51 protein-coding genes and 1 riboswitch (1 of these 52 cut by a window edge) are annotated in these 57,553 nt (G+C 58.3%); of the genes, 22 read left to right on the top strand and 29 right to left on the bottom strand.

Features of this window, described 5'->3' with window-relative positions:
- The 3 genes from ACXAGD_RS20730 to ACXAGD_RS20720 form a co-directional block, all read left to right on the top strand.
- Positions 1–1,518, top strand: the 3' portion of a protein-coding gene (locus ACXAGD_RS20730) for a class I adenylate-forming enzyme family protein (RefSeq protein WP_475213603.1). 42 nt of this gene lie to the left of the window's left edge; the window shows 1,518 of its 1,560 coding nt (coding positions 43–1,560); the start codon falls outside the window, past its left edge; its stop codon occupies positions 1,516–1,518.
- 213 nt (positions 1,519–1,731) lie between these two features.
- Positions 1,732–2,919, top strand: a complete 1,188-nt coding sequence (locus ACXAGD_RS20725; RefSeq protein ID WP_475213601.1) for a YbfB/YjiJ family MFS transporter — start codon at positions 1,732–1,734, stop codon at positions 2,917–2,919.
- A 206-nt stretch (positions 2,920–3,125) separates the two neighbouring features.
- Entirely contained in the window at positions 3,126–4,562 is a 1,437-nt protein-coding gene (locus ACXAGD_RS20720) for an alpha/beta fold hydrolase (protein WP_475213599.1), read from the top strand.
- A 164-nt stretch (positions 4,563–4,726) separates the two neighbouring features.
- On the opposite strand, the gene ACXAGD_RS20715 is transcribed toward ACXAGD_RS20720, so the two are convergent.
- Positions 4,727–6,022 carry a vWA domain-containing protein gene (locus ACXAGD_RS20715; RefSeq protein ID WP_475213597.1) on the bottom strand — a complete coding sequence of 432 codons (1,296 nt, stop codon included), beginning with the start codon at positions 6,020–6,022 and terminating at the stop codon, positions 4,727–4,729.
- A gap of 79 nt (positions 6,023–6,101) precedes the next feature.
- Between ACXAGD_RS20715 and ACXAGD_RS20710 the strand changes: the two genes are divergently transcribed.
- Both ACXAGD_RS20710 and ACXAGD_RS20705 read left to right on the top strand, forming a co-directional pair.
- A complete protein-coding gene (locus ACXAGD_RS20710; protein WP_475213595.1) occupies positions 6,102–6,845 on the top strand; it encodes a DUF6502 family protein in 744 nt (247 codons plus the stop codon).
- On the top strand, positions 6,842–7,033 hold the full coding sequence (locus ACXAGD_RS20705) for a hypothetical protein (protein ID WP_475213593.1): 192 nt from the start codon (positions 6,842–6,844) through the stop codon (positions 7,031–7,033). Before ACXAGD_RS20710 ends, ACXAGD_RS20705 begins: the two co-directional genes overlap by 4 nt.
- Positions 7,034–7,383: 350 nt before the next feature.
- Here ACXAGD_RS20705 and ACXAGD_RS20700 read toward each other — a convergent pair whose 3' ends face one another.
- From ACXAGD_RS20700 to ACXAGD_RS20600, 21 genes are all read right to left on the bottom strand, one after another.
- The gene (locus tag ACXAGD_RS20700) at positions 7,384–7,836 is read right to left on the bottom strand and encodes a CoxG family protein (RefSeq protein WP_475213591.1); all 453 of its coding nucleotides are present in this window, start codon (positions 7,834–7,836) and stop codon (positions 7,384–7,386) included.
- A gap of 106 nt (positions 7,837–7,942) precedes the next feature.
- Entirely contained in the window at positions 7,943–8,755 is an 813-nt protein-coding gene (locus tag ACXAGD_RS20695; protein WP_475213589.1) for an XdhC family protein, read from the bottom strand.
- 13 nt (positions 8,756–8,768) lie between these two features.
- Complete coding sequence (locus ACXAGD_RS20690; protein WP_475213587.1) at positions 8,769–9,908, bottom strand: vWA domain-containing protein; 1,140 nt, start codon at positions 9,906–9,908, stop codon at positions 8,769–8,771.
- A 47-nt stretch (positions 9,909–9,955) separates the two neighbouring features.
- Positions 9,956–10,822: an AAA family ATPase gene (locus ACXAGD_RS20685; RefSeq protein ID WP_475213585.1), complete on the bottom strand. Its 867-nt coding sequence runs from the start codon at positions 10,820–10,822 to the stop codon at positions 9,956–9,958.
- Between the two features lie 53 nt (positions 10,823–10,875).
- Positions 10,876–13,293, bottom strand: coding sequence for an aerobic carbon-monoxide dehydrogenase large subunit (locus tag ACXAGD_RS20680; protein WP_475213583.1), 2,418 nt, complete (start codon positions 13,291–13,293; stop codon positions 10,876–10,878).
- Positions 13,290–13,784 (bottom strand): (2Fe-2S)-binding protein, encoded by a 495-nt coding sequence (locus ACXAGD_RS20675; protein ID WP_170473684.1) that lies wholly within the window; start codon positions 13,782–13,784, stop codon positions 13,290–13,292. Before ACXAGD_RS20675 ends, ACXAGD_RS20680 begins: the two co-directional genes overlap by 4 nt.
- 14 nt (positions 13,785–13,798) lie before the next feature.
- Complete coding sequence (locus ACXAGD_RS20670; RefSeq protein WP_475213581.1) at positions 13,799–14,632, bottom strand: FAD binding domain-containing protein; 834 nt, start codon at positions 14,630–14,632, stop codon at positions 13,799–13,801.
- A gap of 140 nt (positions 14,633–14,772) precedes the next feature.
- A complete protein-coding gene (locus ACXAGD_RS20665; RefSeq protein ID WP_475213579.1) occupies positions 14,773–15,858 on the bottom strand; it encodes an MHYT domain-containing protein in 1,086 nt (361 codons plus the stop codon).
- 659 nt (positions 15,859–16,517) lie between these two features.
- Entirely contained in the window at positions 16,518–16,982 is a 465-nt protein-coding gene (locus ACXAGD_RS20660) for a phosphate-starvation-inducible PsiE family protein (protein WP_475213577.1), read from the bottom strand.
- 401 nt (positions 16,983–17,383) lie between these two features.
- Complete coding sequence (locus ACXAGD_RS20655) at positions 17,384–19,267, bottom strand: DEAD/DEAH box helicase (protein ID WP_475213575.1); 1,884 nt, start codon at positions 19,265–19,267, stop codon at positions 17,384–17,386.
- Positions 19,268–19,425: 158 nt separating this feature from the next.
- Positions 19,426–20,376 carry a GlxA family transcriptional regulator gene (locus ACXAGD_RS20650; protein ID WP_475213573.1) on the bottom strand — a complete coding sequence of 317 codons (951 nt, stop codon included), beginning with the start codon at positions 20,374–20,376 and terminating at the stop codon, positions 19,426–19,428.
- 335 nt (positions 20,377–20,711) lie between these two features.
- Complete coding sequence (locus tag ACXAGD_RS20645; RefSeq protein ID WP_475208228.1) at positions 20,712–22,259, bottom strand: trimethylamine methyltransferase family protein; 1,548 nt, start codon at positions 22,257–22,259, stop codon at positions 20,712–20,714.
- A gap of 207 nt (positions 22,260–22,466) precedes the next feature.
- Complete coding sequence (locus ACXAGD_RS20640) at positions 22,467–23,204, bottom strand: metallophosphoesterase family protein (RefSeq protein ID WP_475213571.1); 738 nt, start codon at positions 23,202–23,204, stop codon at positions 22,467–22,469.
- Positions 23,205–23,216: 12 nt separating this feature from the next.
- Entirely contained in the window at positions 23,217–24,272 is a 1,056-nt protein-coding gene (locus tag ACXAGD_RS20635; protein ID WP_475213569.1) for an aldolase/citrate lyase family protein, read from the bottom strand.
- 14 nt (positions 24,273–24,286) lie between these two features.
- Entirely contained in the window at positions 24,287–25,087 is an 801-nt protein-coding gene (hpaH, locus tag ACXAGD_RS20630) for a 2-oxo-hept-4-ene-1,7-dioate hydratase (protein WP_475213567.1), read from the bottom strand.
- Positions 25,084–25,938, bottom strand: coding sequence for a fumarylacetoacetate hydrolase family protein (locus ACXAGD_RS20625; protein ID WP_475213566.1), 855 nt, complete (start codon positions 25,936–25,938; stop codon positions 25,084–25,086). Before ACXAGD_RS20625 ends, hpaH begins: the two co-directional genes overlap by 4 nt.
- Positions 25,938–27,419 (bottom strand): NAD-dependent succinate-semialdehyde dehydrogenase, encoded by a 1,482-nt coding sequence (locus ACXAGD_RS20620; protein WP_475213564.1) that lies wholly within the window; start codon positions 27,417–27,419, stop codon positions 25,938–25,940. The genes ACXAGD_RS20625 and ACXAGD_RS20620 overlap by 1 nt, the downstream gene beginning before the upstream one ends.
- Positions 27,420–27,443: 24 nt before the next feature.
- A complete protein-coding gene (gene hpaD, locus ACXAGD_RS20615; protein ID WP_475213562.1) occupies positions 27,444–28,286 on the bottom strand; it encodes a 3,4-dihydroxyphenylacetate 2,3-dioxygenase in 843 nt (280 codons plus the stop codon).
- Between the two features lie 44 nt (positions 28,287–28,330).
- Positions 28,331–29,185 carry a 3,4-dihydroxyphenylacetate 2,3-dioxygenase gene (gene hpaD / locus ACXAGD_RS20610; RefSeq protein WP_475213561.1) on the bottom strand — a complete coding sequence of 285 codons (855 nt, stop codon included), beginning with the start codon at positions 29,183–29,185 and terminating at the stop codon, positions 28,331–28,333.
- Positions 29,186–29,241: 56 nt separating this feature from the next.
- Positions 29,242–30,753 (bottom strand): 5-carboxymethyl-2-hydroxymuconate semialdehyde dehydrogenase, encoded by a 1,512-nt coding sequence (gene hpaE / locus ACXAGD_RS20605; RefSeq protein WP_475213559.1) that lies wholly within the window; start codon positions 30,751–30,753, stop codon positions 29,242–29,244.
- A gap of 3 nt (positions 30,754–30,756) precedes the next feature.
- A complete protein-coding gene (locus ACXAGD_RS20600) occupies positions 30,757–31,155 on the bottom strand; it encodes a 5-carboxymethyl-2-hydroxymuconate Delta-isomerase (protein WP_475213557.1) in 399 nt (132 codons plus the stop codon).
- A gap of 106 nt (positions 31,156–31,261) precedes the next feature.
- Here ACXAGD_RS20600 and hpaR point away from each other — a divergent pair, with 106 nt between their 5' ends.
- A complete protein-coding gene (gene hpaR, locus ACXAGD_RS20595; RefSeq protein ID WP_475213555.1) occupies positions 31,262–31,702 on the top strand; it encodes a homoprotocatechuate degradation operon regulator HpaR in 441 nt (146 codons plus the stop codon).
- Positions 31,703–31,756: 54 nt separating this feature from the next.
- Here the strand turns inward: hpaR and ACXAGD_RS20590 are convergent, their stop codons facing one another.
- On the bottom strand, positions 31,757–33,109 hold the full coding sequence (locus tag ACXAGD_RS20590; RefSeq protein ID WP_475213553.1) for an aminotransferase class III-fold pyridoxal phosphate-dependent enzyme: 1,353 nt from the start codon (positions 33,107–33,109) through the stop codon (positions 31,757–31,759).
- Positions 33,110–33,141: 32 nt separating this feature from the next.
- Positions 33,142–33,921, bottom strand: a complete 780-nt coding sequence (locus ACXAGD_RS20585; RefSeq protein ID WP_475213551.1) for an IclR family transcriptional regulator — start codon at positions 33,919–33,921, stop codon at positions 33,142–33,144.
- A 108-nt stretch (positions 33,922–34,029) separates the two neighbouring features.
- On the opposite strand from ACXAGD_RS20585, the gene ACXAGD_RS20580 reads away from it, so the two are divergent.
- From ACXAGD_RS20580 to fahA, 16 genes are all read left to right on the top strand, one after another.
- Positions 34,030–34,959, top strand: coding sequence for a tripartite tricarboxylate transporter substrate binding protein (locus tag ACXAGD_RS20580; RefSeq protein WP_475213549.1), 930 nt, complete (start codon positions 34,030–34,032; stop codon positions 34,957–34,959).
- 64 nt (positions 34,960–35,023) lie between these two features.
- Complete coding sequence (locus ACXAGD_RS20575; RefSeq protein WP_475213547.1) at positions 35,024–35,560, top strand: tripartite tricarboxylate transporter TctB family protein; 537 nt, start codon at positions 35,024–35,026, stop codon at positions 35,558–35,560.
- An 8-nt stretch (positions 35,561–35,568) separates the two neighbouring features.
- Entirely contained in the window at positions 35,569–37,101 is a 1,533-nt protein-coding gene (locus tag ACXAGD_RS20570; protein ID WP_475213545.1) for a tripartite tricarboxylate transporter permease, read from the top strand.
- 7 nt (positions 37,102–37,108) lie between these two features.
- Positions 37,109–38,593, top strand: coding sequence for an aldehyde dehydrogenase (locus ACXAGD_RS20565; protein WP_475213543.1), 1,485 nt, complete (start codon positions 37,109–37,111; stop codon positions 38,591–38,593).
- 15 nt (positions 38,594–38,608) lie between these two features.
- Positions 38,609–39,904, top strand: coding sequence for an aspartate aminotransferase family protein (locus ACXAGD_RS20560; RefSeq protein ID WP_475213541.1), 1,296 nt, complete (start codon positions 38,609–38,611; stop codon positions 39,902–39,904).
- A complete protein-coding gene (locus tag ACXAGD_RS20555; RefSeq protein ID WP_475213539.1) occupies positions 39,901–40,833 on the top strand; it encodes a phosphotransferase enzyme family protein in 933 nt (310 codons plus the stop codon). Before ACXAGD_RS20560 ends, ACXAGD_RS20555 begins: the two co-directional genes overlap by 4 nt.
- A 22-nt stretch (positions 40,834–40,855) precedes the next feature.
- Positions 40,856–42,091, top strand: a complete 1,236-nt coding sequence (locus tag ACXAGD_RS20550; protein WP_475213537.1) for a Tm-1-like ATP-binding domain-containing protein — start codon at positions 40,856–40,858, stop codon at positions 42,089–42,091.
- A gap of 482 nt (positions 42,092–42,573) precedes the next feature.
- Positions 42,574–43,524 (top strand): MBL fold metallo-hydrolase, encoded by a 951-nt coding sequence (locus ACXAGD_RS20545; protein ID WP_475213535.1) that lies wholly within the window; start codon positions 42,574–42,576, stop codon positions 43,522–43,524.
- A 70-nt stretch (positions 43,525–43,594) separates the two neighbouring features.
- Positions 43,595–45,217: an FAD-dependent oxidoreductase gene (locus tag ACXAGD_RS20540; protein WP_475213532.1), complete on the top strand. Its 1,623-nt coding sequence runs from the start codon at positions 43,595–43,597 to the stop codon at positions 45,215–45,217.
- Positions 45,218–45,222: 5 nt separating this feature from the next.
- Positions 45,223–45,411: a DUF2783 domain-containing protein gene (locus ACXAGD_RS20535; protein WP_475213530.1), complete on the top strand. Its 189-nt coding sequence runs from the start codon at positions 45,223–45,225 to the stop codon at positions 45,409–45,411.
- A 20-nt stretch (positions 45,412–45,431) separates the two neighbouring features.
- Positions 45,432–46,466, top strand: a complete 1,035-nt coding sequence (locus ACXAGD_RS20530) for a TRAP transporter substrate-binding protein (protein ID WP_475213527.1) — start codon at positions 45,432–45,434, stop codon at positions 46,464–46,466.
- A gap of 3 nt (positions 46,467–46,469) precedes the next feature.
- Complete coding sequence (locus ACXAGD_RS20525) at positions 46,470–47,018, top strand: TRAP transporter small permease (protein ID WP_475213523.1); 549 nt, start codon at positions 46,470–46,472, stop codon at positions 47,016–47,018.
- Positions 47,015–48,331, top strand: a complete 1,317-nt coding sequence (locus ACXAGD_RS20520; protein WP_366549826.1) for a TRAP transporter large permease — start codon at positions 47,015–47,017, stop codon at positions 48,329–48,331. Before ACXAGD_RS20525 ends, ACXAGD_RS20520 begins: the two co-directional genes overlap by 4 nt.
- A gap of 37 nt (positions 48,332–48,368) precedes the next feature.
- Positions 48,369–48,914 (top strand): VOC family protein, encoded by a 546-nt coding sequence (locus ACXAGD_RS20515; RefSeq protein WP_475213521.1) that lies wholly within the window; start codon positions 48,369–48,371, stop codon positions 48,912–48,914.
- Between the two features lie 84 nt (positions 48,915–48,998).
- Positions 48,999–49,631, top strand: a complete 633-nt coding sequence (maiA, locus tag ACXAGD_RS20510) for a maleylacetoacetate isomerase (RefSeq protein WP_475213518.1) — start codon at positions 48,999–49,001, stop codon at positions 49,629–49,631.
- A gap of 10 nt (positions 49,632–49,641) precedes the next feature.
- Positions 49,642–50,892 (top strand): fumarylacetoacetase, encoded by a 1,251-nt coding sequence (gene fahA, locus ACXAGD_RS20505; protein WP_475213516.1) that lies wholly within the window; start codon positions 49,642–49,644, stop codon positions 50,890–50,892.
- 41 nt (positions 50,893–50,933) lie between these two features.
- Here the strand turns inward: fahA and ACXAGD_RS20500 are convergent, their stop codons facing one another.
- The 5 genes from ACXAGD_RS20500 to ACXAGD_RS20480 all read right to left on the bottom strand — a co-directional run bounded on the left by ACXAGD_RS20500 (position 50,934) and on the right by ACXAGD_RS20480 (position 57,553).
- A complete protein-coding gene (locus ACXAGD_RS20500) occupies positions 50,934–51,362 on the bottom strand; it encodes a MarR family winged helix-turn-helix transcriptional regulator (RefSeq protein WP_475213513.1) in 429 nt (142 codons plus the stop codon).
- A gap of 95 nt (positions 51,363–51,457) precedes the next feature.
- A complete protein-coding gene (gene thiC / locus ACXAGD_RS20495) occupies positions 51,458–53,257 on the bottom strand; it encodes a phosphomethylpyrimidine synthase ThiC (protein WP_475213511.1) in 1,800 nt (599 codons plus the stop codon).
- 108 nt (positions 53,258–53,365) lie between these two features.
- Positions 53,366–53,485: riboswitch (TPP riboswitch) on the bottom strand.
- Between the two features lie 139 nt (positions 53,486–53,624).
- A complete protein-coding gene (locus tag ACXAGD_RS20490) occupies positions 53,625–54,671 on the bottom strand; it encodes a cytochrome-c peroxidase (RefSeq protein WP_475213509.1) in 1,047 nt (348 codons plus the stop codon).
- A 471-nt stretch (positions 54,672–55,142) separates the two neighbouring features.
- Entirely contained in the window at positions 55,143–56,249 is a 1,107-nt protein-coding gene (locus ACXAGD_RS20485; protein ID WP_475213507.1) for a ParB/RepB/Spo0J family partition protein, read from the bottom strand.
- A complete protein-coding gene (locus ACXAGD_RS20480) occupies positions 56,246–57,553 on the bottom strand; it encodes an AAA family ATPase (RefSeq protein WP_475213505.1) in 1,308 nt (435 codons plus the stop codon). Before ACXAGD_RS20480 ends, ACXAGD_RS20485 begins: the two co-directional genes overlap by 4 nt.

The following is a 57,553-nucleotide window of genomic DNA, read 5'->3' as shown; positions in this document are numbered from 1 at the left end:
ACGAATCTGTTTGGTCGTGGGTTGGCGGCAGATCCCAAGGCAGTTGCACTTTTCGCATTGGACGGCGCGTTAACCTGGCAAGAGCTGGATGACGCCTGTACGCGGCTGGCGTTGCGATATCTCAGCCTGGGGCTCAAACCTGGGGACCGAGTGGCGTCCATTATGCCGAACCGCGTGGCGCTGGTGATCCACTACCTGGCTTGCATGCGAGCTGGTCTGGTGGCGATGCCGCTCAACTATCGCTACACGGCATCGGATATCAACTATGCACTGAAGCTGGCTGCACCAGTGGCTCTGTTCATGCATGGCGAGAGGGTGAGGGATGTAAGCGCGGTCCCTGGCGTGGCAAAGTTGCCCAAAGGTGTGATTGTCTATGCGGGCGAAATGGACGGAGCACTCTCTTTCGATGACCTGCTCAACGCAGAGCCTAACGGAACACTTCCGAAGGTCCGGGCTGACGCCCCGGCTTTCATATTCTTCACCTCAGGGACCACGGGCAAGCCAAAGGGCGTTACGCACAGCCACGCCAGCATGGGATACATGGTGGCAAGCAATGCGCAGGGGCTTGGGCTGGGACCGGAGGACGTTGTGTTGCCCGCGTCTTGGATTTCGCACACCGCCGGGTTGCGACTGACGTTTGCAGGGCTTTGGGCAGGTGCCAAGACAAATATTGCCCGGCAATTCACCCCAGACGAGCTTTTGGGGCTCTTGCGGCAGACGCGACCAACGGTTGCGCAGATTTTACCAGCGCCTTTGGCGGCTTTGGTCATGGGGCACGGGGCGGTGCGCGATGATTTTCGCTCGCTCAAAACGATGATGGCTGGTGGGGACAAACCCTCGCAGACACTGGTTGAAGCGTTCGGCGCATTGGCTGGTGTGCCAATTGGGGCGTTTTATGGGATGACGGAAATGGGAACGTCGCATTCCAATACCCATGGTGGCGCCGCGAAAATGGGCGCAGTTGGATTAAACAATCCAGGCTATGTCTCGGTACTTCGCGACAAAGCCGGTAAAGAGGTGCCCGTAGGAGTGGACGGTCGGCATTGGGTTAAGAGCCCAACCATGATGACAGGGTACTGGGAGGATCCCGAGGCGACAGAGGCGGCGTTTAGCGATGGTTGGCTCGATTCAGGCGATCTGATGCGGCGGGATGAGGATGGCTATTTCTGGTTCCGGGGACGCCGGAAACAGATCATCGTACATGACGGTTCAAACATCAGCCCGGCAGAGGTGGAAGACGCTCTGACAGCGCATCCATCCGTCGCGGCAGCCGCGGCAGTTGGAGTGCGTGATGAATTGCATGGCGAGGATGTTTGGGCCTTTGTGAGCTTGGTTGATGGGGCACCGCCGGTGCGCGCCGGAGAGATCATTGATTTTGTGCGAAAGCAGATTGGATACAAGGCACCGGACGTTGTGCGGGAAATTGATACCCTACCGTTAACCATGGGCGGCAAGCTTGACCGGATGGCATTGAAACGGCTGGCGGCGGAAGAAAGCGGAGCAGCGCACGTGTTGTGACGCCCGCGCCAGTCGGAACACAATTGCGGATTGCCTGCTATTGGATGGTATGTGACGGCCACCGGCACCGAACAAACTGAGGCACATGTTCTGCCCTACTCAACCTTCGAACAGCCGCTTTTCAGTTGATCCCAGGCCGCGTGGGCAGATCAGCTGGGATTGCGCAACCAAACGCATTGGGGCACGGTAACCGTTCAACCTGAAAGGATATTCATGTCCGCGGCAAAACCGGCGAACCCGTGGCTCATATTGTTGGGCCTTGCGCTCGGCGTCAGCATATCCAACGCGTTTGGTCGCTTTGCCTACGGTCTCATTCTGCCGTCAATGAAAAGTAGCCTTGGCTGGAGTCTCACCCAATCCGGATGGCTCAACACGGCCAATTCGATTGGTTACATAGTGGGGTCAATTCTAACACTTTTACTTATCCGGCATTATTCGCCGTCGCGGTTGTTTGCTGTTGGCACTGTGGCGACCGCACTGTGTCTTTTGGCAACCGGGTTTGGTGAGAGCCTCGTTTTGCAAACCGTGTGTCGTACGTTGGTCGGACTATTCGGCGCTCTTTCCTTTGTGTCAGGCGGCGTACTGGCGGCGTCGCTGTTCCAAAGCAACGCACAAAAGAATGCGTTGGCCATCGCCTTATACTTTGGCGGCGGCGGTGGATTTGGCATTGCTCTATGTGGTGCAACCCTTCCGAGCATGTTGGACGTATTCGGACCACAATACTGGGACTGGGCTTGGATCGGGCTAGGGTTGGTGGCCCTGATCATTTGCCCATTCTCGATTTGGGCTTCAACAATGTTGACCGAAAGCGAACACGACGCCGCACTGCCGTCCATCCCCCCGGTGCGCAGAATGCTTGGACAACTCGGCGGGTACGCGCTGTTCGGGATGGGTTACATTGTCTATGTCACGTTTATCTCTGTCTGGATGAAAGAGCAGCATTCCAGTGTTCTGTTGACCACCGCAACTTGGATGCTTCTTGGGTTCAGCATTATGGCGTCCCCAATTATTTGGCGCGGAGTTCTGGCGCGTTATTCATCAGGGCTACCCATGGCGCTGATCCTAAGCGGAGTCGCACTAGGGTCAGCCCTGCCGATCTTGGTTCCATCCGGATACGGGCTGATTTTGTCTGCACTCGTATTCGGACTGTCGGTCTTTATGCCACCAACTGCTGTAACCAGCTTTGTCCGTCAGAACGTGGAGCAACAAGATTGGGGAGCAACCATTAGCTTTTTCACCGTGGTATTCGCCGTCTCACAGGCATTAGGGCCGATCGGGGCCGGCATCATCGGGGACATAACCGGGGAAATAGGCGACAGCTTGGTCGTCGCCTCAGCGGTCCTGCTGGTGGGCGCCCTTTGTGCCGCGATGCAAAAGCCGCTCAGGCATCAGGCAGTGTAGCGATCATAATCCGAAGCAGACCCTTCAACTAGATTTATCGGAGGGGCCGCAAGTAAGTGCTTCACTTCAACCGAAGTTGCCCGTTCATCCCCCGGTTTTCTGGCCAACTGACGCATCAGCTTACCACCCTTAAGGCGGGCTCTTTTTGGGCGCCTGCCCATGGGTTGTAGCCACAGATTGCTTCAACCAAAGCGATCGTTGACCCGATGGCCGTTCAAACTTCATTATGGTCCTGCGCCAGCTTCGCTACGGTCCAAAAGGAAATCACAAGCGGCAGAATGGCGAGAAAGCTATTTGGGGGGTACATGACGACCAGCGTGGAGACCCTTTTCACCGAAAGCGACGGGCTTTCTATCGCCTATCAGGTGTGGGGCGATGGACCGCGAAATCTTGTGTTGGTGCCTGGCATGATCTCGCATCTGGAAGCGTCCATGGAACACCCGGGGTATTTCCAGTGGATGACCGCTCTCAGTTCTGCGGGACGGCTCGTTACCTTCGACAAGCGTGGCAATGGTATGTCCGACCGCATTCAAGGTACACCGACGCTCGAAGAGCGAATGATGGATATCGAGGCAGTGATGAATGCCGCCAACATGACCTCGGCCACGATTATTGCATTCTCTGAAGGCGCTTCACTTGCCTGTGTCTATGCAGCTATGCACCCGAAACGCGTCGAACGCCTGGCGCTCTGCGGCGGATACGCTCAAGGTCGTCTTACACGCGGCTATCTGACCCCTGAAAGTCTTGAGATCGCTTTGACGCAGTTCCGCGAAAATTGGGGGAAACCCTATCAGCCTCACCCATTTTCTGAATTCGGCCCAAGTCCAGACGATGCTGAGGCCCAAGACGCGTGGGCACACTTTCAAAGGATGAGTGCGACCCCCATCACAGTTGCAAATCTGTTTGAACTGGCCGCGTGGATCGATATCCGGGAATTGCTGCCTTCTATCTCCCAATCCACATTGGTCATTCACCGTGAGACCGAAGAACCAAACGGTGCCGATTGCGCCAACGACTTTCTGCGTTTGATGCCCAATACGGAGTACAAAACCATTCCGGGCCACGAACATGTGCCGTGGGAGGGTGACGTGGAAAGTTATGCGACTGCGATCGTAGAGTTTGTCACCGGCGCGCCGCCTGTGACGATGCAGCCCACGCGCACACTCGCCACTGTTTTGTTCTCTGATCTGGTCGAGTCGACTTCGCAACAAGCCCGGATCGGCGACGACCGCTGGCGTGACCTGATGAACCGCCACGACGACATCTGCGCAACCCAAATCTCCCGACATGGCGGCCATCTGGTAAAGTTCACGGGCGACGGTGTGCTGGCAACATTCAGTTCTCCTACTAGCGCACTGGCCTGCGCCGGCTCTGTACAACAAGCTTTGTCGGCTATCGACCTGAACGCACGCTTCGGCGCACATACGGGTGAGATTGAAATTCGAGGCGATGATATCAGCGGCCTTGGCGTGGTCGTAGCGGCGCGTGTCATGGGCCAAGCCCAGGACGGACAGGTCCTGGCCTCCGACCTCACCCGGCAACTGATGCTTGGTGCTCCGTTCCAGTTTAAAGACTGCGGAGAGCACGAGTTGAAAGGCGTCCCAAACACTTGGCGGTTACATGCGGTGAGCCCCGCGCACTAAACAACTCGTCCCACCGGCATCTTCCTGCTTGCCATTGTCTCGGGAATAGAGCCTCCGCATTAGGCCGTCTTGGCCAATTCCGAGGGCTGCATGAGGTTCCATGGATCGAAGCGAAGCTGCTCATTTCGTCGCACGAGACAACTCAAACCCGCGTTTCGATCTTTCTAGCTGAGACAGACGCCGTTCCTGTAGCTTCCGACTTCGCGGACAACGTCCTGGTTTGATGCTTCAATGCGGCGCCCTTTTAGTTCGCTTTGAGTGACACGAACCATCAGATCGTTGAGAGGGGTCACGCGATAGCATGTCGTCGATGGCTCGTTATGTGCATATCCGACACCGCTGTCGTCGGTCAGGAAGATGTACCGCCCGTTGGACACCAGCGCGCCCTGTCTCATTAGATATTCAAGATGCGGCCCTTGGCTGCTGGCTTCGACGCTGAAGATCTGGATGCCATCCAGAGCAGCTTTCCCAGCGGCATTCAAATAGGTTCGGGTTTGGGTGCGATGAGGTGGCTCGTCGCCGATCTGGAACAAGAGGCGCTCGCCGTTCCCGCGGCGCCAGTTCAGGGAAACACCGGCTTCCAGCGCATCAGCGACTGCTTCGGGATATCCGCTTCCGCCGCTTGTCGGCAGCTCGCCACTAAGCCATTTACGGAACTGCTTTTGATTTCGGGTAAATCCGTAGCTTTTGACCACATAACGATCTCCCCTCGACTTATAGACCACGAGGCCAAGACGGATGTCGATATCGCTTGCGCTGCTTTTGGCCTGCCGCAGAATGGAACTCAGGTCTTTCAGCAGCCATTCCATTTCGTCGCCCATACTGCCTGTGGTATCGATGACAAAAGCCAAATCCAGAAAACCGGGCTGCCAAGTCTGGTTCCCCGGAACTTTTACTGTTTGTCGGGTTCCATTGTTTTTTATGACTTGGGTAACTGGAACATCTGATCCATCTGTGAAGGCCCGAAGTTCGACTTCAGAAACCCGTCCTGCGCCCAAGGCTGCGGGGAATACGTTGACGACCCCATCCACACCTGAAATTCCGTCATAGAAAGGTTTGGTGGAGCCTGGTTTTCTAAGTGTGAAACGAACACCCGGAGCGGGTTCGTTATCCTCTCCTACAAAAGTTGCCAGAACCGGTGTGGACAAATCCGCTCGAGGCAGCCCTAGCGCTTTGGATGCTTCTGATTGCAGTGGGACAAATGAGGCTAGGTTGAGTGAGTCATCAATGTCGCCTGCCGTTAACACGCCTGCACTCGGAGCTGACCTGACGGGTTGCGATGCTGGCAAAGGTCCTGAGACCGCCACCGCTTCCTCAACGACTACCGGGGCTTCCACGACGGGCTCTTCCAGATTTCCGGTGACGGCAATGTCCGCGCAGCCAGAAAGACCCAAGCCGGTCAACACGATGCCACAGATGGCACCGGCAGCTTTTAACTCATTGGATTTGAAAGATCTCATCAAAGACTCTCCATAAATGTGCAAATTACACATTTCATGGAGTATTGCCGACGTCAAGAAAAATGTGCATATAGCACATATGCCTGATTTGCTGGACACACTCTTTGCACCCTTCGCGCGCCTCATGGTTGCGCGCGGTGTACTGTTCCCTGAGCTGATGGAGCGTCTAAAGACGCATTACATTGCTGCAGCGATAAAACAGTCCAAAGGGAAGGCAACAGACAGCCGCATCTCGGTTCTGACTGGCCTGCAACGGCGAGACATAGCGCGTTTAAAGTCGGAACCACCTTTGCAAACACGTTCCAATCATTTGGCCACACTAATCCAGCGCTGGCGAATAGACCCGGATTATCTGGCACATGACATCCCCAGAAGCGGTGAGAAACCTTCGTTTGAGGCGCTCGCTCGTGATATTCGAAGAGATGTTCACCCCCGCACAATGCTCGATACGTTGCTCAATGCGGGCACAGTAGAAGCCTTGAACAATGACATGTTGCGGTTGCTCCAAACATCTTATCAACCGCTTGCAGGATCCGAGGATCAACTGGCTTATCTGACACGCAACCTTGGCGATCACATGTCTGCCGCAACCGAAAATGTCATGGGTGAGTCACCCCCGTTTTTCGAACGCGCAGTTCACTATGGAAGCCTGACCAGGGAACAGGTGCTGTTTTTGGAAGAAGAGCATAAACGTGCGCAGATGGCGGTTTTTGAATCGCTCGCCGACAAAGCCGCTGATATGAAAGCAGAAAAGAAGACTGATGCAGACTACAGGTTCCGCGCCGGAGCCTACTTCTTTCGCCAAAGGGACAATACCGAATGAAAACTGCCAGATACTGCCTTTTCCTGCTCCTCCTGACGGCCTGTGCAGGATCGGAAAATCTGGAAGAACCTGTCGTTGAGGCTCCTGTTGTTGTCGAGGAAGCAATCGGAAACAGCGACGAAGAATGCCCGTCTATCGATCCCGGCACAGACGATGGTATCGGCGGCACAGGATGTAGTTTCGACTAGGTGGCGTTGGAACATCCGGTATCGCTAAGTTCCTGTTTCACCAAAGCCGAACTAAGACAACTACACTGAGTCATTGGTCTCATAGGGGTAGAGGCTTTCCCGAAGCGGCCAGTGTCAGACGCGCCATGAAATGGCGATTGTCACAGGTTGACCGAGAAACGACCCGAGGCGACGGTGCTGGTTTGAACCTCCGCCCCTGCCCTCCAGCATTGCTACAATGAACCACGCAAACCATAAAACTGCGTGACCTTTATGTTGTTAGATTTGCACAGCAAACAGTCTCATCCAAGATGTCCCGAGCAAGCGCAGAAAGCTCGCTCCAAATAGGCTCATTTGGTCTGTGCGACAGTCTAACCGACGTGTTGCTCGGCGACGATTTCCCCAAACTTGTCGAAAAACTTAGCTGAGAGTTTTTTAGCAGTCCCCGCAATCAACCGACTGCCCAATTGCGCAATTTTTCCACCGATTGTGACGTTGGCAGTATAGGATAGAACCGTTTCCTCCCCGTCAGTGCTAAGAGAGACGTCCGCCCCCCCTTTAGCAAAGCCCGCAGCGCCGCCTTTCCCTTCACCGTTCAGGGAAAACGCGTCCGGAGCCTTGGAGTTGTCCAACGTCACCTCACCGCTAAACCGCGCCTTGACGGGGCCGATTTTGAGCAAAACCTTGGCCTCCAAGTGCTCGGGAGAATGTTGAATCAGTTCCTCACACCCGGGAATGCACTCACGCAATACATCCGGATCATTCAGCGCTCGGTACACAACATCGCGCGGGGCAGAGATACGGATTTCGTCATTTAGTTCCATTTGAGAGTCCTTTTCTCAACAACATCTTGGGAAAACGCGAAGTGCGGTCTCGGTCGCTTCTTCCGGAGTCTGATCCGGCTTCACAGTCCGAAAGGACTGCAACCACTTACGCCATTTTTTCATCATGCGACGTCTCCTCGGATTTGTCTGAATTTCGCCAACTGATGATTTCGGCTAGGATCGACAGGGCGATTTCGTGCGGGTCGATTGCATGGATATCCAGACCGGCCGGGGACTTGAGCCGACTGGTCTGTTCGGCGGTCAATCCCTGCGCTTCCAACCTCTCGCACAAAACCTTGGCCTTGCGGTGGCTCGCGACCATCGAAACGCGGCGTGCTGGTGATTCAAGTGCAGTTCTCAATGCCGCGCCATCGCCTTTGCCTTGCGAGGCGACAACTGCGAAGTCGCGCGCTTCAACCCCCAAAGTGCTTAAGTCGTCCGAATTAAATCCGGTGAAGTCCACAGAGCATTCGGACCCTTCAGGCAAGCAAACACGCAACCCGGCCAACGCCGCGTGCGCGGCAAGCGCATGTGCAATCGGAGAATCCCCAAATATGATCAGGCGCGGGGCGTGCTGATAGGGCTCGATCAACAAATCGACGGTTCCACCCGAAGGACAACCGCTCTTGAAGGTTTCAACACCATCCGGGTCTGTCATCGCCACCACCTTTTCCGAAGGTTTCACGCGGATCATTTTTGGAGTTCCACCAGCCAGTGCCTCCTGCGCCGATGTTCGCACAACACGCTGCACACAAGCTCCGCCCAGATGGCCCAAAATACGCCCGTCCCGCGTGATCACGGCCTTGCTACCCGCTTTGGCCGAGGTTGCGTCGGCAGTGCGAAGGACAGTTGCCACGCAAAAGGCGTCGCCCTTTTTTCGCAACTCCTCAATCGTGTCAAAAATGTCGAAACCTGCCATGGCCATGTCCTTTTCACAGTTTTCGGAATTCGGGTTCCAATGCCGCCAGTGCTTCAAGCGTGTTGGCCGGCAGGTGCGCATCCAAATACGGTTCAGCAGCCTGCATGGCGGCGGCAATGGGCTGATAGTCTTTCCATCCTTTAAGAGGATTCAGCCAGACAATCCGCCGTGCCTTGCGCCGGATCCGGGCCAGAACCTCTCCCAAGGCGTCTGGCGACGCGCTGCAATAGCCGTCCGAGAGGATCAAAACGATCGTCCGCCCGTTCAATGCGCGGGCACCGTGTCCGTTCAGAAACCTCTCAAGGCTGCCCGAGATGTCGGTCCCACCGCCAAACCCTTCGGCCATAAGCGATAGCCGCCCTGCAGCGCGTAGCGTGTCGTGGTCGCGCAGCGCATCGGTAACGCGCATCAAACGGGTGTGGAACAAATAGGCGTCCGCCTCTGTTCCACTGCCAATCAGACCTTTGAGGAAAGCCAGGAAGACCCGTGAATAAACCGTCATCGACCCGCTGACGTCACACAAGGCAACAATCCGCATTGGGCGAGGAGGACGAGCGCGGCGATACAGATCGATCGGGTCTCCTCCTCGTGCGAGGCTGGCGCGTTGAATCCGGCGCATATCCAGAGCAGTGCCCCGCAGCGCTTGCTTTCGCCTGCGCGAGCGACGGTCGCGGATCGCACGTGCGATGGCGGTTGCGGTCTGTTCCGCCTGCCTTAGCGCGTCTTCATCCATCAGTTCGCGCAAATCCCGGCGCGACAGGTTGACCGTACGGGTTGCAATCAGCTTCCCGTCTCTCCCCACGGCCTCCCCATCGCCGGTATCAGGTGCGGCGGCCTGATCCGTGCCGGTCTCGGTTTCCTGAGCATCCTGGCTCTCTTGCTGCCAGATCATCGGCTTGGCGGATTGGACCCGCACATGAGCCGTTTGGGCGGTTCCGGCTCGTTGCTTCCCGGTATTAAACCAATAAGCCTCAAACAGTTCATCGAACCGCCGCCAATCGTCGGCATCGCCCGCTAATAAAACGCAAAGGGCCTGCTGCGCCTGCCTGACATCCGTCGCCTCAACCGCCGCCAGTGCCGCCAATGCGTCCCCCGTCTCGGCCGGTCCCACACGCATTCCGTTCATACGCAGATGCGCGATGAAGCCGGACATGCGATCAGATAAACCTGCTGCGCGAGAGGGGAACCGAGTGACCTGCATCACGCTACTTTCCCGATCAGGCGATCCATCACTTCGGGCGGGGCAGCGTCATAGTCAGCAGCAGTTTTAAGAAGACAAACAAGGGTCGCCTGAACCTCTTCCCGAGATTGCGCCATGTCATTGACGCCCAGTCCCGAAAGGGCCGCCGCCCAGTCCAGCATCTCGGCGATGCCGGGGGTTTTCTCTAGGTCTTCCTTACGCAGCGCCTGCACGACGCCAACGATCTGACGAGCTAGTAGTCCCTCGACCTCGGGCATACGTGCTTTCAAGATTGCCATTTCCGTTTCACGCGACGGATAGTCCAGAAAACTGTACAAGCACCGGCGTCGCAAAGCGTCTGACAGATCCCGAGTTCCATTTGCGGTCAGGATCACGATGGGCCGGGAACGCGCCTTGATGGTGCCGAGTTCCGGGATGGTGATTTGAAAATCAGACAGAATTTCCAGCAGATAGGCCTCGAATTCTTCATCCGCCCGGTCGATTTCATCGATCAACAGAACAGGTGGTTCTTCTTCGCTGATCGCTTCCAGTAGAGGTCGCTTGAGCAAGTAGTCATCGGTGAACAATTGGGCTTCGCTGGTGCCGCCCTGCGCCTCGCTTGCACGGATGGCCAGCAACTGACGTTGGTAGTTCCACTCATAAATCGCGTGGCTGGCGTCCAGCCCTTCGTAGCACTGCAACCGGATCAACCGCGCCGCGCGCTGTGCCGCCAAGGCCTTAGCGACCTCGGTTTTGCCGACGCCTGCCGGGCCTTCCAGCAGCAGCGGGCGCCCGAGTGTCTGCGCCAGATGCAGCGCCATCGCCAGACGGTCGTCGGCAACATAGCCCACCTCAGCGAGGCCGTGCTGTATCTTCAGCAAACTCATGCCATTCTCCCGGATTGCCGCCGCACCGTATTTCAGCGCGACGGCCGTTCCTGTTAGCCGTGCATTCCTAGACCGTTGGCGATCTTCCAGATGCGCCAGTGGTCATGCGGCATGTGGCTTTGGACAAGACCAAATGGGCGGAAGGCATCATGCACCGCGTTCGAAAACGCGGGCACGCCGCCGACATTCGGGCTCTCGCCCACGCCCTTGGCACCGATCGGGTGATGCGGAGATGGCGTCACCGTATGATCAGTGGTGTAGTTGGGCGTCTCCCATGCCGTGGGCAGGAAGAAGTCCATCAAAGTACCGGTCTTCACGTTGCCCATCTCATCATAGGCGATTTCCTGGCCCATCGCGATGGCCAGCGCCTCGGTCACGCCCCCATGGACCTGTCCTTCGATGATCATCGGGTTGATCCGGGTTCCGCAGTCGTCCAGCGCATAGAACTGCCGGACGTCCCATTCGCCGGTATCCACGTCGATCTCCATCACGCAGATATAGGCCCCGAACGGATAAGTCATGTTCGGCGGGTCATAGTAGCTGACCGCCTCAAGACCGGGTTCGAGCCCTGGGATTGCCTGATTGTAGGCGGCAAAGGCTATTTCCTTCATGGTCTTGAACCGCTCAGGCGCACCTTTGACTGAAAACCGGTCCACGTCCCATTCAACGTCGTCGTCATGCACCTCCAGCAAGTAGGCTGCGATCATCTGCGCCTTGGCGCGGATTTTGCGGGCGGCCATCGCCGTTGCCGCACCGGCCACTGGTGTCGACCGAGACCCATAGGTGCCAAGACCATAAGGCGCGGTATCAGTGTCGCCTTCTTCCAGCGTGATGTCATCGGCAGGTAGGCCAATCTCACTGGCGATGATCTGGGCAAAGGTCGTGGCATGGCCCTGACCCTGGCTGATCGTCCCCAGCCGCGCGATGGCGGAGCCGGTCGGGTGGATGCGGATTTCGCAGGAGTCGAACATACCCAGGCCGAGGATATCGCAGTTCTTGACCGGTCCGGCCCCGACGATTTCGGTGAAATGCGTCAAGCCGATGCCCAGCAGTTTGCGGGTCTTTCCGGCCTTGAAATCCTCGATCCGCTGCGCCTGTTCCGTCCGCAGACCTTCATAGTCCACGGCCTTCAACGCCTTATCCCACGCAGTGTGATAATCACCCGAGTCATACTCCCAGCCCAGTGCCGACTGATACGGGAACTGATCGGCCTTGATAAAGTTGATCCGGCGCAGCTCAGCCGCGTCCATATTCAGCTTGATCGCCAGAACCTCAATCATCCGTTCGATGAAATAGGCAGCCTCGGTCACCCGGAACGAGCAGCGATAGGCCACACCGCCCGGCGCCTTGTTGGTGTAGACGCCGTCTACAGCCAGATAGGCGGTCGGGATGTCATAGGACCCGGTGCAGATGTTCATGAACCCGGCCGGGAACTTAGTTGGGTCGGCACAGGCGTCAAATCCACCGTGATCCGCTGTTGTATGGCACCATAGACCGGTGATTTTGCCGTCTTTGGTCGCGGCGATCTTACCCTGCATCCAGTAGTCGCGGGCAAAGGCGGTGGACATCAGGTTTTCCATCCGGTTCTCGACCCATTTCACCGGTTGGCCGGTGACGATGGATGCAACAACCGAGCAGACATAGCCCGCGTAGGCACCAACTTTGTTACCAAAGCCACCACCAATATCTGGGCTGATCACGCGAATATTGTGCTCGGCTAGACCCGAGATCAGCGACACGACGGTCCGGATAGCGTGCGGGGCCTGGAAGGTGCCATACAGCGTCAACTTGCCGGTCACCTTATCCATCGAGGCAACACAGCCGCATGTCTCCAGCGGGCATGGGTGGGTCCGATGGTAATAGACCATCTCTTCCGCCACGACATCCGCCTCTCCCAGAACGGCTTCAGTCGCGTCTTTGTCGCCTTGTTCCCAGGTGAAGATATGGTTGTGGTGTTTGCGCGGGCCATGCGCGCCCTCGGTTTGACCCGCAAGGTCTTCACGCAGGACAACGTCCGACTTCAACGCTTCGAACGGGTCAGTCAGGACGGGCAGCTCTTCGTACTCGACCTCGACCAGCTCTGCCGCATCCGCTGCGATGTATCGATTTTCGGCGACGACATAGGCGACTTCCTGGCCTTGGAACAGAACCTTGCCATCGGCCAGCACCATTTGCTTGTCACCTGCCAGCGTCGGCATCCAATGCAGGCCCAACGGTGCCAAATCCTCGGCCGTCAACACCGCAACTACACCGGGCACGGCCAGCGCTGCGTCCTTGTTTACACTGACAACGCGCGCATGTGCGTAAGGCGAGCGGACAAATGCGCCGAACAGCATTCCATCCAGCTTAATGTCATCGACATAGTTGCCCTTGCCTTGGGTGAAGCGCACATCCTCAACGCGTTTGCGCGAGCTTCCCATCCCTTTGAGATTGGCGGCGCGTTCTTCGGGGGTCATGGATTGGTCGTTCATTCCGCGGCCTCCTTCTGAGCGTTCAGCATGTCAGCCGAAGCCGAAATCGCTTTGACGATGTTCTGATACCCGGTGCAGCGGCAGAGGTTACCGGCCATACCAAATCGGATATCTTCCTCGGTTGGGTTCGGGTTTTCCTGCAGCAAGCGATGCGCGCGGGTAATCATGCCCGGCGTGCAGAAGCCGCATTGCAGCCCGTGATGTTCGCGGAACATTTCCTGCAGAACACCAAGGCTACCATCGTCATTAGTGAGGCCCTCGACGGTAGTGATATCAGCGCCGTTCACCTGCGCCACAAAAGTGGTGCAGGATTTAACCGACTTACCGTCGATATCCACGGTGCAGGCACCGCAATGGCTGGTTTCGCATCCGATATGAGGACCGGTGATTTTCAGATCTTCCCGCAGGAAGTGGATCAACAGCGTGCGCGGCTCAGCCAGTCCTTCGACCTCTTTGCCGTTCACGGTGAGTTTGACGTGCATTTTCGACATGAGTGTTCCTCCCCTCAGACCACGCGGCTTTGCGCACGGTCGATGGCGCGGCGCAGCATCACAGCCGCCACGTGTTTCTTGAATTCGACGGGGCCGCGGTTGTCGGCCACCGGGTCGATCGCGTCGAGCATCGCTGCGACACAGCCGCTGACGTCCCCATTGGCCAGCGCATTGCTTGCGTCTTCGGACCAGATGGGTGTGTCTGCCAGGTTGGTCATTGCGACCGAAGCCTGACCATTGCCGACCATCACCGCAGCCGCAGCCGTCGCATAGTCACCGATCTTGCGTTTTTGCTTTTCATAGGCCTGGCCAATACCTGTACCCGGCACGGGGATCGAAATCCGGGTCAGGATTTCCTCATCATCACGTGCGGTGAAATAAGCCGCCTCGTAGAAATCCCGGGCAGCGACGCTGCGGTTGCCGTCAGGGCCAGACAGCTCGAACGTGGCGTTCAGACACTGCATCAGCCCCGGCATGTCATTGCCTGGATCACCGTTAGCGACATTGCCTCCAACGGTACCCATGTACCGAACTTGGGGATCTGCAATCTGTAGAGCCGCCTCACGGATCAGTGGGATGGCGGTGGCCAGTCCTTCATGAGTAATTAACTCATGCTGCGTGACCATCGCGCCAAGCGTCACGGTGTCGGATCCGACCTCAATGCCTTTCAACTCGTCAATTGCCTGAAGATCGACCAAATGGCCCATCTCGGCCATGCGCAGCTTCATCATGGGGATCAGACTGTGCCCGCCTGCTATCACCCGCGCTTCGTCTCCGTGTTCCTGTAGAATGCCAATAGCCGAGGCGATGTCGCCTGGCCGGTGATACTCAAAACCGGCTGGTATCATATTTTTCCTCCCTGGGTCCGAGCTATGTGCCTTGGGGGACCTGTGGAGTAGGAAAGAACGTGCGCCCTAACGCTTCCAGCGGTCGGGAACAGGTCGCGCAGCTTGTTTCACGAAATGCGAATAGGCTGCACGAACTGCGATCAAAGGCCCAAGGCCTCGCGAATATCCGTCAGACGGGACCGGCTGACCGGCACTTTGGTCAAGGCGTCGACCCCGTCAAAATAGCAGGTGCCATTGTCCTTGTGACGCTCAAAGCTCGAGACGTGTTTGGGGTTCACCAGATAGCTTCGATGGGCACGCAAAAACCCGTCTGGTTTAAGGCGGTTTTCGGCCTCGGTGATCGACCAGGGGCAAAACAGTTTTTCGGCACCCATGTATAGAACGGTGTAATGCCCCTCGGCCCGAATGGCGGCAATGCTGGCGGGCTCTGTGAAATATGTCTGGCCTTCACGCTCGAACGGAACACCGGCGCGCAGGGTTGTTGCGGGTTCCGGGGTGCGTTCCGGTTCAGGCCTCTCCTTGGGCTCGATGAACGAGATCCCGGTCAACAGAAAAGCTCCGCAGATCAGGAAAACCGAAACGGTGACGCCCATCGCAAGAACCTGATTGTCCAGCGCGGGCCCCGCACCGCCAGCGCTGTCGCTTGCCACAAACTCGGTCATACCGGTTGCTACGAAGTGCATGGTAAAAACAGCCAGTCCAAAGCAAACTGTACCCAGCAGGATATTGCGTTGCGTGCGGTTGCCATAAGCAACCCAGATGGCCGCGACCGACAGAACCACCGAGGCCAACGTCGCCAGAGTAACATCCAGAACACTATACACGGGGCGGCATAGCTGCATTCCGGCCATACCGATGTAGTGCATCACCACGATCCCCAGACCCACGATTACACCGGATCCGATCATCGTCTGAGGCGTGCGCGGGCGAAAATGCAGCAACAAAAGCGCCAGCCCAACCATCAGAATCGCAACAAGCGCAGAGATCAGCGTGATCAGAGCGTCGTAGTAAAACAGGATCGGCAGTTGCAGTCCCAGCATGGCAACGAAATGCATCGACCAGATACCGCCACCCAGAATGACCGCCGCCAGAGCAACCACAAGTTTGCGGCGCTGGCTGTCCAACCGGGATGCCCCATGGGTCAGGTAAAGACCGGTAAATCCGGCCATCAGCGCCACGGCTAAAGATGCCGCAACAAGCCAGGCGTTGTGCGAATAGTCCAACATATAGGTGTACACGCCCTCCCCAGCGCGTATTTGACGTTAGCAAACTGAAATTCCCGGCACAATCTACTGCGCTCAGACTGCAGCATTGGCGCCTCAGAACAATTCAAGCCCTATAAGCCAAACCCTTGCCCACCTGCTTTCCCCTCAGGTCTGTCGGCGACGGCAGTGTGGCTTCCGGCACAACCAATAGCGGCCTCGGTGCCGGTGGGTTTCTTTAGCTTTATGTCAACTTGCATCGCGCATCTCTGTCTCATGGCCGTCTAATTGCAGTGCAATGGAACCATCAGGCCGAGTCAAAACGCAAAGGCCAAACTGGTCGGGCGCTAATTACTTGCATGTGGTCGTTCCTGAGTGTCAGCCTGGATTGCAGCTCATACCCCGGGGACATGTGTTAGTAGCGTCACTCATTTCCGACCCGGGCCTAAAATCAGGATGGCCCAATTTGAATTCGATCATTTGCTGCAGAAATTCTAAATCGATCAGACGCGCTACAATGCCGTTTTTTTGCGGTCGCCCGCGTTGGGGTGTTTTTTTGGTAGAATCCGATTATCTTGCGGGATCGCGAGGGCTTAGGCCAGATCGCATGCGCGGAACAGAGTGCTCTTCCAAGTTCCGAAAACGATTTCGCAGCAGGGACGGGAATGAACAACCGGTTTAACCTATGGCTTTCTGTCTATAAGCCAATAAGTTACGCCCAACGCCAGACCGATTGCTGCGTAACCGAGAAAGTACTGAGGCTCCAGGTTTTTGTCGTCGAGTGTGATGATCTTTCGAGCGACCGCCATCAACGCTGTTGCGACAACAAGCTTAATGTGGATGACATCGGCGGTCAGATAGAGAGTTATGTTTGTATAGATCTCTATCGCGATGAGAACGACCAACACGGCGCTGAATACAGCGAGAAGGTCACTGACCTCAAGGATATAAACAGGCGGCTCCATCAACTTCAGATACGTCGTGAAACCGGCGTCAATTATGGCCAACAGGATGATACCCAGCATTAGAACTGACAATGCTCTGACACCGTGACGGATCATGCGGTTACACCATCGAACGATGGAGTCCTCGTGATCGGGGTCTAGTTCCACATGTGCTGGGATGGGATTTTTCTCTTCACCACTCACTGTCGTCTCCAATTCCGAACCAGATCGCCAGCGTGACCGAAATCATCCAGATGCATCACTCGCTTAGACTTTAACTGAACCCTCTCACAAAAGAGGGGTAGTTTTCTAGGCCGATCTAATTGGTCGTTGGAACTCTTTTATCGACACAATGCCAGTCTTCACAGCGGCTTGCATGGGCTACTCGCCCGGGCCCACGTCTGCGCATTGAGCGCAGGACCGAAATACGGTTGTGGAGCCAGAAATCCACGAGGTCTCGGGCCTCTGGAGTTCAGAAGCCCAAGTGCATGATTTTTTTGAAGCCTCAGACTGGCCATTTTTTAGTCGGAAAGCATGCGGCTTTCCAGTGCGGCCCTTGTTGAAATCCAATCAGGGCGCAGCTGGACTATTAGCAAGCGCTTTCCTTACTTCGACCGCCTCGGCATGGCGTTGCCGCCCTTTGCCGCAGCCGCGCGGGCGCGGTTTTTCTTGCTACTAGGCTTACCCTTCGGCGGCGGCGGGCCCTTGGGGCGGCGGTCCGGTTTTTTGCCTACGCTGTCACGGTCACGTTTAGGCTTGGCATCGGCTTTCACCTTGTCCGCAGGCTTGGGCGCCGCCTTTTTTCGTGCCTTTGCGGGTTGCGGCTCGGCGAGGCGTGGGGGTTTTTGCCCGGACTTCTCCCAGGTTTTCTTGCCTTTCACACCCCGCTTGGGGCCTGCTTTTGGCGGCCTCGAGACATCGGGGGCTGCGTCCAGTTTCACGATGTCCTTTGTGCCTTCGACCTTCATCTGGGGCCCGATCGCGTCCAAAAAGCCGGGAACGCTGCTTTCGCGAATTTCGATATAGGTCACTTCGTCAGCTATACGGATCGCACCGACATCGGATTTGGTGATGTTCCCCGCTTTGCAGATCATCGGCAGCAAATAGCGCGGAGACGCGTTTTCGTTGCGCCCTTCCGATACTGAGAACCAGACGCTCGGACCAAAAGGCGCGGACGGCTTTGGCCCGGCATCTTTGACGTCGCTCAACTCTTCCGGTGCGGAATGCTGTTGCTGATATTGACGGACATAGGCCGCAGCAAGCTGCTCGGGCGAGTACCGCGCAACCAATTCGTCAACGGACGCGCGTTCGGTCTCGGTTACATCTGCTTGCCAGTCGTCCGAGCCGAACATCCGCTGCAGGTCCTGCGCATTGACCTCGTCTGCCGAAGGGGCAGACCCCCATTCGGCTGTCAATTTGGCGAATTTCAGCAAACGCTGCGCCTTTTTGAACGAAGACGGGGGAACGACCAAAGCACTGACCCCTTTGCGCCCTGCCCGTCCGGTTCGGCCCGAGCGGTGCAGAAGGGTTTCGTGGCTGTTGGGCAGCTCGGCATGAACCACCAGATCCAGGTTCGGCAGGTCGATCCCGCGCGCGGCGACATCGGTTGCCACGCAGACACGGGCGCGCCCGTCACGCATGGCCTGAAGGGCGTTGGACCGTTCGCTTTGGGTCAACTCACCGGACAGCGCCACAACCGAGAACCCACGGTTCGACAGGCGGGCCGTCAGGCGGCTGACCATGGCACGCGTATTGCAGAAAACAATGGCGTTTGGTGCCTCATAAAACCGCAGCACGTTGATGATCGCGTTTTCACCGTCCCGGGGCGCGACGCTCATCGCTCGGTATTCGATATCGGCGTGCTGCGCCCGTTCACTGACAGTGCTGACACGCTCGGCATCTTGTTGATATCGGGCGGCGAGGCTGACAATCGCGCGGGGAACCGTGGCCGAGAACAGCAACGTCTGGCGGTCCGTCGGCGTTTCTTCAAGTATGAACTCCAGATCCTCACGGAACCCGAGGTCGAGCATTTCGTCGGCTTCATCCAGAACGACGGCGCGTACTTCCGTCAGATCGATTGACCCGCGCATGATATGATCGCGCAAACGCCCCGGTGTTGCGACCACGATATGCGCCCCCCGCGACAGCGCCCGGCGTTCATCGCGCATATCCATGCCACCAACGCATGAGGCGATGAAGGCCCCCGCATCCGCATAAAGCCACGCCAATTCGCGCTTGACCTGCATCGCAAGCTCTCGCGTCGGCGCGATGACCAGTGCCAAAGGCGCGCCTGCTGTATCGAAGACCTGTGCCTCACCCAGAATGGTCGGCGCCACAGCCAGACCAAACCCGATGGTTTTCCCCGATCCGGTCTGTGCTGAAACCAGCATGTCCCGCCCCTGCAGTTCAGCTGCGGTTACGGCCTCCTGAACGGGGGTCAGGGTGGTATATCCTTTGCGCTGCAGCGCATCTGCGAGAGTTTGTTTCATGGTTCGGCTTTCTAAGGTGATGCTGTCACCCTCAGAGCGTCCAACACACGGATCATAATCGAAGCGCTGCTCTTACCCACAGAACAAGCGGATGTATAGGGCGGAAAGTGAGTAACCGAAGACCCCGCTAGCCAACCCTATTCCGGCAGGGACCCATATCACCCGATCTTGTTCTTTTGCAGATGCGGGGTAACGCCAAAATGGGCCCGGTACACCCGCGCGAAATGGCCGGGGTTTTCGAACCCGCAGGCAAACGCAACTTCGGTAACCGAGGATTCTGTCTGCAACAACAGCTTGCGCGCCCGATCCAGCCGCATTTCCATAAAGTACTTCTTCGGCGACGCATTCAGGTACTTGCCAAACAAACGCTCCAGCTGACGCGTCGATATCCCGATTTCTGTCGCGATCTTGGATGGCGAAACTGGCACCTCGATCGAGTTTTCCATGATCTGAATGGCTTTGGCCAAATGGGCGTTTCGCATTCCGTTTCTGGATTGGATCGAAACACGCTGTTCTGCCGTGGCATTGCGAACGGCATTGTATACCATCTGGTCTGACACAGCGACGGCAAGGTCATGGCTGTGGTCCTCTTCGATCAGATGAAGCATCAGGTCCGCAGTCGCTGTGCCGCCGGATGCAGTTACGAACTTGCCATCGACGCTGAACACGCTGCGCACCAGATTGACCTCGGGAAAGGCCTCCATAAAACTGTCGTGGTACTCCCAGTGTATGGCCGCGTCGGTTCCATCCAGAAAACCCGCCTCTGCCAGCAACCAGGCGCCGGAACACAATGCGCCAATCTTCGTACCGCCGGCCCGCTCACGTCTGAGTGTGGCAAGCAGCGAACGGGATACGTGTGACTGCATATTTATGCCGGACAGAACAAACAGCCGATCACATTTGACGATATCGGTCAGCCCGCCATCCACAACGGTCCTAATGCCATTTGAACAGGTGACCGTTTCCCCGTTTTCGGACAGAATCGACCATTTGTACAACTCTTCACCCTGCACAAGGTTTGCTATCCGAAGGGGTTCCACCGCGCAGGAAAACGCGAGGTGCGAGAACTCTTCGATGAGCAAGAAGATAAAGTGCTGTGTTTTGGACATGGCGGCCTTCGTTTCAAAAGCAAAACTGCGCGGAACAAACCGCGCAGTATCAAGAGCAGGGGTATTTCCCGAAAGGTTAATGCGCAGCTCAGCGTACAGCGTCAAGCCAGCTATCTTAAGCAGCGTGTTTTGCCGCGACCCTTCCATCGACAAGGTGGTCGATAGTGTCTGAGCTGTCGTCGCTATCCGAGGTATTCTTGTTTTGCGCTGAAACATCGTTGATGTCAATTTTGGCAAACTTGAACAGCTGCGCAGACAATCCTAGCGGCGACATCAAGCGACAAAAAGGCCTGCCCGATCTTTTGGGCAGGCCAGTCGGGGAGTGAGTTGTGTGCTTAGAAGCTCTGGTTCAGTTCATCGGCGGCCGGGATTTCGCGTTCGCGGCGGGCGATGTAGTCCAGCAGTTCTTCGTTCCTGGCCTCGTCCAGCTTCGGCTCCTGATATTCGCCCAGCAGTTTGCGGGCGTGTTTCAGGGCGCGCTCTGTGATCTCGACGCTGCCCTCGGCCTGCCATTGCTCGATCGAGTTGTTGTCGAACAGTTCCGGCATGAAGAACGCGGTCTGGAAGTTCTCCTGCGTGTGCGGATGACCCAGGTAGTGGCCGCCGGGGCCCACATCCGGCACCGCTGACAGCGCCTGATCGAAGTCATGCCATTTCGGGCCCTCGGCCATGCGGTAGGCCATCGCGCATTGCTCGGCATCGACGATGAACTTGGCGACGGAACAGTGCATCCCCGCCTCGTTCCAGCCGGCCGAGTGCCAGATATAGTTGGCACCCGCATGCACAACCGCGCCCAGCGTGGTTGCCGATTCATAGCCCGCCTGCGCGTCAAAGGTCTTGGCTCCGCCCAGCGTGTTCGAGGTCCGCCATGGCACGTCATAGAACCGCGCCATCTGACCAATCATGAAGTTCATCAGGCTGATCTCGGGCGTGCCCGCCATCGGTGCACCCGACTTCATCGACACCGTCGACAGATAGTGCCCCCAGATCGCCGGCGCGCCTTTGCGGATCACTTGCGTGTAGGCCAGTGCCGACAGCGCCTCGGCGGTCAGCTGCGCCACGGTGGCCGGAACGGATGCGGGCGTGTTGGCACCGCCCAGAACGAAGGGCGAGCACAGCACCGGCTGGTTGCGGCGGCAGAAAGCACGCATGGCGCCCAGCATGGTCTCATCCCAGACCAGCGGGCTGTTGCCGTTGCAGTTGCCGGTGGTCACCGGGTGATCGTCGATGAAGCCTTCGCCAAACAGGATATCGCACATATCCATCACATCCTCGGCGTTCTTGGGCGAGGTGGTCATGCCCATGAACATCTTGTCCGAGTATTTCATCGATGAGTACGTAATCCGCAGATGCCGCTGGCTGATCGGGTGGTCATAGGGCTCGACAATGTGGTGGGCCGAGCTGTGCAGCGCCGGCATCATGTGGCTCAGTTTGTGGAACATCGCCAGATCTTCCAGCAACGGGTTGCGGCGCACATCGTCCAGATCGCGCAGGAACGGCGCGCCGGTCATCGGCACGAAGACCGAGTGCTTGCCGCCCAGCTTGACGTTATTGGCCGGGTTGCGGGCGTGATAGGTGAACTGCGCCGGGATGGTCGAGATCAGCTCGCGCACCATGTTGCGATCCAGATAGACCAGCTCTCCAACGACCTTGGCGCCGGCTTTCTTCCAGTCTTCCAGCGCGATCGGGTCGCGGAACTGGACGCCGACATTTTCCAGAATGTCCATCGCGGCGGCGTCGATACGTTCCACCTGGCTGCCGTCCATGACCTCACAATCGGGGATCGCGCGGGTCAGGCCCGGAAGCATCTGAAAGTTTGGCGCAGTGCGCAGGGCGCGGCGCGCTGAGCGCCCACCAGAGCGCGAAGCTGTACGAGTGTTCATAGGGCCTGTCTCCAATCCTGGCCCCAAAACTGAAGGATTCGCGAATGCGCCACCTCACCGATTGCGATATCTCATTGCAAGAAACGACATAACGCAGCCGAAACCGGCGGTGGAACACTAATAGGGATGAAGGGGTGTCGTGAAACGTCCGAACGACCAACGCCAATGCGGCCGCCATGGTGGGGTGGCTGAAGTGACAGCCGGTATTCAGGACCCGGCGTGGGTCAGGCGTTTTCGCCCGTCATCCTGCAATAACCAGCATTCTGATCCCTCAAAAACAGCGGCGGTCAGTGCTTTGCCGTATCCAGCGCCTGTATCGATGTTCACGCGGTTACTATGATGTTCCGCGGCGGAGACATGCGTATGGCCGTGAACGACCAGCCATGGATGAGGGTCCGCGTAGTTTAGGAACTCTTCCCGGATCCAGATCAGTTCGTCGGGGTCCTGAAGCTGCAAGGGAACACCAGGCTGAATGCCTGCGTGGACGAACAGCAGATCTTCGTGCTGATAGTACGGCAACAGGCCTGCCAGAAAATCAATATGGGCCTGCGGAACGGCAGCTTTGGCTCTGGCGTGGATCTGATAGGTTCGGTCGCCCCCGTCTACGTCAACTCCATAAGATCTCAACGTCTCGATTCCACCTATTCGGGGGTGCAGCCAATGATAGCCGACCAGCAGGCGCGCATCGTTTCTTGGGTAGTCTTCAAGAAACATGGCGCACATCTGGTCGTGGTTGCCGCGCAGGAACGTCCAGTTCCTGCCGTCAGACTGACCTTTCGCCAACAGATCCAGAACCTCGCGGCTGTGAGCGCCGCGATCGGTGTAGTCACCGATAAAGACGATTTGGGCATCAGCCCCGCCGTCTTTTTCAATGCGCGCCAACGCGTCCTCCAGCATGTGCAACTGACCGTGGATGTCGCCGATGGCATAGATAGGTTCAGGCATTTTCAGGCGCTCTTATTCAGACCAGTCGATGCGGAACTCTTCCCGAAAGGCAAACCGCACCAGATGGGCTTCGATCACGTCTTTCCAGCGCGCCAAGTCGCCGCGCGGGCCGGTCGCAGCGGTAATCGTCAGGCTTTCGTCCTTCGCTTCCAGGGTCACACTGTCGCCATCCGGAAAGGCCACGCTGCCCTTCGTTTCGTCAAAGAACACCTCAGCCTTGTGCGACCAGTGTTTGCACAGCTGCTGCAGGTATTTGCTGGCCACGGCGGTTTGGGCAACGCCCGAGGCGGTCTGATCCGGCAGCAGGCTCAGCCCCGCCTTGGCGGCGTTCCGCATCGCCGTCGCAAACAGTGTAACGTCGATATTGGTCGCTACGAACGTGGCCCCCAGATCTAGGCATTTGCGCTGCATCGCCGGATCAAGGGTCAGGACACCTGCCGCCTTGCCCGCCGCCACGATGCGGGTGAGCGCGTCCAATACGGCCGCGACCACTTCCGGATGACCGGCATTGCCGATATGGCCCATGTCGGCGGCCAGATCGGATGGGCCGATAAACACCCCATCCACATCGGTGGCCAGAATTTCGTCCAGCGCTGCCAGACCCTTTTGGTTTTCCACCTGCACCAGCAGGCAAATCTGTTCGTCCGCCGTTTTCAGGTAGTCCGGGATCGCTGCAAACCGCGAGGCCCGCGCCAGTGCCGAGCCCACACCCCGTACGCCATGTGGTGGGTAATGCACCGCCCGCACCAGTTCACGCGCCTGATCGCCGCTTTCGACCATAGGCACCAGAAGGTTCTGTACGCCTGCGTCCAGATATTGCTTGATCATCCAGGTCTCGCCAATCGGCAGGCGCGCGACCGGAGTGCTGCCCGATCCCTCTATCACCTGCACCTGCTCAAGGATCGAGCGGAGATCGTTCGGCGCGTGTTCCCCGTCAACCAACAGCCAGTCGAACTGCGCGGTTGCTGCAATCTCAGCCGTATAGCTGTTGGCCATCCCGACCCAGCAGCCGATCTGCGGCTGCCCCGCCTTAAGAGCGGCTTTGAAGGTGTTCTTCGGCGCAGGCATGTGCGGCGTTCCTTTCAGGCAAAATTGATATCGACCGAGCCGAATGGCCCGAAATCGGCATGGATCTCAGTACCAGAGGGGCATTCGACCGGACGGATAAAGCTGCCGGACAGGATGATCTGACCGCGCTCAATGCTTTGGCCGTATTGCGCCATGCGGCGGGCCAGCCAGACGACGCTCTCAACTGGATCGTTCAGAACTCCCGCGCCCAGACCGGTTTCCTCGATCTCGCCATTGCGGAAGGTCAAGGCTCCCACCCAGCGCAGGTCAAAGGCATCCACCGCGTGACGCTCCGCGCCCAACACGATGCCGGCATTCGCAGCATTGTCGCTGATCGTGTCGAATACCGTGCGCGGTTTGCCTGTTTCCGGGTCAACGCGTTGAATACGGGTATCAAGGATTTCGATCGAGGGCGCGACGTAATCCGTGGCGGCAATGACATCGTCGCGGGTGACGTTTTCGCCGCCGACCGCGGATTTCATCACAAATGCAAGCTCCGCTTCAATTCGCGGCTGGATGAAACGACCCGCCGGGACCGTTCCGCCGTGTTCGAAGGCCATGTCATCGAAAAGGATACCACTGTCGGGAATGTCGATGTTCAGCGCGTATTGCATTGCTTTTGAGGTCAGGCCGATCTTCCATCCGATCACCTTGCGCCCCTCGGCCAGTTTCTGGCGATAGATGGCATTTTGAACCTCATAGGCATCGTCCATGCCCATCTCGGGGTGGCGCAGGGTCAGAAGGCCGATCTGTTCACGCGTACGCTCAGCCTGCAACAGATCGGCGGCGGCGCGTGTGTGATCCTCAGGGGTCATGGCTGTTCGTCCTCAACCGTGTTGCGCAGCGTGCCGATGCCTTCGACCGAGACCTCAACCACGTCGCCCGGCGCCAGATACTTCGGGGGATCAAACCGCGCCCCTGCCCCGGTCGGCGTGCCAGTGACGATGATATCGCCCGGCTGCAGGGTCATGAAGGTCGAGATGTACTCGATCTCGCGCCGGATCGGGAACATCATGCGGTTCAGGGTGTCGTCCTGACGCAGCTCGCCATTCACATGGGTCTGAATGCGGGCGTCATCAAGTTGCGCCGCATCGGTAAAGGGTACAAGCCATGGGCCGATGGCACCTGTGCTGTCCCAGTTTTTGCCTTGGGTGACGTTGAACTTGGCGTGGCGCACCCAGTCGCGGATCGTGCCTTCGTTGCACAGGGTCAGGGCCGCGATATGGTCATAGGCATCCTCTTGCGAAATCCGGCGACCGGTCTTGCCAATGACAATGGCAACCTCGCCTTCGTAATCCAGCGTGTGGTTTTCCGGCGGACGGATCAGCGGACGGTCGTGGCCGGTAAAACCGCTGGCAAAACGCGGGAACAGCGACATGTATTTCGGCTGCGCACTGCCATCCTTGTATTCCGCATTGCGATCCGGAAAGTTCACCCCGACACACAGGATACGCCGCGCATCCGGCATCACCATGTCATAGATAAAGTCGGTGTGGGTTACTGCTTTGCCCTCTGTGGCCTTGACCAAATCGTCAAACGCCCCTGCGGCAATTACCTCGTAGAGGCTGCCGAAAGAGGGAAAAGCGTCGTTCAGTGCTGTCGCACCGGCATCCGTGATTGCGCCAAAAAGGGTTTCGCCGTCGGCAGAGTAAGTCGCAAAGCGCATCAGGCCTCCTCGGCGGGTTCGATGCCGCCCATGCAGATGTATTTGAGTTCCATGAAATCATCGAGTCCATAGCGGGACCCTTCGCGCCCCAGACCCGACATCTTGACGCCACCAAACGGGGCTTCGGCGGTCGAGATCAGGCCGGTGTTGACCCCAACCATGCCGTATTCCAGCCCCTCGGACACGCGCCACACACGGGCCAGATCACGGGAATAGAAATATGAGGCAAGCCCAAATTCGGTATCATTGGCAGCGGCCACAACCTCGGCTTCGGTTTCGAATTTGAACAAAGGCGCGACAGGGCCAAAGGTTTCCTCGGTCGCCACCGCCATGTTCGAAGTCACGCCGGTCAGGATGGTGGGTTCGAAGAAGGTGCCGCCAAGAGCGTGGGGATTTCCCCCAAGCGCCACCTTGGCGCCTTTCGAGGTCGCGTCTTCGACATGTTCAGCCACCTTGTCCACAGCCGCCTGATCGATCAGCGGGCCAAAGATGGTGCCTTCGTCAAACCCGTTGCCAGTCGGCAGGGTCGCCACTTTGGCCGCCAGTTTTTCCGCGAAAGCATCATAGACCCCGGCCTGCACATAGATGCGGTTTGCGCACACGCAGGTCTGACCGTTGTTGCGAAACTTGGCGATCACCGCGCCTTCGACGGCGGCATCAAGATCGGCATCGTCGAACACGATGAACGGCGCGTTGCCGCCCAGCTCGAGCCCCAGTTTCTTGATCGTCGGGGCGCATTGGGCATAGAGCATGGCGCCGATTTCGGTCGATCCGGTAAAGGTCAGCTTTTGCACCATCGGGCTCGACGTCATCTCACCTCCGATGGCGCGCGCCGAACCGGTGATGACCGAGAACAGACCCGCGGGCAGCCCTGCGCGCTCGGCCAATACAGCCAGCGCGATGGCCGAAAACGGTGTCTGGCTGGCGGGTTTCAACACCATAGAACAGCCCGCAGCAAAGGCCGGACCGGCCTTGCGGGTGATCATGGCGTTGGGAAAGTTCCATGGTGTAATCGCGGCCACAACGCCGATGGGCTGTTTGACAGTGATGATCCGCTTATCCGGCGCATGGCCGGGCGTGACATCGCCGTAGGCACGGCGCGCCTCTTCCGCGAACCACTCGATGAAACTGGCGCCATAGGCAATCTCACCCTTAGCTTCGGCCAGCGGCTTACCCTGTTCGGCGGTCAGAATGGCACCCAGGTCTTCCTGATTTTCCATCATCAGGTCGTACCAACGACGCAAGACTTTGCTGCGCTCTTTTGCGGTGCGTTTGGCCCAGTCTTTCTGGGCACGCTGCGCATCCGCAATTGCATCGGCCGTTTCTGCAGCGCCCAGATTGGGCACCCGGCCGATCACCTCGCCCGTCGCCGGGTTGGTTACGTCAATCGCGCTTGCAACCTCGGACACATCCACCCATCTGGACCCGACCCGCGCCTTTTCGGCAAGCAGGCTGGGATCGTTAAGACGCAGTTCAGTCATTCGATTTTCCCTGTGGTTCCGGTCTCAGACCGAGAAGCTGATATTGGCCTGACCCGTTCCGGAACTTCCGAAATACGGGGTGTAGATGTCGATCTTGCCCTTGTAGCTGCCCCAACCAAGGGCTCCGAACAGCAAGGCGGTATCGTTCATGGCGCATTCGCCCGCACATTTCTTGGCGTAGTCGGGCAATAGTTCGAGGAACTCCTCGAACCGGCCCTGTTCCCACAGGTCCAGCACACGCATGTCCATCTGTCGGTTGAACTCGCCGTTCACCGAGTTCAATCCATCGACAGAGCGCTCATTGGGCGTGAAATCATGGCTCAAAGATCCCGAGGCCAGGATCGAGACGTTCCGGTCCGAGCGTCGGATACCTTCGGCAATGGCCTCACCCCAGACCCGATTTTCGGCAATCGACGAGAACTGGTTGACCGCCACGGGCAGAACCCGCGCGTTCACACCGTCATTGATAAAGTGCATCGGCAGCAAGGTACCGTATTCCATCCCCATATCGGGATGCGAATGCCCCAGAGCCCGCTCGCCGCGCTCACGCAGAACATCAAGTATGGTTTCACCCAGTTCGTGATCGCCGCGATAATCGAACTCCATGTCCGCCAGCATGTGCGGCAGTTCATGGCTGATAAAACGGCCCTTGTGGTGTTCTTTCGTGTTCAGGTGAAAGCCCTGATTGGTGATCCAGTGCGTGTCAAAAATGATGAATGTGTCGACCTTGCGGTTGATCGCATCCTGACGAAGGCGCGCATAGCCATCGATGGCGGGTTGGCGGATGCCTTTATATTTCGGCATCGTGTGGGACATCCAGATACTTGGCACATGCGTAATCTTTGCCGCCTGTACAATCTTTCCCATGATCGTCTCCTCTCCAAAAATGCGTTACGCGCCTGTCAGCCGGTTCAGGTTACCGGGAAGATCACATTGGTTTGCCCGGTTCCGGAAGAGGGGAAATACTCGGTAACAACCTCGCACTTCGCATCATACGAGTCCCAACCCAGCGCGCCATAAAGCATGGCCGTGTCATGCATCGAGCCTTCGCCACAGCAGAAGTTGGCGTATTCACCCAGCATTTTCAGGAACGTGGCGTGATCTCCGGCTTGCCACATTTCCAGAACATGCAGATCCACCTGGCGGTTGAACTCGGAACTGATGGTGAATGTACCATTATTTGCGGCATAGTCCTTGTTCGGCCAGATCTTGTGGCTCAGCGATCCGGACGCGACCAGCAGAACCTTGCTGTCGCTAGCCTCGACCGCTTCGCGGATGGCTTCACCAACAAGGCGGCTTTCCTCGTGGCTGTGAACGGTGCACCAAGCGGCAATCGAGACCACCTTGAAGTCCGCCTCGCGGCTCATGAAGCGCATCGGAACAAGGGTCCCGTACTCCAGCTCAAGGCTGTCCACCTGATGACTGAGAGTATGTACGCCTTTTTTTGTGGCGATGTCGGCTATGGCGTCCCCAAGCGCCGGGTCACCGTCATATGCATAGGGCAGATCCTTGATGAATTGCGGGAACTCGTTCGAGGTGAACAAGCCTTCGAAATGCTTGTTGGCATTGATGTGAAAACCGGCGTTGACGACCCAATGCGTGTCGCAGATCACCACCGTGTCTGCGCCCAGCTCTTTTGCGCGTCGTGCAATTTCCCGATGCCCGTCAATCGCGGTTTGACGCGCGCCTTTGACCGGGCCTTCCTGTTCCGACATCAGCATGGTCGGCACATGGGTCATTTTGGCTGCGAGAACGATTTCTCCCATTGTCTCCTCCTGGAGGTTGAGGTGGGCGCGTTTCCAGGTTCTGTCAGGGCGGGCTGTTACAGCTTGCCCAGTTGCATGATCTTGTGCTGGCCGGTGGCAAAGCCGATGTGCTTTTGCTCCATGTAGAACTCGAACGACCAGTCGCCGCCGTCGCGACCGATGCCCGAGGCCTTGACCCCACCGAAAGGCGTGGGCAGGTGCCGCACGTTTTCCGAGTTTACCCAGATCATTCCGGCCTCAAGCTTATCGGTAAAGCGCAGCGCCCGCGTCAGGTCGTTGGTCCAGACGTAGCCGGTAAGACCGTAAGGCGTATCATTGGCCATCCGCAGCGCTTCGTCCTCGGTCGAGAACGGGATCGAGGTCAGAACCGGGCCGAAGATTTCCTCACGCGCGATGCGCATCTGGTTGCTGGCGTTGGTGAACAGTGTCGGGCGGATGAAGTATCCCTCATCACCCAGTTTCACACCACCGGCTGCGACGGTCGCGCCGTCTTCTTTGGCGATGTCAAAATAACTTGTGACCTTGTTGTAATGCTCCTCTGTCACCAGCGGGCCGATTTCGGTTGCCGGGTCCAGCGGGTGACCAACTTTGATGTTGTTCACGCGTTCGATCAACTTGGCTTCGAACTCGTCCTTGATACTGTCCTGCACCAGAAGGCGCGAGGACGAGGTACAGCGCTCACCATTGATCGAGTAGATCATGAAGATCACCGCATCCAGTGCGCGGTCCAGATCGGCGTCGTCGAACACGATCACAGGGTTTTTGCCGCCCAGCTCCAGATGCATCCGCTTCAGCGTGTCCGCACCCTGCTTGGTGATGATGCTACCGGTGCGGCTTTCACCGACAAAGGCGATGGCCTTGATCAACGGATGCTCGGTCAGCGCCTTGCCCGCATCGGGGCCAAAGCCGTTCACAGTGTTCAGCACTCCCTTGGGCAGACCGGCCTCTTCAGCGATCTCGACCAGCAGGCGGGCTGACAGGGGCGAATCTTCGGCGGGCTTGTGAACCACGGTGCAGCCTGCCGCCAGAGCAGGCGCGATCTTCCAGGTCGACAGCATGAACGGCGTATTCCACGGGGTGATCACGCCCACCGGACCAATTGGAACGCGGGTGGTGACATTCATCAGGGTCGGCGATTTCAGATGCTGACCGTCACGCGCTTGCACCACCTGATCCGCGAAATAGCGAAAGTTCTCGGCTCCGCGCAGGGCCGCCTTGGACATAAAGCGCAGGGTCTGGCCGGTGTCCCAGCATTCGCACAGAGCGATTTCCTCGGCGCGCGCTTCAATGGCATCCGCCACATTCAGCAGAATGCGGCGGCGCTCGGCGGCGGGCATGTCGCGCCACTCGGCAAAGGCGGCATGGGCTGCTTTGGCTGCGGCGTCAATGTCATCTGCGGTACCGTGGGCAACATCGCAGATCACCGACTTGTCGACCGGCGAAGTAGATTGAAACACTCCACCAGACCCGGCAACGTCCTCACCCGCAATGCGGTTCTTGATGCCTGTCTCTTTGAGTCGCGCCAAAAAGCCTGCCAATTTCTCGATGTTTGTGTCCAGTGCGCTCATGCTTCAGGTCTCCTGCGTGGTCGCGCCAAGGTGATCGCGGATCGTACCGGTCTTGGGCGAAAGCTTTGGGTCGATGTCGCGCATCTCAAGCGAAAGCGCGATAGAATGGTGCGAAAAGGCGGGGGCCAGATAGGCTTTGACGGCCTCAAAAATGCGCTGAGTGGCGTCCTGCTTCACGTCGCCCGTTCGACCCGCGCGCAAGCGGACCGAGATGTCGATGAAGCCATGCGCCGGGTTGCCGTCTGCAATCGCATAGTGATCAACCCGCGTGGCGCGAACACGAATGCCCGGCATAGGAAAGGTGTCGATCTCGGCAGCCGTTGCCCGGATGCATTCACACAGGCCAGCTATGTCGATCTTGTCCTCCAGATTCCCGGAATACTCGACGTGAAAATGTGGCATGCGTTCTCCCCTTATTATTTAACATGTTTACTATTTAGCTTTGATGCTGTCAAGAACTTGTCTTGTTAATCTTTGCAATTCCCGAAATCGGGCTTTAGAAGACCGCATGGCCTCACGATCTCACACCAAAAGCACCGCCCGATCTCTTCCCATTGCGCTGTTGCGCGCGCGCGAGACCGTCATGGCGCCGATCCGGGATATGCTGCACGACAATCAGCTGACCGAGCAAAAATGGCGCACCCTCCGGGTTTTGGACGAGCTCGGCGAGGTTGAACAAAGCACCATCGCGCACGAAGCCTGCCTACTGCTGCCCAGCCTTACCCGCATCCTGCGCACGATGGAGGCCGAGGGCCAGATTACCCGACGCCAGGACAACCTGGACAAGCGCCGTACTATGGTACGCATTACCGATGCCGGACGCTCGGTCCTGGAAGATAACCTTGCCACCTCTCTGGCGATTGCAAACAACATCGAGGCGCAGATGGGCCGCGAAAAACTCGACCAGCTGCTGGATCTTCTGGAAGAGTTGCAGGCGGTCAAAGTCTGACGGGGCCGGCGATGGGTTTGACCCCACCCGCTTTGGGCAGGGCCAAGCGAGTGGTCACAGAGTTGCCAGACCGGTATCCAGCGCCGACAGGATCTTAGCCACATCCTCGGACGTGATGATCAGCGGTGGCGACAGGATGATGTTGTTTCCGGATACGCGCACCATCACACCATCCTCGTAGGCCGCTTTCTGAACCTGCAACGGCAGGTGTTTTGCGATAGGCGCCTTGGTCGCGCGGTCTGAAACCAGCTCGAGCGCGCACATCAGCCCCTCGCCTCCGCGCACATCACCAATGGCGTCGTATTTCTCGGCCAGTTTCTGCAGCCCGGCAAACAGCTCGTCCCCGCGCGCGGCGGCGTTTTCCCAGACGCGCAGGCGCTTGATCTCAGACAGCGCAGCAAGGGCCGCTGCGGCACCAACCGGATGGCCGGAATAGGTATAGCCCTGATCGACCGATGCCTTGCCGGTGGTGTCCTTTTCGAACACTTCGGCAACCGCACCAGAGATCATCGCCGCGCCAAACGGGAAGTAACCATTGGTGATGGCCTTGGCCGTGGTCATGATATCGGGCTGAACACCCCAATGCCGTGCACCGCTTTCACTGCCGGTACGGCCAAAGGCGGTGATGATCTCATCCGAGATCAGCAGAATACCATTTTTTGAACAGACTTCGCGCACCATGGGCATGAAACTCTTATGCGGCGGGATTACCCCCCCTGCCCCAAGAACCGGCTCCATGATGAAAGCCGCAACCGTGTTCGCGCCTTGGAATGCAATCTCGGCCTCAAGCGCTTTGACGCAAAGCTGCGCCAAACGTTCTGGGTCAGTCTCGTCAAACGGGTTCCGATAGGTCCACGGTGCGGGCACATGATAGCAGCCGGGCAACATCGGTTCGTAGGCCGCACGGAATTTCTGATTGCCGTTGACCGAAGCAGCGGCGAAATGGGTGCCGTGATAGCCCTGTTTCAGGCTGACGAACTTTGTGCGCCCGGCCTCGCCGCGCACCTTGTGGTACTGCCGCGCCATTTTCAGCGCGATCTCGACCGAATCCGAGCCGCCCGAGGTAAAGAAAGCACGGGTCAGGCCGTCGGGTTCGAAAAACTGCGCCAGTTCATAGGACAGCTCAATTGCCTTGTCGTTACTGGTGCCCCGGAAGGTCGAATAATAGGGCAGCGCGTTCAGCTGATCGGCAATGGCCTGCTTCACCGGATCGCAGGAATAACCCAGATTGACGTTCCAAAGTCCCCCGACCGCGTCCAGTGCCTTGTGCCCATCGACATCGATAATGCTGACACCTTCGCCGCCGTTCAGAATGGTCGGCGGGTTCTTCTGGCTGTCGGCGGGATGCGCCATCGGGTGCCAGAAGTAGCGTGCGTTGTTTTCTTTCAGAAAGTTCGAGTCTTTCATGTCTGGGGTCTCCGGGGTTTGCGTCCACCCGCTTACGGATGGAATTCAGTTGGAAATGTATCGGGAAGCTGACCGCCAAAACTTGCTGTAAGGTCAGTCGAAAGGGCATGCAGGGCTGTCAGGATTTCCGGCAGCCGTTCGTCTCCGGCGCGACCTTCGGGAACGGCAATCGCAATGGTTCCCAGTGCCATCTGATCAATGCCGAATATGGGCGCCGCATAGCCATAGACGCCATTTTCATAGCTTCCATTGCTATTGGCCCAACCGGCTTGGCTGATTGCCGCGACCCGCTCTTTGATCAGCGCCGGGTCGGTTAGCGTGGCGTCAGTGTATCGCGCCTGTTCTTCCTGACCGAGGCGGTCCAGCAGGAAGGAAGGTCCAAAGCTGAGCATGCAAAGACCCGAGGCGGTCGCGTTGATTGGAAGAACCTCGCTGGGGTCGAGACTGACCCGCACGCTGTGGCGCGTCGTTTCGACCACCAGCGCTGTTTGCAGCGAGTCCTTTTCCAACAGCGACAGATGTAGGCTTTCGCCGACGTCTTGCATGGCAACCTGCATTCTCTGGCGGGCACTTTCGATGCCGGGACGGGCGATCTGGCGCAATGCGGCCAGACGCAGTGCGGCGGGTCCTACGGCGTAGGATTTGGTCATGGGGTTCTGTTCGATCAGCCCATATTCTTCTAGCGCCCGCAGGTGACGCAGCGCGGTGGCTTTGTTCAACCCGGACAACCGCGCAAACTGACTCAGCCCAATCTCCGGTCGAGCGTTTGAAAAGTAGTTGAGCATTTTCAGGGCGTTCAGGGCAGTACCCATATGATTCACATCCTCCCGTTCAGGTAATACTTGACAGAACAAACTTAACAAAGCAACATTATTCTTGTTAACACGGATCAAATAATGAACCACTAACGGGAGGTGTCAATGAAGAAAATACTAACAGCCGCAGTGTTTGTTGCTTCTGCAACGGCCGCATTCGCCGAATACCCAGAGAAGCCGGTTTCCTTTGTCGTACCGTGGCCTCCGGGTGATCTGGAAGACGTGCTGACGCGCATCATCGCGGACGAATTTCAGGCAATGTATGGTGTTCCTGCCGCAGTCGTGAACAAGCCCGGCGGCGGCGGCGGCCCGTTCCCCGGCGCGGTGGAAGTCGCAACTGCCCCGGCAGATGGCTATACCATCGGGTCCTTCGTGACCGACGTTCCCATCGGTGGTCCTCAGATCGGCATCCCCGAACTGTCCCCCAACCCCTTCGAGCCGATCGGCATCTTCATGACCTATCCGTTCGTGATTGCATCAGGCAAAGACGCGCCATTCACCAACTGGGAAGAACTGGTCGCCTATGGCAAGGAAAACGACGTGGCGCTGGGTCACTTCGGCTCGTTCCTGCCGCCCACTCAGGTGACATTTGCCGCCGCAATCAGCTCTGGCTTTGACTTTGCCAGCGAAGCTGCATTCGATGCGCTGGACTGCAACACGCTGGCTTCCGGCGATGTCGATGTGATCAACACCACGCTGCAGCTGATCCTGCCCTGTATGGATGACGTCAACGTTCTGGCCAGCATTGGCAACGAGCGCATCAGCCTGACCCCTGACACGCCGACCGTCAGCGAACTGCACCCTGATCTGAACGTGGCGCTTTGGAACGGCCTGTTCGTTCACAAGGACACTCCGGCAGAGGTGCGCGAAAAAATCGCGGCCGCTGCGCAAAAGGCGCTGCAGACCGAGAAAGCTCAGAACCTGATCGGTGAGACCGGTGTTCTGATCTACTGGCTGGATGCGGACGCCTCGAACGCCCAGATCGCAAGCGACAGCGAAACGATTGGAGCCATTCAGGCCCTCGTGGGCGAATAAACAAGTCTCAGGGTCGCGCGGGGGCAATCCCCGCGCGACTTTTTCATCGGTCAGGGAGGGGACTATGATAGCCAAAACACTTCAGGACATGTTCAAACGATACCGCCGTCCCGGCGATGTTGTTTTCGCTTTGGCCTTTTTGGTTTTTGCTGTTTTCCTTCTGACCCAATTGGGAGAACAGACCAAGGTTGTCAAACGCACCAAGTGGTTTGCGCAGCCCGGCTTTTGGCCAATGGTGTCGCTTTGGGCAATGGCTGTATTTGCCTTTCTGCATTGGCTCAGCTCGGCCATGTCAGACCGCATTCCGGGTCGCTGGCCTGAAGTGGCGTTTTGGTTTCGGTCCCTTGAATACGTCGCTTATTTTTTGGTCTATGTCGCGGTTGTCCCGCTTTTAGGATACCTGCCATCGACTGTTCTGTTCGCGGTTTTTCTTGCTGTAAGGACAGGTTTCCGAAGCGCTGGGGCCATTGGCCTTGCAGCAGCGTTCGGGGTCGCGGTGACAGTCATCTTCCGCGCCTTCCTACAGGTCAAAATCCCCGCAGGTGCCGCCTATGAATACCTGCCTGAAGCCGTGCGCGCCTTTGCGCTGACTTATCTCTGAGGTTCGCCATGGAAACGCTTCTGTCCGGTCTTTCTATCCTTACGCAGTGGCAGGTGATCGTCGCCCTTCTGATTGGCTCGATTGGCGGGGTCATCATCGGCGCGCTGCCCGGTGTTGGCGCTGCGGTGGCGATTGCCATCCTTTTGCCCGCCACTTTCGCCTTTGAACCCATTGTCGGCCTGACGCTGTTGCTGGGCATCTATGGCTCCTCCATGTATGGCGGCGCCATCCCCGCCATTCTGATCAACACACCCGGTACGGCGGTGAACGCGTTGACCACCTATGATGGCTATCCCATGACCAAACGCGGTCAGGGTCATCGCGCGCTGTCACTGGCCTATTCCGCGTCGTTCTTCGGCGGCGTTTTCGCCATCATCTGCCTGATGATCCTATCACCGGTGCTGGCGTTGATCGCCCCGCATTTCGGCAGTCGAGAGATTTTTCTGGCCGCCCTTCTGGGCATCATTCTGGTGATCCTCGCCCACCGCGGACAGATTTTTGCCGCCGGTATGCTGGCCGCTTTTGGGATTTTCCTGAACACCGTCGGGCTTGAGCCAGTCAAATATACCCGCCGCTTCACCTTTGAACAAAGCTGGCTGGCGTCTGGCGTTGATCTGATCGTGGTCGTTCTGGGCCTGTTTGCCATCAGTCAGGCGCTGCTATTGTTGCTGGAAAAGAACCACGCACCGGGCCAGGCGCATGTCAGCGGCAACATCTTTACCGGTCTCAAAGAGCTGCTGGGCATCAAGCGGGTCGCCACCGTGTCCTCAAGCATCGGCGTCTTCATGGGCATGGTGCCGGGCACGGGCGAATTCACTTCCCAGTTCCTGTCCTACACCTATGCGCAGAAAACCTCGAAAGACCCCGACAAGTTCGGGGATGGCTCGCCCGAGGGGCTGGTCGCCTCCGAGGCCGCCAACAACGCCGTTCCCGGTGCCGCCATGATCCCGCTGTTGGCGCTGGGTATTCCGGGCGAGGCGCTGACGGCAATGATGCTGTCGGTGTTCTATGTGCACAACGTCATCCCCGGCCCGCAGCTGTTCGAAAACCAGATGGACTTTGTGATGGCGCTTTATATGGCGCTGATCTTGCTAAACGTCATCGTTCTGGTGTTCCTGCTGTTTTCAACCAACCTGCTGCTGAAGATCATCCAGATCCCGACCCGGTTTTTGGGCATCATGATCCTGATCCTTGCCTTCGTCGGCGTCTATAGCTTGCGCAACTCGATCACCGACTGCGCCATTGCTGCCGGGTTCGGGGTGTTCGGCCTTATCCTCAAGCGGCTGGACCTGCCGATTGTGCCGATCATCCTAGGCATGGTTCTGGGCGGCATCATGGAGGTCAAGCTGCGCAGCGCCATGGCACGGGTCAAATCACCGCTGGATTTCGTCGACCGCCCGATCGCAGCGATCCTAACGGCGCTGATCGTGCTCATCCTACTGCTGCATTGCCGCACGCTGTACTTCGAATTCCGCAACAAGCTGAGGCCCGAGCCAACAGCGCAACCGGTCGATTCCGATCACCCCAATCAGCAAGGGTAACCCCGCCATGAACCAGTCCGATATTGACGCCCTACGATCTCAGGTTCTGTCGCCCCGGTCACACTTCATCGGTGGGCGCTGGGTCGCCGCCTCAGAAGGTGGGCACCGCGATGTGTTGTCACCGATTGATGGCGCGGTTCTGACCCAGATTGCTGAAGGCACACCAGCGGATATGGAGGCCGCGATTGCCGCTGCGCGTGCGGCCTTCGAAGATGGCCGCTGGTCGCGCCGGTCCCCGGCCGAGCGCAAAAAGGTGCTGCTGAAACTGGCCGATCTGATCGAAAAACACGCCCTTGAACTGGCGGTTCTGGGTGTGCGCGACAATGGCACCGAGATCACCATGGCCATGAAGGCCGAGCCGATGTCGGCCGCGGGCACGTTCCGCTATTACGCCGAGGCGATCGACAAGGTCTATGGCCAGATCGCCCCCACGGCAGAAAGCGTGCTTGGCCTGATTCATCACGCGCCTGTTGGCGTTGTCGGGGCAATTGTACCGTGGAACATGCCGCTGATGATCGGCAGCTGGAAACTAGCCCCTGCTCTTGCCACCGGCAACTCGGTGGTTCTGAAGCCAGCAGAAAGCGCATCCTTGTCATTGTTGAAACTGGCCGAACTAGCGGCCGAAGCCGGAGTTCCCGATGGCGTGCTGAACGTCGTCACCGGCTCGGGCCGGGTGGTGGGTGAGGCGCTGGCGCTGTCGATGGATGTGGACATCATGGTGTTCACCGGTTCGGGCGCAACAGGTCGGCGGCTGTTGGAGTATTCGGCGCGGTCAAATATGAAACGCTGCTATCTGGAGCTGGGCGGCAAATCCCCCAATATTGTCTTCAATGACGCCCCAGACCTGAGCGAAGCCGCCAAAGTGTCGGCGGGCGGCATCTTCCGCAACGCGGGCCAGATCTGCATCGCCGGATCGCGCCTGCTGGTGCAGGAAGACATCCACTACGATTTTGTTGCCGAACTGGTCAAACATGCCGAGGCGATGCGCGTCGGCGACCCGCTGGATCTGGACACGCAAATCGGCGCGGTTCATTCGATGTCCGAGCTGGACTCCAACCTGGACTTCGTCGCCAAGGCCGAGGCCGAAGGTGCCGAGCGCCGCACCGGTGGCGGGCGTATCCTTGAGGACACCGGCGGCTACTATATGGCGCCGACTGTGATGACAGGCGTGAAATCCACCGACAACCTGTTCCAGAATGAGGTGTTTGGCCCTGTTCTGGCGGTGACCCCCTTCAAGGACGAGGACGACGCGATCAGGCTGGCCAACGACTCGGTTTACGGTCTGTCCTCGGGTGTGTGGACATCGAACCTAAGCCGCGCACACCGCATGATCGCGGGTATCCGCGCGGGCGTCGTACACGTGAATACCTATGGTGGATCTGACTTGACGGTGCCGCTGGGTGGCGTGCGCCAGTCGGGCAACGGACATGACAAGTCATTGCATGCATTCGAGAAATATCTCGACCTGAAAACCGCCTGGATAAAACTCTGACCAAGGGCCGACCGCATGACGCTTCCCCCGAAATCCGCCGAGCTTGTTAAGCGCCGGGCCAAACTGTTGGGTCCGAACGTTTCGACCTTCTACGACGACCCGCTTCATATCGTGAAGGGTGAAGGTGTCTGGTTGTGGGATGCGGACGGGCGCAAATATCTGGATTGCTACAACAACGTCCCGCATGTCGGCCACTGCAACCCACGCGTGGTCGAGGCGATCTGCCGTCAGGCGTCGACGCTCAACACCCATACCCGCTATCTGCATGACGGCATCCTGGACTATGTCGAGAAGCTGACCGGCACGATGGTTGCCTCGCTGGATACCGCCATCCTGACCTGCACCGGGTCCGAGGCGAACGACATCGCCCTGCGCATGGCCGAGGGGATGACCGGCAAACGCGGTATCATCGCCACGGATGCGACCTATCACGGCAACACCTCTCTGGTCAGCCAGCTGAGCAAGTCGAACGTGCCGACGGTTGGCTTTGGTCTGGATCAGTATTTCCGGTTTGTCGAAGCCCCTGACAGCTATCGCCATCCGGACCCGGATGGCCGCAAATTCGCCGATGCCGTGGCCGAACAGATTGCTGAACACGAAAAGTCTGGCATCGGCTTTGCCGCTTTGGTCGTCTGCCCCTATTTCCTGAACGAAGGCTTCCCCGACCATCCTGACGGCTGGCTGAAGCCCGTGGCCGAGGTGGTTCGCAAGGCCGGTGGCTTGCTGATCTGTGATGAGGTGCAATCCGGTTTTGGCCGCACCGGCACACATATGTGGGCACACCAGAAGATGGGCGTGGTGCCGGACATCATGACCATGGGCAAACCGATGGCCAATGGGCATCCGGTGGGTGGCGCAGTGACTCGAAACGAAGTTCTGGCCACCTTCCGCAAGGGCTATCGGTACTTCAATACGTTTGGCGGCAATCCGGTCTCTTGCGCCGCCGCGATGGCAGTGCTGGAAGAGATTGAGGACAACAACCTCGTCGCCAATGCCAAGGCGGTCGGCGATCACGCCCGCGCGCGCATGACAGCGTTGCAGCAGAAATACGAGTTCATCGGGGACGTCCGTGGTTCTGGCCTCATCTTCGGGGCCGAAATGGTGCTAGATCGTCAAACTAAGGAACCGGCCAGCGCATTCACCGATCGGGTGATTAACGCGATGCGGCACCGGGGGATCATCCATTCGAAACTGGGCCGTCACAAGAACACGCTCAAAATCCGGCCACCGATGCCGTTCTCGAAAGAAAATGCCGATCTGCTGTTTGACACATTGGACGAGGTTTTGGCCGAAACCCCGCTGACCCTATGACCCCGATTGTTGCGCAGGCCCTGACCCTTTGGGGCATGGACGGAGCTGAATGGTCGCTGGTCGCGGCCCGCGAAAATCATGTCTATAAGGTTCAGACCGGCGCGAACAGCTATGCCCTTCGCCTGCACCGTCAGGGGTTGCATTCCAATGCGGCTCTACGGTCCGAGCTGAAGTGGATTGCCGAGCTTGGCGCCGGGGGCGTCGGTGTGCCCACGCCGGTATCAGCTACGGACGGCTGCTATCTTCATCTGCTGAACGACGTTCAGGTCGATATGCTGGATTGGCTGCCCGGTCACCCGCTGGGGTCAACAGGCGGCGGGATCGACCATGATGACCGCACCGGAGTATTCCGAGCCCTCGGGTGCGAGATGGCAAAGCTGCATGAGGTCAGCGATGCCTGGGAACGCCCCGATGGGTTTGCGCGCTGGTCCTGGGACCGTGCCGGGCTGCTGGGCGACGTCCCTCTGTGGGATCGGTTTTGGGCGAACCCCACGCTTTCGAATGAGGATCGCGCTCTGTTCACTGCGTTCCGCGAGTCGGCAAACAGCCATTTGCAACAGATTGAGGAACAGCTGGATTACGGCCTGATCCACGCCGATCTGGTGCGCGAAAACGTGATGGTCCGGGGCGACAAGCTCTGGCTGATTGACTTCGACGATGCGGGGTTCGGGTTCCGCCTGTTCGACATCGCCACAACGCTGCTGAAAAACCTGCGCGAGCCTGACTATGACGCCCTGCAACAGGCTCTGCTTGAGGGCTACCGGTCAGAACGCGCACTCGACATTAAGCATCTCGATCTGTTCCTGGCCCTGCGCGCAGCGACGTATGTGGGCTGGATTTCGTCCCGCTTGGGCGAAGATGGATCGGAGGCACGCAACATGCGGTTCAAAGATACCGCCCGAGAGTTACTGACACGCTACCTCGGATAGAACGCACGGACGGGAGGAAACCATGACCACCAAAACGATCCTGTTGATTGGGACATACGACACCAAAGACCCCGAGATGCGGTTCATCGAGGAGGCCATACGAGCACAGGGGGCGGACGTCCTGACCTTGGATGTGTCCGTTCTGGGCGATCCGCAAACGCCAACCGATATCTCGAAACACGACGTTGCCGCCGCCGAAGGCATGACTATCGACGAGGTGATCGCGCTAGGGGATGAGAACAAGGCATTCCGTGTCATGTCTGCAGGGGCCGCCAAAGTGGTGGCGCAGGCCTATGCCGATGGCCGGTTCGATGGGATGCTGGCCACTGGCGGCACCATGGGCACCGACCTTGCGCTGGACTGCGCGCAAGCACTGCCGATGGGGGTGCCAAAATACATTGTCTCAACCGTTAGCTTCTCACCGTTGATCCCGCCGCACCGATTGGCCCCGGACATTCAGATGATCCTGTGGGCGGGGGGCCTGTACGGCATGAATTCGATCTGCCGGTCTTCGCTAGCTCAGGCGGCCGGGGCAGTGGTTGGGGCAACCAAAGCCGCCATCGCGCCGGATCGCAGCAAACCCCTGATCGGTATGACCAGCCTTGGGTCGTCCTGCCTGCGGTATATGAAAACCCTGAAACCTGCCCTGGAAGACCGTGGTTTTGAAGTCGCGGTGTTTCACTCAACCGGAATGGGCGGCATGGCCTTCGAAAAACTGGCCGCCGAGGGCGCCTTTGCCTGCGTGATGGATTTCTGCATGCAGGAGTTCGGCAATCTGTTGGCCGGTTCCGTTGTCTCAAGCGGAGAGGATCGCGTTACTAATGCCGGGCGCTTTGGCACGCCACAGATGGTTGCACCGGGCGCGCTGGACCTGCTGGACTTTGCCGGATGGCAAGAGATCCCGGACCAATATGCGGACCGCCCTTTTCACGAGCATAACCGCCTGATCAAAAGCTCAGTCTTCAATGGTGACGAACGCCGCGCCTGGATTCGGGAGCTGGCAAACCGGCTTGAGGCCGCTACCGGGCCGGTCCAGTTCTTCTTGCCGGTTCAAGGTGTTGAGGCGTGGGACAAAGAAGGCGAAGAGGCACATGATCCAGCAGCCCTTGCGGACATGGTCGAAGAAGCCCGCAAGATCATGCCCGGACGAGTCCCAATGACCGAACTGGACGCCCACATCAACGACACCGCGTTCTGCGATGCAGTTTTGGCCCAGTTTGACGCATGGGTTGACAGTGGGATTGTTAAACGCGGTTAGAACGCGCCAATCTGACCACGCCCTACACGTTTTATTTTGCGGGGCAGCGCTTGTTCCCCGCTTGCGTTCTGCCCCCTTCCCTTCGGCTCACTGAGCGAAACGATTTCCTGCATCTGGCATGCGCGGTCAGGCGCTTCGGCGCGCCACACATGGATGCGCCTGCAAATTCAGCTTCGTTAAGACCCCAAGCAATCGCGATTCGACCGATTGGCTGATCTCAGGTCTGGGCCTGCAATCTGTCCAAAACATGCAGCAGGACTCGCAGGAATCCTCGGTCCGTTTTCGCAGCACGGCCCTAATCACCCTTGAAGGGATCTCGGAAGCTATTGTTAACAAATGAATAAAAATTCTCGTTTGCCCAGCGTTCGGATTTTCATTGACTTTCGTTTCAAATGAAACGACTTTGTTGCAAATGCAACTATATGCCTGACTTCGGCGAAATTGACCAAGTTCGGGCGGCGTCGCGTCTTTGGAGGATACACATGGCCAAGGCATTCGCGTCCCAGGGGGACATGTCAGAAAAGAAAATCTCGTTTACCGAAGTCGGCGAGGGCCTGTATGCCTTTACCGCCGAAGGCGATCCGAACTCGGGCGTGATCATCGGCGATGACAGCGTCATGATCGTCGAGGCGCAAGCCACGCCGCGCCTGGCCAACAAGGTGATCGAATGCGTTCGGTCCGTCACCGACAAGCCGATCACCCATGTAGCGCTGACCCATTACCACGCGGTCCGCGTGCTGGGTGCCAGTGCCTTTGGCGCGCAACAGATCCTGATGTCCGACATGGCCCGTGCAATGGTCGTGGAACGCGGCAAGGAAGATTGGGACAGCGAATTCCAACGCTTCCCACGCCTGTTCGAAGGGCATGAGAGCATTCCCGGCCTGACCTGGCCGACCTCCACTTTCAGCGACACGATGACCGTTTACCTGGGCAATCGCCGGATCGACCTAATGCACCTGGGCCGCGCCCATACGGCGGGTGATATCGTCATCCATGTGCCTGACCAGAACGTCATGTTCACCGGCGACATCGTCGAATACCACTCGGCCTGTTATTGCGGCGACGGGCATTTCAACGACTGGGGCGACACGCTGGACCAGATCAAATGGTTCGACGTTGACGCCATCGCGCCGGGTCGCGGTGACGCCCTAGTTGGCAAGGACATGGTCAATGCCGCCATCGAAAACACCCGTGACTTCGTCGAAAGCACCTACCGTCCCGCTGCGAAGGTCGCGGCGCGTGGGGGATCGCTGAAAGAGGCATGGGACGCAGTGCGCGCCGAATGCGACCCCAAATTCGCTGACTACGCGATCTATGAACACTGCCTGCCCTTCAACGTCGCTCGCGCCTATGACGAAGCCCGCGGCATCGACACCCCCCGCATCTGGACAGCTCAGCGTGATCTGGAGATGTGGGAAGCCCTGCAGGGTTAAGGCAACCGACCCGGCCCTTGGGCCGGGTGTCCAAGCAAAACGAAACGCGCGCAGCCAGAGGACAAAACCGATGTTCGATGACCGATATACGCTTGCCTACAAGCGCTATCCCTACAAGAAATCGACCGATCAGGACGCCGCTGCACCGGTCCGCCACCCTGTCGTGGTGATGGGCGGTGGCCCGATCGGCGTGGCGACTGCGCTTGATCTTGGGCGTCAGGGTATTCCGACGCTGGTGCTGGACGACCACGAGGGCGTCGGCATGGGTTCGCGCGCGATCTGCTTTGCCAAACGCTGCCTCGAGGTTGCTGGCCGCTATGGTTGCGGCAAACCGATGGTCGAAAAAGGCGTGGTCTGGAAGCTTGGCAAGGTCTTCCACAAGGACGACAAGGTGTTCGAGTTCAACCTGCTGCCCGAAGAAGGCCATGAGTACCCCGCCTTCATCAACATGCAGCAACCCTATTACGAAAGCTATCAGCTCGACCGCTTTGAAGAGCTGCAGGCGCAGGGCGCACCGATTGAGATCCGCGGCAAGAACCGCGTGGATGCGGTCGAAGTCCACGACGATCACGTCACTCTGTCGATCATGACGCCGGATGGCCCCTACAAACTTGAGGCCGACTGGCTGATCGGATGCGACGGCGCCTCGTCTCCGCTGCGTACGATGCTGGATTTGGATTTCACCGGCAAAGTGTTTCAGGACAGCTTCCTGATCGCCGACATCAAAATGAAGAACGACAGCTTTCCGACCGAACGCTGGTTCTGGTTCGAGCCAACCCACGGATCGGGCGCGTCCACTTTGCTGCATAAGCAGCCCGACGATGTCTGGCGTGTGGACTTCCAGATCGGCTGGGATGTCGACCGCAAGGAAGAGATGAAAGAGGAAAACATCCGACGCCGACTCGACGCGTTTCTGGGCGAGGGCGTTGAATACGATCTGGTCTGGTCCTCGATCTATACTTTCCAGTGCAAGCGCATGGACAGCTTCCGCCATGGCCGTGTGTTCTTTGCCGGGGATGCGGCGCATCAGGTGTCACCCTTTGGTGCACGCGGTGCAAACTCGGGAATGCAGGATATCGACAACCTAGGCTGGAAACTGGGCGTGGTTATGCGCGGTGAAGCGCCCGAAAGCCTGCTGGACACGTATAACGTCGAACGTATCCACGGTGCGGATGAGAACATTCTGAACTCGACCCGTTCGACCGATTTCATCACCCCGAAATCCGAAACCAGCCGTCTCCTGCGCGACGCTGTACTGTCGCTGTCCGAAAAGTATGAATTCGCGCGCCCCATGGTGAATTCAGGCCGCCTGTCGGTGCCCTGCACTTATGACGGCTCGCCGCTCAACTCGGCGGATGCGCTGAACGGCCCTGCGCAGTCACGCCCCGGATCCGTCTGCCCGGATGCCCCGCTAGGTGACGATTTCCTGCTATCCAAACTGGGTGACACGTTCATCCTGCTGACCATTGATGCCGATGCCCCCGACATGATCGAGGAATCCGGAGTTCAGGTCACGCGCCTGGCCCTTTCGGTCAAAGATGACAAAACCGGCGCGCTGAAAAAGCGATATCTCGGGGATGCTGACAGCGCGGTTTACCTGATCCGCCCGGATCAGCACGTGGCCGCCCGCCGCCCCAACTTTGAAGAAAACGCAATCCGCGCTTCGATCCGTCGCGCGGTCGGCAAGGAGTAAGCCCCATGACCGACTTGGTATTGACCCCAAACATTGATGGCGTCGATGATTTCTATGCCGAACTTCTGGCCGCCCATGACGGGCTGGGAAAAGAGCAAAGCGACGCCCTCAGCGCCCGTCTGATCCTGATCCTGGCCAATCACATCGGCGAGCGCTCTGTTCTGAGCGCAGCCATCAAAGCTGCCGAAATCTGACACTTCATAGGGAGGAGACTATGAAACTTAATCTGAAAACCCGCGCCCTCACCTGCGTTGGCGCAACAGCCATCGCCCTGTCGTTCGCATCAAGCGCGATAGCCGATACCACTCTGGCTCTGTCCAGCTGGTTGCCGCCGCGCCATCCGATCGTGACAGGTGCGATCAAGCCCTGGGCCAAGCAAGTCGAAGAGGTTACCGACGGGCGCGTGACAGTCCGTGTTCTGGCCAAACCGCTGGGCCCGCCGCCTGCGCATTACGACATGGCGGCCGACGGTATTGCCGACATCACCTATGGCCTGCACTCGTTCACCACCGACGACCGTTTCACCCGGTCGCGCATCGGCCAGTTTTCGTTCATCGGCGATGACGCCGTGGCTGGTTCCAAGGCGTTCTGGAACGTGTATGCCGGCCCGCTCGAAGCGCAGAAAGAGCATGAAGGCACCAAGCTTCTGGGTCTGTTCGTGCATGGTCCGGGCATGTTGCACAACAACGTCCGTCAAATTGAAACCGCCGATGATTTCGCCGGTCTGAAGATCCGTGTTCCCGGCGGCTATATCTCTGATCTGATGTCGGGCATGGGTTCTACGACTCTCTTCATGTCTTCGGGTGAGGTCTATGAAAAGCTGTCGCGCGGCGTGATCGACGGGGTCACCTTCCCCTATGATGCGTTGGCCGCGTTCAAGCTGACCGAGGACGTCAAGTACACGATGAAAGTGCCGGGCGGCCTCTATAACACAACCTGGTTCATGGTCATGAACGAGGACAAGTGGAACGAGATTTCACCAGAGGACCAAGCCGCCATCGAAGCGATCTCGGGCGAGGCGTTTGCCACGCTGGTTGGCAAGGCCTGGATCGGAGCCGATGAAAAAGGCAGCGCCGCTGCTGAAAAGGCCGGAATCACGGTCTATGACGCTCCGGCTGCGGTGGTTGATGCGATCAAATCCAAGGCGGCGGACGCCGAAGTTGCATGGTCCGAGGCAATCTCGGCAGATGGCTATGACGGTGCGGCAGCACTGCAAGAACTGCGCAAGCAGTCTGGCGTGGACTTCTGATCCATGGAGCGGCTTCGCCATCGTTTTCCCGACCAGCCCCCGGAAGAGGGGCTGGATATCGGGCGGCTGCTTGACAGGACGCTTGGTGCCGGTGCCGCTCTGATCCTGTTCTGCCTCATTCTCATCACCTGTGTGGATGTGATCGGGCGATACTTTTTGAACGCGCCGCTGGCTGGCGCGTTCGAGCTGACCGAAATTCTGCTGGCGGCTCTGGTCTTTCTGGCGCTGCCCCTGACGACAGAGCGCCGCGAACATATTGAGGTCGACTTGCTGAACATGGTCCTCGGCAAGCATACTCAACGTCTACTGTCGGCCTTTGCCGGGCTGTTTTCAGCGGCGCTTCTGGCCACCTTCTCGTGGCGGCTGTTCACCCATGCGGCCAAGGCGGCCCATGACGGCGCAGTCAGTAACGCGCTGGAAGTTCCACTGGCCCCCTTTGGCTATCTTGCGGGCGTGTCCTGCATGGTCTCGGCCTTCATCGCCTTTTTGCGCGGCCTGCAGCCGCCGAAACAGCGTGACAACACTGAAACCCCGCCGGAGGCCTTGCCATGATTGAATCGCTGATCGGCTTTGCCGTCCTGCTGGGGCTGATCCTTTTGCGGGTGCCGATTGCCTTTGCCATGGCCGCGGTTGGCGGGTTCGGCTTTGCCTATATGCGCGGCTGGGAGCCGGCCTGGGCGATGACCGGACAGGTGGCCTTCGACACCGCGCTGTCCTACAGCCTGTCGGTCATTCCGCTATTTATCTTCATGGGCAACGTGCTAGCCGGGTCAGGCGTGGCGCATGGCCTGTTTGCAGGCGCTGATCGCCTGTTCGGCAAGCTGCGCGGTGGCCTAGCCATGGCCTCGGTCTTTTCGTGCGGTGGTTTTTCCGCTGTGTGCGGGTCTTCGCTGGCGACGGCGGCGACCATGTCCAAGGTGGCGATGCCGTCGATGCGCAAGTTTGGCTATGATGACCGGCTGGCCACAGGGTCGATCGCGGCAGGCGGCACGCTGGGTATCCTGATCCCGCCCTCGGTGATCCTGATCATCTATGGCCTGCTGACCGAAACCAACATTGCCAAGCTTTTCATCGCCGGGATCATTCCGGGCATCATCGGCGTGGTGCTGTATCTTGGCGCGGTCATGGTCGCGGTTCGTGTAAACCCTGCCCTCGCGCCCGAGGAAGAGAACACCGAACCGATGAGCCGCACCGATCTGGTTGGCGTCTTCTGTGTGCTGGGCCTGTTCCTGTTCATCATGACTGGCATTTACGGCGGGTTCTTTACCCCGACCGAAGCCGCAGGCATGGGCGCAGGCGCATCAGTGCTGATCGCCGTGGCCCTGCGGTCGATGACCTGGAGCGGGTTCTTCGCCGCCACCATGGATTCGATCCGTGCCACTGCGATGATCTTTGCCGTCATCATCGGCGCCGAACTGTTCACCAATTTCATCAACTTCGCTGGCCTGCCCGACGCGCTGTCCAGCTTTGTGATCGACAACGAAATGCCCGTCTGGGCCGTGATCGTGTTCATCATCGTGGTCTACATGGTGCTCGGCTGTGTGCTGGAAAGCCTGTCGATGATCCTGCTAACTGTGCCGGTCTTTTATCCGCTGATGTTCGAGTTGGAGTTTGCCAACGAACTGCTGCTCGATCCCGAAAACGCCCTGATATGGTTCGCCATTGTGGTTGTTGTCGCGACCGAGATCAGCCTGATCACACCCCCAGTCGGCATGAATGTCTTCGTACTGAAAGGTGTTCTTCAGGACGTATCGCTGGCGACCATCTTCAAGGGCGTCCTACCCTTCTGGATCGCCGACATCCTGCGGCTAGCCCTTCTGATCCTGATCCCCTCACTGTCGCTCTGGCTTGTGGGACTGATGTGAACCGCGCTGATCTAACCCCTTCGGAAAGGAGGACACGATGAAAATCGAGAAAATTCACCACGTCGCCTATCGCTGCAAAGACGCCAAGGAAACCGTCGAGTGGTACGGCAAGATGCTGAACATGGATTTCATTCTGGCCATTGCCGAGGACCACGTACCCTCGACCCATGAGCCTGATCCCTACATGCATCTGTTCCTGGATGCGGGCGACGGCAACGTACTGGCCTTCTTCGAATTGCCCACCAAGCCCGAGATGGGTCGCGACCCGAACACGCCGATCTGGGTGCAGCACATCGCCTTCAAGGTCAAAGACCGCGCCACCCTGATCGAGTTCAAGGACCATCTCGAAGCAAACGGCGTCGAGGTTCTTGGAGTCACCGACCATTCGATCTTCCACTCGATCTATTTCTTCGATCCTTCCGGCCACCGGATTGAACTGGCCTGCCCCGACCCAGAAGAAGAAGCGATGCTGGCACGAATGGACGAGGTGAAATGGCTGATGCTTGAAGATTGGTCAAAAACCAAGAAAGCACCGAAACACGCCGATTGGCTGCACGCCAAAGAGCTTAACAAAAGCGCCTAATGCACTGTCCCGCGCCGAGCGATCGGCGTGGGGCCTGCCTGCCAGCAGGGCTTGACCATACATTCAGAATGACTGGGTGAGGTGATGAAACTCTACTCTTATTGGCGTTCGACGACCTCATACAGGGTCCGGATTGCGCTGAATCTCAAAGGTCTCAGCTATGAAACCTGCCCGGTCAATCTGGTGGTCGGAGAGCAGCGCGCGCCCGGCTACACTGCCCTCAACCCCGGCAAGGGAGTTCCGACCCTTATTCTTGACGACGGCACCGTTCTGACCCAGTCGCTTGCGATCATTGAATATCTGGACGCCACGGTGCCAGAGCCGCCGCTGTTGCCGACAGAGCCGCTGCAGCGCGCCCGCATTCAGGCCGCCGCGCAGACCATTGCGATGGATATCCACCCGGTCAACAACCTCAAGGTTCTGACCCATCTCAAGACCCAAATGGGGCTTACGGCCGACGGTCAGTTGGACTGGTTCCGCCATTGGATGACCGAAGGGTTTACCGCCTATCAGGCCTTGCTGACAAAGGGCACAGCGTTCAGCTTCGGGGACAACCCCGATCTTGCCGATATCTGCCTTGTTGCCCAGCTTTACAACGCGCGTCGCTGGGGTGTGGATATGGCCCCATTCTCCCGCCTTCTCGAGATCGAGGAACGCGCCCTCTCCCTTGCGGCGTTCAACGACGCGCGCCCCGAAAACCAGCCCGACGCGGCTTAAAGGTGTAACTATGACCAACCTCCTGCCCTCCTGGGTCGAAAGCGCAAATTCTGCCACGACCGACTTTCCGCTCAACAACCTGCCCTATGGTGTTTTCAGAACCGAAGCGGGCACGCTGCAGTGTGGCGTGGCCATCGGGGATATGATCCTCGACCTCACGCGGATGGAGGCGGATGGTAAGCTTGATCTGCCCGAGGCAAACGTGTTTGCGAACGGGTCATGGAACCGTTTCATGGCGCTTGGCGCTGGAGTCTGGAATGCGTTCCGCACCATGCTGACCGATGTACTGGCTGCAGACTCGACCCGTCAGGAAGAACTGGCCGCCTACCTTGTTCCGATGCATTCCGTCACGATGGCAATGCCCTTCGACGTCGCCGAGTACACGGATTTCTATGCCGGCCGCAATCACGCTTTCAATGTCGGCACCATGTTCCGTGGCCCCGAAAATGCCCTGCCCCCGAACTGGCTGCATATCCCGATCGGCTATAACGGCCGTGCGTCCTCGGTCGTGGTCAGCGGCACTGATGTGCGCCGGCCTTGGGGTCAGCTGAAAGGCCCCGATACGGACGCACCAATCTTTGCGCCGTCGCGGCGGTTTGATCTGGAGCTTGAGATGGGCGCAATCGTTGGGCAACCTTCGAACGGTCCCGTCTCAGTCCAACAAGCCGACGACATGATCTTTGGCTATGTCCTTCTAAACGACTGGTCGGCGCGCGACATTCAGGCGTGGGAATACCAACCGCTCGGCCCGTTTCAGGCCAAGGCCACTGCGACATCCATCAGCCCTTGGATCGTCACCAAAGCGGCTCTAGAGCCCTTCCGCACCTCAACGCCCGAGCGTGAGAAGGAATTGCTTCCATATCTGCAGGAACCCGGCCCGATGCTCTATGATATCGCGCTTGAGGTCGGGTTGACGCCCAATGGTGCGACGGAAACGGTGATCGCGCGCACCAACTATGACGAGATGTATTACTCAGCGCCCCAGCAGCTGGCTCATCACACGACCAGCGGCTGCCCGATGCGCGTGGGTGATCTGCTCGGGTCTGGTACGATTTCCGGTCCGGAAAAGGAAAACCGCGGCAGCCTGCTAGAGCTCAGCTGGGGCGGGAAAGAACCTCTCACGCTGGACAGCGGCGAAGAGCGTAGCTTCTTGGAGGACGGCGATACGCTGACCCTGCGCGGGGCCGCGCATGGCAACGGCTATCGTGTCGGGTTTGGCGCCTGCACCGGCACGCTGCTTGCGGCCAACGATCCTCAGTAACAAAGATCGGGCAGAGGTCGCTTTGGCCTCTGTCCTAACTTTCAGTCGGTTTTGGCCACCTTCATAAGCGCCGTTATGCCCCGTTCCAGCGCCTCGCGATCCTCGGGTGACAGCGCATCAAGCATACTGTTGGCTCGTTCGCGCACCTTGGGTTCCAGATGCTGAAACTGGCGGCGCCCTTCCGGGGTGCAGCGATAGACCCTAATTCTGCGGTCCGTGTCCGAAATCTCACGCTCGATCAGCCCCTTCTCGTCAAGCCGTTTTGCGGCACGGCTGACCTGGACTTTGTCCAGGGTTGTTCGGCGCGCCAGATCGAGCGAGGTAACACTTTCCGCATTTGCCAGCAGAAACAGTAAACGCCATTCCTCGCGCGACAGACCCAGTTCACGTTCGTAAACGTCTGTCAGATTCCGTGAGAATGCTTCAGACGCGACGGCCAATCGGTAGGGAAAGAAGGAATCTAGCTGCATACTTTGGTCAGACTATGCCAATATCGTTGCATCTGCAACGATATTGCTTGCGTTAGGCGTTACTGGACCCGGAAACCGGATCCAGTGATGCTTTTTTAGTCCTTCTTGGGCTCGACCGGCAGGTACAGATCGCCGCCTTCCCGGAACTTGGCGGCCATGGCCTCCATCCCTTCTTTCTGGGCTTCGGCGCGGATGTCATGACTGATCCGCATGGAACAGAATTTCGGACCGCACATCGAACAAAAATGTGCCACTTTATGCGCCTGCTTCGGCAGGGTTTGGTCGTGGAATTCGCGCGCTGTTTCCGGATCCAGCGATAGGTTGAACTGATCCTCCCAACGGAACTCGAACCGCGCACGTGACAGCGCATCGTCTCGGCGCTGCGCGCCTGGCAAACCCTTGGCCAGATCGGCGGCATGAGCGGCGATCTTGTACGTGATCACACCGGTTTTCACATCGTCGCGGTCGGGCAGGCCCAGATGCTCTTTTGGTGTCACATAGCACAGCATCGCGCAACCGAACCAACCGATCATCGCAGCCCCGATGCCGCTTGTGATATGGTCATACCCCGGCGCGATATCGGTGGTCAGGGGGCCAAGCGTATAGAAGGGCGCTTCGTGGCAGCACTCCAACTGCTTGTCCATGTTTTCCTTGATCTTGTGCATGGCCACATGGCCCGGCCCTTCGATCATCACCTGACAATCCTTGGCCCAGGCAATCTTGGTCAGCTCACCCAAGGTTTCCAGCTCGGCAAACTGCGCCTCATCATTGGCGTCGGCGATTGAGCCGGGGCGCAGCCCATCGCCAAGGCTGAACGACACGTCATAGGCGCGGCAGATATCGCAGATTTCGTCAAAATGCTCATACAGGAAGCTCTCCTTGTGGTGATGCAAGCACCACTTGGCCATGATCGAGCCGCCGCGTGACACGATGCCGGTCACTCGGTTCACCGTCATTGGCACCATGTGCAGACGCACACCGGCGTGAATGGTGAAATAATCCACGCCCTGCTCGGCCTGTTCGATCAGCGTGTCGCGGAATACTTCCCAAGTCAGATCTTCGGCGATGCCGTTCACCTTCTCCAGGGCCTGATACAGCGGTACCGTGCCGATCGGAACCGGGCTGTTGCGGATGATCCATTCGCGGGTGTTGTGAATGTTGCGACCAGTGGACAGGTCCATCACAGTGTCCGCGCCCCAGCGGATCGACCAGACCATCTTGTCGACCTCTTCTTCCATGCTGGAGGTCACCGCCGAGGTGCCCATATTGGCGTTGATTTTGACCAGAAAGTTGCGCCCGATGATCATCGGTTCGCTTTCCGGATGGTTGATATTGGCGGGGATGATGGCGCGCCCTGCCGCAACCTCATCCCTCACGAATTCCGGGGTCACGTAGTCTGGGATATTCGCGCCCCAATCATTGCCTTCACGCGACTCGGCCACGGCCTCGCGCAGTTGGTTTTCGCGGATGGCGATGAATTCCATTTCCGGCGTAACGATCCCGGCACGGGCATAGGCCAACTGCGTCACCGCCTTGCCCTCCTTGGCGCGCAACGGGCGCGGGCGCACCGGAAACTCGGGCGTCAACCGGTCCCCTTCGACAAAGCCGTTATCCTCGGGTTTGACCGCCCGCCCATCGTATTCCTCGACATCGCCGCGCGCGTCGATCCATACCCGGCGCAGGGGGGCAAGCCCCTGACGGATATCGGTGATTACGTTGGGGTCGGTATAGGGGCCGGAACTGTCATAAACCGGCAGCGGCGGCTCACCCGCCGTCGGATGGACCGAAATCTCACGCATTGGCACGCGGACATCCGAGTGCAGCGTGCCGTTCACATAGATCTTGCGCGATGCAGGCAGTTCACCCGTGGTGATCTTGGGATTGGGGATATTCATGTTGGTGCTCCTCAAGCGGTTCAACTCAAAAAGACACCAGATGAGTTTTGGCTTGGGGAAACGAGAGGGCCTACGACCCCCTGTTCGGAGAACGCATGCCAATTTTGCGGCCTGCGCGCCCTAGCTTCCTACGCCAGTATCAACTGGGTCAGGTTCAAAGGGTCGCGTCGCCGGGCAATGCCCTGTCAGCCTCTCAGTCCCCTGGGTGGGACTCCCCTGCGTGAGGAAGGCGTACCGCAAATCGCGCAAAGTCACAACGCATATGTGCCCCCTCCCCTACCGTCCCAGTTTGCAATTTGGGATCAGCGTTTCGGTGAGGGGGTCAAAGAAAAATCGGGAGGGTATTTTCACGCCCTCCCGAACGGGCCTATTGCGGAACGATTTCTCCGGATGGGCGGGGTGTTTTTGCGGTTTCGGCGGGCAGAACCGGATAGGTGACTTCAGGCAAAACACCCGTCAGGCTTTCAAGGAAGGCCGCGATCTGATCCGTATCTTGCGAACTGATTTCTTCACCCAATTGCGACTCGGCCATTATCTGAACTGCGACCTTCAGATCCCAGACCTTGCCCGAGTGGAAATATGGCGCCGTTACCGCGATATTGCGCAGCGGCGCAGCGCGGAAAACATATTCGTCATCAACTGTTTCGGTGACCGCAAAGCGCCCCTTGTCATCGGGTGGCAGGATATCGGCACCGGGCTTTTCGATCAGGCCAAACGGATAATACCCGCTGCCACCCAGATTGATCCCCGAATGGCACGACGAACATCCCAGATCGATAAACTGCACCAATCCCGCCAATTGGACGTCGGACATCGCGTTGTCATCGCCATTCAGCCAGGCGTCGAAGGGTGACGGGGTCAACAAGGTTGCCTCAAAGGCTTCGATCGCCTTTGCAAAGTTGTCGAAGGTGACGGGTTCTTCTTCTCCTTCAAAGGCACCCTCGAACCAATCAACGTATTGCGGCATCGAATTCAAAGTGGCGATCACGTTTTCAGGGGTGTTCGCCATTTCAACACCAGCCTGAACCGGGCCTTTCGCCTGCTCGGCCAGATCAGCCGCGCGACCATCCCAGAACTGAGCTTCGTTGAAAACCGAATTCAATGCCGTCGGGGCGTTGCGCGGACCCCGCTGCCAGCCATGCCCGATCGAGGTTTCCAGGTTGTCGTCCCCACCGGTCGCAAGGTTATGGCAGGAATTACAGGAGAACACACCTGACGCCGACATACGGGGATCAAAAAACAGCGCCTTGCCGAGTTCGATCTTCTCTGCGGTAATCGGATTGTCGGACACGGCAGGGACGGTGGAAGGTAAGGGCTTGAAGATTTCCAATGCCAAATCCCTGAGGTCATCGGCGTATGCACTGCTGGCGATACAAAAGGTCAGGGTGGATACTGCAAGGTGTTTTGCGTTCATCATAGCTCGTCCTTGGCTAAACGTCGCGCGCAGAGGCAATCAACACCCGTTAAGCGAGATTTTCTTTGATTTAAATCAATTCTAATTCGCAACTGGAAACGCCTTTGTCTTTGGCTGAACCTGACTGATTACATGCTTGGCCGGCATTGCCCGGGACCCAGCGGTGCGAAATCGCATTTGCGCGCCTAAACAGCAGAGGAAAACCCAGCGCCATACCCGACTGCAATGATAGCTACGAGCACTCCCCTGCCCTGCTTAACCCTGCAGTCGGTTCGGTCCAGCCGGAAGCAGATCGAGAGCCCTTTTGACCCTTTGAGCCCGTGACGCCCTGCCCGCCCGCTAGCTCATGTTCAAATCTACTTGGACACTGTCACTGAAAGTCTGGCAGCCGAATGACCGGGGTGCACGGTACAAAAAAACGCCGGGCGTTTGACCCGACGTTTTCTAATCACAAAGGCTGGCAGAAAAATCTTACCCGTGGGTAAGATCATCCTCTTCCTGCAAGTCGTCGATCAGGGTGGCAATGGCCTGCTCCAACTTGGCGCGGTCCACTCGGGTGAAGTCTAGATCATAGCGCAGCTCGATCCGCCCGCTTGAGGCCGAGCATTTCGCGACCCCTGCCCTCCCCGATACTTGAAACGTGGTTTTCGCACGCCGCGTCTTGCCGCCCGAAGCACTCACGGGTTTCTTGGGTGCGCTTTCCGCTGCTTCGACAAACGTCCGCAGGATTGCCACTTCGCGCGGCCCGTCCCGATCAGGCTCGCTCATCACCGCGGCGCTGACCTGACGGATCAACCCCGGATTGGCGTCGAGTTTCCGTTTCAGCTCGACCCCCAGATTGCGCGGAATGTCATTGGCGTGCATTAGCACCTTATCCAGCATCATCAGCAAACTCGCGAAGGACCGGATATAGCTGCGCTTGGTATAGCTGGCGGATTTGAACAGGATCGCGACAGCCTTATCCACATCAGCGCAGTCATTTTCCGGGTCTTCGGCATAGGCCCGAGCCAACGCGCCCATCTCGGCAAATGAGATTTCCTTGCGGATCAGGTTTTCGTCCACCATGCGGCGATAGCTGTCATTCAGATCGCTTGCGTCGGATATTCCCGCCGGAATCTTGGCATAAAGATCGTCACCGGTTTCCTCATGCAACGCTCGATAGGCCGACAAGCGACGCATCCCCTGGATAAGGTCAAACCGGCCATCAGATCGACGCTCCAGCCGGATCGGATTCGAAAGGCCAATGTCGCGGATAGAATCCTTCAGTTCATCCAGTTCTGGGTCAGGTCCGGGCTTGCGGTCCCGGGTCAGTTTTTCAGTGACCACGTCCGACAGCGGCACATGTTCCGTCACCAGTCCTTCGGACCGCAGACGAACCAGCTCATGCGCAAGGCGGTCGTTTTCTGCCCGGATGGTTTCCTCGGTCGATTGCTGATCACGCAGCGCATCCGCGTTTTCCGAAATCGCGGTGGCCATCGGACCGCGTCGTTTCTCAAGCACTTTGTCCGGAACCTTTCCGACCGGGATGTCCTCCATGGCCGGCATGTCGATGTCAAACATTCTGCGTTTACGGCTCATGCGTCATCCTCCAGCTGGTCCCAGGCCGATAGCATCACGCCCCGGAATTCTTCGTACACATTGTCAAAGGTCGAGCGCGCGCGGCGCCAGGTTTCCCGTGTCATTTCACGGTAGTCCATCTCGTAAACCGAACTCAGAAACCGGCCGGATTGCTCAACCGCGCGGGTCATCTCAACCGGGTGCTCGGCAACGTGTTCACCGAACACTTTCTTGAACGCATCAAACATGGCCAGATGCAGGGCGTTGCCCGGTTCATATCGGGTCAGAAGAAAGCGCATCTCGCAGAAGGTTTTGGGAAGGCCGATCTTACCCGTGGGTAAGGTTTTGTCGAAACCGTAGGCCAGATCCTCCAACGCCTCGGCCAGCTGACCGATGAACGAAGTAGTCGAGTCATACTCCCAATAGCCTGGACCGGACGGAATATAGAGCATGTCCGCGGCAAAGACCGCGTTCATTGACTGGTATCCAATCGCAGGCGGGCAATCGAACAGGATCAGGTCATAGGCGTCGTCCGGGATTTGATCCAGATAACGCGACACAGCGGCAAAGAACGACCACTCGGGGTTCAGGTGCCGGTATTGGGCCGAGGCAAACTCGACGAAAGCCGCGTTGGCACAGGAGGGAACAACGTCGATTGTCGACCACGAGCTTTGTTTAATGAAGTCGGCGATGCGCAGATCGCCCAGACCCATATCGGTGATCGAAGGCGGTAATTCGCGACGGGGCAGGGCGGTGCCGGACTCGGCAGCGGCAGGGCGGTTGTTCATCCGCTCGGTCTCGCGGATCAGGTCGCGGGCCATGATGCCCCAGACCGTGAAGTCCTCGGCCACGTCGGTCAGGCCCATTGAATGGCTCAGCGTCGCCTGTGGATCGAAATCCACCACCAGCACCCGGTAGCCGTCCAGCGCGGCGGCATGGGCTAGATGCAAGGCAACGGTGGACTTGCCTGCGCCACCTTTGAAATTGGCCACTGCCGCGCGAATAGCACGCTTCCCCACCGGCCGGGGCGGCATCAGAGATTTGCGATTCACTTTAAGCCGCCGGCGCAGCTCATTCACTTCTTCCAGGCTGAACCAGCGTTGGCGGCCATCGGGCTCCACCTCACCGCTGGGCAGCGAGGGGTCCGCTGCCAGCTTGCCGCGGAAGGTGGACTGGTTGACGCGAAAGATCAGCTCGGACACCTCCCAGCTTGAAAACCGACGGAGGGTCTTCTCCATCTCGGGGCTGAAGGTTTGCTGGCGAATCCAGCCCTGCAGTTTGAGGGATTGATTGCGCAATGCGTTCAGGTCTTCGTGCGTGTACAT

It is taken from the genome of Ruegeria sp. ABF4_144, from assembly GCF_056160045.1.
Note: the sequence above shows the minus strand (reverse complement) of the source record. Positions and strands in the feature narration are given on the sequence as shown.

Bases quoted from the DNA above. Each gene is read 5' to 3' on its own strand.
- ACXAGD_RS20725 (WP_475213601.1), top strand. From the start codon at position 1,732: ATGTCCGCGGCAAAACCGGCGAACCCGTGGCTCATATTGTTGGGCCTT.
- ACXAGD_RS20720 (WP_475213599.1), top strand. From the start codon at position 3,126: ATGGCCGTTCAAACTTCATTATGGTCCTGCGCCAGCTTCGCTACGGTC.
- ACXAGD_RS20715 (WP_475213597.1), bottom strand. From the start codon at position 6,022: ATGAGATCTTTCAAATCCAATGAGTTAAAAGCTGCCGGTGCCATCTGT.
- ACXAGD_RS20710 (WP_475213595.1), top strand. From the start codon at position 6,102: ATGCCTGATTTGCTGGACACACTCTTTGCACCCTTCGCGCGCCTCATG.
- ACXAGD_RS20705 (WP_475213593.1), top strand. From the start codon at position 6,842: ATGAAAACTGCCAGATACTGCCTTTTCCTGCTCCTCCTGACGGCCTGT.
- ACXAGD_RS20700 (WP_475213591.1), bottom strand. From the start codon at position 7,836: ATGGAACTAAATGACGAAATCCGTATCTCTGCCCCGCGCGATGTTGTG.
- ACXAGD_RS20695 (WP_475213589.1), bottom strand. From the start codon at position 8,755: ATGGCAGGTTTCGACATTTTTGACACGATTGAGGAGTTGCGAAAAAAG.
- ACXAGD_RS20690 (WP_475213587.1), bottom strand. From the start codon at position 9,908: ATGTCCGGCTTCATCGCGCATCTGCGTATGAACGGAATGCGTGTGGGA.
- ACXAGD_RS20685 (WP_475213585.1), bottom strand. From the start codon at position 10,822: ATGAGTTTGCTGAAGATACAGCACGGCCTCGCTGAGGTGGGCTATGTT.
- ACXAGD_RS20680 (WP_475213583.1), bottom strand. From the start codon at position 13,293: ATGAACGACCAATCCATGACCCCCGAAGAACGCGCCGCCAATCTCAAA.
- ACXAGD_RS20675 (WP_170473684.1), bottom strand. From the start codon at position 13,784: ATGTCGAAAATGCACGTCAAACTCACCGTGAACGGCAAAGAGGTCGAA.
- ACXAGD_RS20670 (WP_475213581.1), bottom strand. From the start codon at position 14,632: ATGATACCAGCCGGTTTTGAGTATCACCGGCCAGGCGACATCGCCTCG.
- ACXAGD_RS20665 (WP_475213579.1), bottom strand. From the start codon at position 15,858: ATGTTGGACTATTCGCACAACGCCTGGCTTGTTGCGGCATCTTTAGCC.
- ACXAGD_RS20655 (WP_475213575.1), bottom strand. From the start codon at position 19,267: ATGAAACAAACTCTCGCAGATGCGCTGCAGCGCAAAGGATATACCACC.
- ACXAGD_RS20650 (WP_475213573.1), bottom strand. From the start codon at position 20,376: ATGTCCAAAACACAGCACTTTATCTTCTTGCTCATCGAAGAGTTCTCG.
- ACXAGD_RS20645 (WP_475208228.1), bottom strand. From the start codon at position 22,259: ATGAACACTCGTACAGCTTCGCGCTCTGGTGGGCGCTCAGCGCGCCGC.
- ACXAGD_RS20640 (WP_475213571.1), bottom strand. From the start codon at position 23,204: ATGCCTGAACCTATCTATGCCATCGGCGACATCCACGGTCAGTTGCAC.
- ACXAGD_RS20635 (WP_475213569.1), bottom strand. From the start codon at position 24,272: ATGCCTGCGCCGAAGAACACCTTCAAAGCCGCTCTTAAGGCGGGGCAG.
- hpaH (WP_475213567.1), bottom strand. From the start codon at position 25,087: ATGACCCCTGAGGATCACACACGCGCCGCCGCCGATCTGTTGCAGGCT.
- ACXAGD_RS20625 (WP_475213566.1), bottom strand. From the start codon at position 25,938: ATGCGCTTTGCGACTTACTCTGCCGACGGCGAAACCCTTTTTGGCGCA.
- ACXAGD_RS20620 (WP_475213564.1), bottom strand. From the start codon at position 27,419: ATGACTGAACTGCGTCTTAACGATCCCAGCCTGCTTGCCGAAAAGGCG.
- hpaD (WP_475213562.1), bottom strand. From the start codon at position 28,286: ATGGGAAAGATTGTACAGGCGGCAAAGATTACGCATGTGCCAAGTATC.
- hpaD (WP_475213561.1), bottom strand. From the start codon at position 29,185: ATGGGAGAAATCGTTCTCGCAGCCAAAATGACCCATGTGCCGACCATG.
- hpaE (WP_475213559.1), bottom strand. From the start codon at position 30,753: ATGAGCGCACTGGACACAAACATCGAGAAATTGGCAGGCTTTTTGGCG.
- ACXAGD_RS20600 (WP_475213557.1), bottom strand. From the start codon at position 31,155: ATGCCACATTTTCACGTCGAGTATTCCGGGAATCTGGAGGACAAGATC.
- hpaR (WP_475213555.1), top strand. From the start codon at position 31,262: ATGGCCTCACGATCTCACACCAAAAGCACCGCCCGATCTCTTCCCATT.
- ACXAGD_RS20590 (WP_475213553.1), bottom strand. From the start codon at position 33,109: ATGAAAGACTCGAACTTTCTGAAAGAAAACAACGCACGCTACTTCTGG.
- ACXAGD_RS20585 (WP_475213551.1), bottom strand. From the start codon at position 33,921: ATGGGTACTGCCCTGAACGCCCTGAAAATGCTCAACTACTTTTCAAAC.
- ACXAGD_RS20580 (WP_475213549.1), top strand. From the start codon at position 34,030: ATGAAGAAAATACTAACAGCCGCAGTGTTTGTTGCTTCTGCAACGGCC.
- ACXAGD_RS20575 (WP_475213547.1), top strand. From the start codon at position 35,024: ATGATAGCCAAAACACTTCAGGACATGTTCAAACGATACCGCCGTCCC.
- ACXAGD_RS20570 (WP_475213545.1), top strand. From the start codon at position 35,569: ATGGAAACGCTTCTGTCCGGTCTTTCTATCCTTACGCAGTGGCAGGTG.
- ACXAGD_RS20565 (WP_475213543.1), top strand. From the start codon at position 37,109: ATGAACCAGTCCGATATTGACGCCCTACGATCTCAGGTTCTGTCGCCC.
- ACXAGD_RS20560 (WP_475213541.1), top strand. From the start codon at position 38,609: ATGACGCTTCCCCCGAAATCCGCCGAGCTTGTTAAGCGCCGGGCCAAA.
- ACXAGD_RS20555 (WP_475213539.1), top strand. From the start codon at position 39,901: ATGACCCCGATTGTTGCGCAGGCCCTGACCCTTTGGGGCATGGACGGA.
- ACXAGD_RS20550 (WP_475213537.1), top strand. From the start codon at position 40,856: ATGACCACCAAAACGATCCTGTTGATTGGGACATACGACACCAAAGAC.
- ACXAGD_RS20545 (WP_475213535.1), top strand. From the start codon at position 42,574: ATGGCCAAGGCATTCGCGTCCCAGGGGGACATGTCAGAAAAGAAAATC.
- ACXAGD_RS20540 (WP_475213532.1), top strand. From the start codon at position 43,595: ATGTTCGATGACCGATATACGCTTGCCTACAAGCGCTATCCCTACAAG.
- ACXAGD_RS20535 (WP_475213530.1), top strand. From the start codon at position 45,223: ATGACCGACTTGGTATTGACCCCAAACATTGATGGCGTCGATGATTTC.
- ACXAGD_RS20530 (WP_475213527.1), top strand. From the start codon at position 45,432: ATGAAACTTAATCTGAAAACCCGCGCCCTCACCTGCGTTGGCGCAACA.
- ACXAGD_RS20525 (WP_475213523.1), top strand. From the start codon at position 46,470: ATGGAGCGGCTTCGCCATCGTTTTCCCGACCAGCCCCCGGAAGAGGGG.
- ACXAGD_RS20520 (WP_366549826.1), top strand. From the start codon at position 47,015: ATGATTGAATCGCTGATCGGCTTTGCCGTCCTGCTGGGGCTGATCCTT.
- ACXAGD_RS20515 (WP_475213521.1), top strand. From the start codon at position 48,369: ATGAAAATCGAGAAAATTCACCACGTCGCCTATCGCTGCAAAGACGCC.
- maiA (WP_475213518.1), top strand. From the start codon at position 48,999: ATGAAACTCTACTCTTATTGGCGTTCGACGACCTCATACAGGGTCCGG.
- fahA (WP_475213516.1), top strand. From the start codon at position 49,642: ATGACCAACCTCCTGCCCTCCTGGGTCGAAAGCGCAAATTCTGCCACG.
- ACXAGD_RS20500 (WP_475213513.1), bottom strand. From the start codon at position 51,362: ATGCAGCTAGATTCCTTCTTTCCCTACCGATTGGCCGTCGCGTCTGAA.
- thiC (WP_475213511.1), bottom strand. From the start codon at position 53,257: ATGAATATCCCCAATCCCAAGATCACCACGGGTGAACTGCCTGCATCG.
- ACXAGD_RS20490 (WP_475213509.1), bottom strand. From the start codon at position 54,671: ATGAACGCAAAACACCTTGCAGTATCCACCCTGACCTTTTGTATCGCC.
- ACXAGD_RS20485 (WP_475213507.1), bottom strand. From the start codon at position 56,249: ATGAGCCGTAAACGCAGAATGTTTGACATCGACATGCCGGCCATGGAG.
- ACXAGD_RS20480 (WP_475213505.1), bottom strand. From the start codon at position 57,553: ATGTACACGCACGAAGACCTGAACGCATTGCGCAATCAATCCCTCAAA.